Annotated in this window: 45 protein-coding genes and 1 pseudogene (2 of these 46 cut by a window edge); 21 read left to right on the top strand and 25 right to left on the bottom strand. The window is 69.3% G+C overall.

What is annotated here, in order from left to right; all coding sequences use genetic code 11:
• The 3 genes from BLV94_RS19065 to BLV94_RS19055 all read left to right on the top strand — a co-directional run.
• Nucleotides 1–1,482, top strand: partial view of a penicillin-binding transpeptidase domain-containing protein gene (locus tag BLV94_RS19065; RefSeq protein ID WP_072947547.1) — the 3' portion only. 327 nt of this gene lie to the left of the window's left edge; 1,482 of the gene's 1,809 nt are visible here — the last part of the coding sequence; its start codon lies beyond the left edge, outside the window; the stop codon is at nucleotides 1,480–1,482.
• A 96-nt stretch (nucleotides 1,483–1,578) separates the two neighbouring features.
• Nucleotides 1,579–3,258 carry an NTF2-like N-terminal transpeptidase domain-containing protein gene (locus BLV94_RS19060; RefSeq protein ID WP_083395612.1) on the top strand — a complete coding sequence of 560 codons (1,680 nt, stop codon included), beginning with the start codon at nucleotides 1,579–1,581 and terminating at the stop codon, nucleotides 3,256–3,258.
• A 79-nt stretch (nucleotides 3,259–3,337) separates the two neighbouring features.
• Nucleotides 3,338–4,075: a sulfite exporter TauE/SafE family protein gene (locus BLV94_RS19055; protein ID WP_072947546.1), complete on the top strand. Its 738-nt coding sequence runs from the start codon at nucleotides 3,338–3,340 to the stop codon at nucleotides 4,073–4,075.
• A 24-nt stretch (nucleotides 4,076–4,099) separates the two neighbouring features.
• Here the strand turns inward: BLV94_RS19055 and BLV94_RS19050 are convergent, their stop codons facing one another.
• The 3 genes from BLV94_RS19050 to BLV94_RS19040 all read right to left on the bottom strand — a co-directional run bounded on the left by BLV94_RS19050 (nucleotide 4,100) and on the right by BLV94_RS19040 (nucleotide 6,682).
• Complete coding sequence (locus BLV94_RS19050) at nucleotides 4,100–5,572, bottom strand: peptide MFS transporter (RefSeq protein WP_072947545.1); 1,473 nt, start codon at nucleotides 5,570–5,572, stop codon at nucleotides 4,100–4,102.
• Between the two features lie 59 nt (nucleotides 5,573–5,631).
• Complete coding sequence (locus tag BLV94_RS19045; protein ID WP_072947544.1) at nucleotides 5,632–6,009, bottom strand: DUF3054 domain-containing protein; 378 nt, start codon at nucleotides 6,007–6,009, stop codon at nucleotides 5,632–5,634.
• Between the two features lie 94 nt (nucleotides 6,010–6,103).
• Nucleotides 6,104–6,682 carry a TetR/AcrR family transcriptional regulator gene (locus BLV94_RS19040; protein WP_072947543.1) on the bottom strand — a complete coding sequence of 193 codons (579 nt, stop codon included), beginning with the start codon at nucleotides 6,680–6,682 and terminating at the stop codon, nucleotides 6,104–6,106.
• Between the two features lie 87 nt (nucleotides 6,683–6,769).
• On the opposite strand from BLV94_RS19040, the gene BLV94_RS19035 reads away from it, so the two are divergent.
• Nucleotides 6,770–7,621, top strand: a complete 852-nt coding sequence (locus BLV94_RS19035) for an alpha/beta fold hydrolase (RefSeq protein WP_072947542.1) — start codon at nucleotides 6,770–6,772, stop codon at nucleotides 7,619–7,621.
• Nucleotides 7,622–7,642: 21 nt separating this feature from the next.
• Here BLV94_RS19035 and BLV94_RS19030 read toward each other — a convergent pair whose 3' ends face one another.
• A complete protein-coding gene (locus tag BLV94_RS19030; protein ID WP_072947541.1) occupies nucleotides 7,643–8,776 on the bottom strand; it encodes a lysylphosphatidylglycerol synthase transmembrane domain-containing protein in 1,134 nt (377 codons plus the stop codon).
• Between the two features lie 28 nt (nucleotides 8,777–8,804).
• A complete protein-coding gene (locus BLV94_RS19025; protein ID WP_072947540.1) occupies nucleotides 8,805–10,262 on the bottom strand; it encodes an adenylate/guanylate cyclase domain-containing protein in 1,458 nt (485 codons plus the stop codon).
• A 188-nt stretch (nucleotides 10,263–10,450) separates the two neighbouring features.
• On the opposite strand from BLV94_RS19025, the gene BLV94_RS19020 reads away from it, so the two are divergent.
• The 5 genes from BLV94_RS19020 to BLV94_RS19000 all read left to right on the top strand — a co-directional run bounded on the left by BLV94_RS19020 (nucleotide 10,451) and on the right by BLV94_RS19000 (nucleotide 16,198).
• Complete coding sequence (locus BLV94_RS19020; RefSeq protein WP_072947539.1) at nucleotides 10,451–11,680, top strand: AI-2E family transporter; 1,230 nt, start codon at nucleotides 10,451–10,453, stop codon at nucleotides 11,678–11,680.
• Nucleotides 11,664–12,866, top strand: a complete 1,203-nt coding sequence (gene macS, locus BLV94_RS19015; protein WP_072947538.1) for a MacS family sensor histidine kinase — start codon at nucleotides 11,664–11,666, stop codon at nucleotides 12,864–12,866. The genes BLV94_RS19020 and macS overlap by 17 nt, the downstream gene beginning before the upstream one ends.
• Nucleotides 12,859–13,527, top strand: a complete 669-nt coding sequence (locus BLV94_RS19010) for a response regulator (RefSeq protein WP_072947537.1) — start codon at nucleotides 12,859–12,861, stop codon at nucleotides 13,525–13,527. The genes macS and BLV94_RS19010 overlap by 8 nt, the downstream gene beginning before the upstream one ends.
• Nucleotides 13,528–13,588: 61 nt before the next feature.
• On the top strand, nucleotides 13,589–14,239 hold the full coding sequence (locus tag BLV94_RS19005) for a DUF1707 SHOCT-like domain-containing protein (RefSeq protein ID WP_072947536.1): 651 nt from the start codon (nucleotides 13,589–13,591) through the stop codon (nucleotides 14,237–14,239).
• A 66-nt stretch (nucleotides 14,240–14,305) separates the two neighbouring features.
• The gene (locus BLV94_RS19000; protein ID WP_072947535.1) at nucleotides 14,306–16,198 is read left to right on the top strand and encodes a DUF2339 domain-containing protein; all 1,893 of its coding nucleotides are present in this window, start codon (nucleotides 14,306–14,308) and stop codon (nucleotides 16,196–16,198) included.
• Here BLV94_RS19000 and BLV94_RS18995 read toward each other — a convergent pair.
• The 3 genes from BLV94_RS18995 to trmB are packed head-to-tail and all read right to left on the bottom strand — an operon-like array spanning nucleotide 16,173 to nucleotide 20,666.
• Complete coding sequence (locus BLV94_RS18995) at nucleotides 16,173–19,151, bottom strand: MMPL family transporter (RefSeq protein ID WP_072947534.1); 2,979 nt, start codon at nucleotides 19,149–19,151, stop codon at nucleotides 16,173–16,175. The two genes, BLV94_RS19000 and BLV94_RS18995, sit on opposite strands and share 26 nt — an antisense overlap.
• A gap of 10 nt (nucleotides 19,152–19,161) precedes the next feature.
• On the bottom strand, nucleotides 19,162–19,893 hold the full coding sequence (locus tag BLV94_RS18990; protein WP_072947533.1) for an NYN domain-containing protein: 732 nt from the start codon (nucleotides 19,891–19,893) through the stop codon (nucleotides 19,162–19,164).
• Nucleotides 19,890–20,666 (bottom strand): tRNA (guanosine(46)-N7)-methyltransferase TrmB, encoded by a 777-nt coding sequence (trmB, locus tag BLV94_RS18985; RefSeq protein ID WP_174705561.1) that lies wholly within the window; start codon nucleotides 20,664–20,666, stop codon nucleotides 19,890–19,892. The genes BLV94_RS18990 and trmB overlap by 4 nt, the downstream gene beginning before the upstream one ends.
• A 122-nt stretch (nucleotides 20,667–20,788) precedes the next feature.
• Between trmB and BLV94_RS18980 the strand changes: the two genes are divergently transcribed.
• The 5 genes from BLV94_RS18980 (at nucleotide 20,789) to BLV94_RS18960 (ending at nucleotide 26,283) form a co-directional block, all read left to right on the top strand.
• The gene (locus BLV94_RS18980; RefSeq protein ID WP_072947531.1) at nucleotides 20,789–21,664 is read left to right on the top strand and encodes a hypothetical protein; all 876 of its coding nucleotides are present in this window, start codon (nucleotides 20,789–20,791) and stop codon (nucleotides 21,662–21,664) included.
• Complete coding sequence (locus tag BLV94_RS18975; protein ID WP_072947530.1) at nucleotides 21,661–23,109, top strand: GTPase Era family protein; 1,449 nt, start codon at nucleotides 21,661–21,663, stop codon at nucleotides 23,107–23,109. The genes BLV94_RS18980 and BLV94_RS18975 overlap by 4 nt, the downstream gene beginning before the upstream one ends.
• Before the next feature lie 105 nt (nucleotides 23,110–23,214).
• The gene (locus BLV94_RS18970) at nucleotides 23,215–23,526 is read left to right on the top strand and encodes a DUF6802 family protein (RefSeq protein ID WP_072947529.1); all 312 of its coding nucleotides are present in this window, start codon (nucleotides 23,215–23,217) and stop codon (nucleotides 23,524–23,526) included.
• A gap of 274 nt (nucleotides 23,527–23,800) precedes the next feature.
• The gene (locus BLV94_RS18965; protein WP_072947528.1) at nucleotides 23,801–25,630 is read left to right on the top strand and encodes a phosphoenolpyruvate carboxykinase (GTP); all 1,830 of its coding nucleotides are present in this window, start codon (nucleotides 23,801–23,803) and stop codon (nucleotides 25,628–25,630) included.
• Between the two features lie 152 nt (nucleotides 25,631–25,782).
• On the top strand, nucleotides 25,783–26,283 hold the full coding sequence (locus BLV94_RS18960; RefSeq protein WP_244163633.1) for a hypothetical protein: 501 nt from the start codon (nucleotides 25,783–25,785) through the stop codon (nucleotides 26,281–26,283).
• Between the two features lie 68 nt (nucleotides 26,284–26,351).
• On the opposite strand, the gene BLV94_RS18955 is transcribed toward BLV94_RS18960, so the two are convergent.
• The 5 genes from BLV94_RS18955 to BLV94_RS18935 all read right to left on the bottom strand — a co-directional run bounded on the left by BLV94_RS18955 (nucleotide 26,352) and on the right by BLV94_RS18935 (nucleotide 31,866).
• The gene (locus BLV94_RS18955) at nucleotides 26,352–27,800 is read right to left on the bottom strand and encodes an aldehyde dehydrogenase (protein WP_072947526.1); all 1,449 of its coding nucleotides are present in this window, start codon (nucleotides 27,798–27,800) and stop codon (nucleotides 26,352–26,354) included.
• Nucleotides 27,801–27,828: 28 nt separating this feature from the next.
• Nucleotides 27,829–28,974, bottom strand: a complete 1,146-nt coding sequence (locus tag BLV94_RS18950; protein WP_072947525.1) for an Rv3169 family protein — start codon at nucleotides 28,972–28,974, stop codon at nucleotides 27,829–27,831.
• Nucleotides 28,971–30,140, bottom strand: a complete 1,170-nt coding sequence (locus BLV94_RS18945; RefSeq protein ID WP_072947524.1) for a phosphotransferase family protein — start codon at nucleotides 30,138–30,140, stop codon at nucleotides 28,971–28,973. The genes BLV94_RS18950 and BLV94_RS18945 overlap by 4 nt, the downstream gene beginning before the upstream one ends.
• An 80-nt stretch (nucleotides 30,141–30,220) precedes the next feature.
• Nucleotides 30,221–31,108, bottom strand: coding sequence for an ROK family protein (locus BLV94_RS18940; protein ID WP_072947523.1), 888 nt, complete (start codon nucleotides 31,106–31,108; stop codon nucleotides 30,221–30,223).
• A gap of 2 nt (nucleotides 31,109–31,110) precedes the next feature.
• Nucleotides 31,111–31,866: a class I SAM-dependent methyltransferase gene (locus tag BLV94_RS18935; RefSeq protein ID WP_072947522.1), complete on the bottom strand. Its 756-nt coding sequence runs from the start codon at nucleotides 31,864–31,866 to the stop codon at nucleotides 31,111–31,113.
• Between the two features lie 174 nt (nucleotides 31,867–32,040).
• Here BLV94_RS18935 and BLV94_RS18930 point away from each other — a divergent pair, with 174 nt between their 5' ends.
• Nucleotides 32,041–33,261 carry a glycosyltransferase family 4 protein gene (locus BLV94_RS18930; protein ID WP_072947551.1) on the top strand — a complete coding sequence of 407 codons (1,221 nt, stop codon included), beginning with the start codon at nucleotides 32,041–32,043 and terminating at the stop codon, nucleotides 33,259–33,261.
• Here BLV94_RS18930 and BLV94_RS18925 read toward each other — a convergent pair.
• The gene (locus BLV94_RS18925) at nucleotides 33,202–34,923 is read right to left on the bottom strand and encodes an MmpA family trehalose lipid delivery protein (RefSeq protein WP_072947521.1); all 1,722 of its coding nucleotides are present in this window, start codon (nucleotides 34,921–34,923) and stop codon (nucleotides 33,202–33,204) included. The genes BLV94_RS18930 and BLV94_RS18925 overlap by 60 nt on opposite strands.
• A 62-nt stretch (nucleotides 34,924–34,985) precedes the next feature.
• Between BLV94_RS18925 and BLV94_RS18920 the strand changes: the two genes are divergently transcribed.
• Nucleotides 34,986–36,182 (top strand): polysaccharide biosynthesis protein, encoded by a 1,197-nt coding sequence (locus BLV94_RS18920; RefSeq protein ID WP_072947520.1) that lies wholly within the window; start codon nucleotides 34,986–34,988, stop codon nucleotides 36,180–36,182.
• A 116-nt stretch (nucleotides 36,183–36,298) separates the two neighbouring features.
• Here BLV94_RS18920 and pgfA read toward each other — a convergent pair whose 3' ends face one another.
• Entirely contained in the window at nucleotides 36,299–37,453 is a 1,155-nt protein-coding gene (gene pgfA / locus BLV94_RS18915; RefSeq protein WP_072947519.1) for a cell envelope lipid trafficking protein PgfA, read from the bottom strand.
• A 220-nt stretch (nucleotides 37,454–37,673) separates the two neighbouring features.
• Between pgfA and BLV94_RS18910 the strand changes: the two are divergent.
• Nucleotides 37,674–38,729: pseudogene (locus BLV94_RS18910) on the top strand (acyltransferase family protein); the annotation flags it as partial.
• 23 nt (nucleotides 38,730–38,752) lie between these two features.
• Here the strand turns inward: BLV94_RS18910 and BLV94_RS51820 are convergent.
• From BLV94_RS51820 to BLV94_RS18890, 4 genes are all read right to left on the bottom strand, one after another.
• On the bottom strand, nucleotides 38,753–43,057 hold the full coding sequence (locus BLV94_RS51820; RefSeq protein WP_074933769.1) for an alpha-(1->3)-arabinofuranosyltransferase: 4,305 nt from the start codon (nucleotides 43,055–43,057) through the stop codon (nucleotides 38,753–38,755).
• A 46-nt stretch (nucleotides 43,058–43,103) separates the two neighbouring features.
• Nucleotides 43,104–43,277, bottom strand: a complete 174-nt coding sequence (locus tag BLV94_RS18900; protein ID WP_072947516.1) for a DUF2613 domain-containing protein — start codon at nucleotides 43,275–43,277, stop codon at nucleotides 43,104–43,106.
• A gap of 127 nt (nucleotides 43,278–43,404) precedes the next feature.
• Complete coding sequence (locus BLV94_RS18895; RefSeq protein WP_072947515.1) at nucleotides 43,405–44,496, bottom strand: isochorismate synthase; 1,092 nt, start codon at nucleotides 44,494–44,496, stop codon at nucleotides 43,405–43,407.
• A 30-nt stretch (nucleotides 44,497–44,526) separates the two neighbouring features.
• Entirely contained in the window at nucleotides 44,527–44,994 is a 468-nt protein-coding gene (locus tag BLV94_RS18890) for a universal stress protein (RefSeq protein ID WP_072947517.1), read from the bottom strand.
• A gap of 118 nt (nucleotides 44,995–45,112) precedes the next feature.
• Here BLV94_RS18890 and BLV94_RS18885 point away from each other — a divergent pair, with 118 nt between their 5' ends.
• Together BLV94_RS18885 and BLV94_RS18880 are read left to right on the top strand one after the other, a co-directional pair.
• The gene (locus tag BLV94_RS18885; protein WP_072947514.1) at nucleotides 45,113–46,288 is read left to right on the top strand and encodes a glycoside hydrolase family 3 N-terminal domain-containing protein; all 1,176 of its coding nucleotides are present in this window, start codon (nucleotides 45,113–45,115) and stop codon (nucleotides 46,286–46,288) included.
• A 103-nt stretch (nucleotides 46,289–46,391) separates the two neighbouring features.
• Nucleotides 46,392–46,991, top strand: a complete 600-nt coding sequence (locus BLV94_RS18880; RefSeq protein ID WP_072947513.1) for a TetR/AcrR family transcriptional regulator — start codon at nucleotides 46,392–46,394, stop codon at nucleotides 46,989–46,991.
• A 48-nt stretch (nucleotides 46,992–47,039) separates the two neighbouring features.
• Here the strand turns inward: BLV94_RS18880 and BLV94_RS18875 are convergent, their stop codons facing one another.
• Together BLV94_RS18875 and BLV94_RS18870 are read right to left on the bottom strand one after the other, a co-directional pair.
• Entirely contained in the window at nucleotides 47,040–47,903 is an 864-nt protein-coding gene (locus tag BLV94_RS18875; protein WP_072947512.1) for a MaoC/PaaZ C-terminal domain-containing protein, read from the bottom strand.
• Nucleotides 47,903–49,249: a 3-oxoacyl-ACP reductase gene (locus BLV94_RS18870; protein ID WP_072947511.1), complete on the bottom strand. Its 1,347-nt coding sequence runs from the start codon at nucleotides 49,247–49,249 to the stop codon at nucleotides 47,903–47,905. The genes BLV94_RS18875 and BLV94_RS18870 overlap by 1 nt, the downstream gene beginning before the upstream one ends.
• Before the next feature lie 130 nt (nucleotides 49,250–49,379).
• Here BLV94_RS18870 and BLV94_RS18865 point away from each other — a divergent pair, with 130 nt between their 5' ends.
• Entirely contained in the window at nucleotides 49,380–50,714 is a 1,335-nt protein-coding gene (locus tag BLV94_RS18865) for an acetyl-CoA C-acetyltransferase (RefSeq protein WP_072947510.1), read from the top strand.
• A 330-nt stretch (nucleotides 50,715–51,044) separates the two neighbouring features.
• Nucleotides 51,045–53,339, top strand: coding sequence for a VanW family protein (locus tag BLV94_RS18860; RefSeq protein WP_074933766.1), 2,295 nt, complete (start codon nucleotides 51,045–51,047; stop codon nucleotides 53,337–53,339).
• 72 nt (nucleotides 53,340–53,411) lie between these two features.
• Here BLV94_RS18860 and BLV94_RS18855 read toward each other — a convergent pair whose 3' ends face one another.
• The 4 genes from BLV94_RS18855 to BLV94_RS18840 form a co-directional block, all read right to left on the bottom strand.
• A complete protein-coding gene (locus BLV94_RS18855) occupies nucleotides 53,412–54,269 on the bottom strand; it encodes a hypothetical protein (RefSeq protein WP_072947508.1) in 858 nt (285 codons plus the stop codon).
• 161 nt (nucleotides 54,270–54,430) lie between these two features.
• Nucleotides 54,431–56,266, bottom strand: coding sequence for an acyl-CoA dehydrogenase (locus tag BLV94_RS18850; RefSeq protein ID WP_072947507.1), 1,836 nt, complete (start codon nucleotides 56,264–56,266; stop codon nucleotides 54,431–54,433).
• A gap of 82 nt (nucleotides 56,267–56,348) precedes the next feature.
• On the bottom strand, nucleotides 56,349–56,972 hold the full coding sequence (locus BLV94_RS18845) for a class I SAM-dependent methyltransferase (protein WP_072947506.1): 624 nt from the start codon (nucleotides 56,970–56,972) through the stop codon (nucleotides 56,349–56,351).
• Nucleotides 56,973–56,993: 21 nt separating this feature from the next.
• Nucleotides 56,994–57,671 carry the 3' portion of a DUF4185 domain-containing protein gene (locus BLV94_RS18840; protein ID WP_072947505.1) on the bottom strand. The gene runs 438 nt beyond the window's last position, so 678 of the gene's 1,116 nt are visible here — the last part of the coding sequence; its start codon lies beyond the right edge, outside the window; its stop codon occupies nucleotides 56,994–56,996.

Raw genomic sequence — 57,671 nt, 5'->3', positions numbered from 1 at the left:
GACGTGTCCTGGCCGTTCGCCCCGGGGCAGGAATGGAAGTACAGCACCACCGGCAACGCCACCAAGGAAGGCGACGACTGGAAGATCGTCTGGGACCCGGCCGTGCTCGCACCCGGACTCACCGACGACACCACCGTCCGGTACACCACCACGACGGGAACACCGCCGAAGGTCCTCGCCGCGGATGGCGCGCCGATCCTCGAGCAACAGGTCGTCACGCTGGTCAACCTCGACCAGGGCGCCGACACGGTGGCGGTTGCGTCGTTGCTGTCGCCCATCGCACCGACCATCACCGCGGCCACGCTCCAGCAGGATCTGGCAGGCGCCCAGGGCAAGCCGGTCACGGCCATCTCGCTGCGGGCCGAGGACCTGGCGCCGATCGAACCGCAATTGCGGCAACTCGCCGGAGTCACGCTCGCCCCGCAGACCAGGTTGCTCAGCACGGACAAGGCGCTGGCCTCGCCCACCCTGGCCGGGCTCGGCGACCTGTGGCAGCAGGGGCAGGACGCGTCCGCGGGCTGGGCAGTGCAACTGGTCGGTCAGGACGGTTCGGCGAAGACCGTCGCCGGCGAGCAGGGCCCCGACGCCCCCGACATCGCGACGACCCTCGACCTCCCGATGCAGATGGCCGCCGAGCGGGCGCTCGCCGACGTGCCGCAGCAGGCCGCGATCGTCGCCCTGCGACCCTCCACGGGTGAGGTGCTCGCGGTCGCGCAGAACGCCCCCGCCGACGCGCTCGGCCCGATCGCGCTCACCGGCCTCTACCCGCCGGGATCGACGTTCAAGACGGTGACGACGTCCGCCGCGCTGCAGGCCGGTGCCGCCACCCCGGACACCGTCCTGCCCTGCCCCGGCACCGAGAACATCGAGGGCAGGCAGATCCCCAACGACGACGAATTCGACCTCGGCGCGGTCCCGTTGCACACCGCGTTCGCCCGGTCCTGCAACACCACCATGGGACGGCTGGCGGTCGGGTTGCCGCCCGACGCCCTGCAGAAGGCTGCGCTGCAGTTCGGGCTCGGCGTCGACTACGTCACGCCCGGACTGACCACCGTCACCGGCAACGTGCCGATCGCCGACAGTCCCGCCGCCCGGGTCGAGTCCGCGATCGGACAGGGGCAGGTCACTGCGTCGCCGTTCGGCATGGCTATGGTGGCCGCATCGATCGCGGACGGTTCCACGCCGGCGCCGATGATCGTGCGGGGACAACCCGGGACCGCCGACACGACGGCGCCCGCCGTGCCCGCGAACGTCACCGCCGACCTCCGGACGATGATGCGCGAAACTGTGACGGGAGGTACCGCTACTGCGCTGCAGGACATTCCGGGGCTGCTCGGAAAAACTGGCACGGCCGAGTCCGGAAGTGGTCCCGCTCACGGCTGGTTCGTCGGAATCAAGGACGACCTAGCATTTGCCGTCTTTATTGCAACAGGTGACAGTTCGGCCCCTGCTGTGCAGGCTGCGGGGCGTTTTCTTCGATAAACCCGTTCACGCGTTGCTGTTCGGGGATAAGTTGTGGCTCAACCGTAACTCCTTCGTAGGCAAATGGTGCTTGTTACGCATGTGACTGAAAGCAAGATGGTGGACATGGGGAATGGACGATCGCTTGGCCGCCGCAACAGATACGTGATCGCCCTGACGTCGGCTGTCGTTCTGGCGGTAATTCTGGCGTCGTGCGTGCTGTCGAAAGAGGAGGCGACCGCGCAGTCGGTCGTCGACGACTTCGTCAACGCACTGAACGAGGGCGATGCCGCTGCCGCTGCAGCGCAGACCTCCTATCCCAACGCCGCGGAGACGGCGATTCAGCAGATGTTCGACGGCCTCCATCCCGAGGACGCCAAGTTCGACGTGACCCAGTTCATGGATCTCGGCTCGGATTCCGGCTTCTTCACCGTCGGTGCCGCTTGGCATTTCGGTGAAGGCAAGGATTGGAGCTACCAGGTTCAGGGTGGCGTGCGGAACCTGTCCGTCGGCTGGCGCATCTCCTGGGATCCGTCGATCCTCGCGCCCGACATGGGCAACGGGCGCGTCGTCCGCTACGACCGGACGGACGCCGCACCGCCGCGCGTCTTCGACGCCGTCGGCGGGCTGCTCATGAACGAGCAGACCATCAACTCGGTCACCCTCGATCCCGCGACGATGCCCGATCCCGTCGCGACCACCCGGCGTCTGGCGGAGGTCCTCGAGCCGGTGGCTCCCCTCGTGACGGCCGACTCGATGATGGCGGAGATGGCCGAGAAGCCCGGCCAGCAGGTCACCGCCGTGCTGTTGCGCGACCAGGACTGGCAATTCCTCGAGGAGGACCTCGCGATCCCCGGCGTCGTCACCATCAAGACGCCGAAGCTCATCACGTCGGATCGGCGCATCACGACACCGTTGCTGGATCCGCTGCGCAAGGTGTGGCAGGCCAACCGGGACGCGACGGCCGGCTGGGCCGTCCACCTCGTCGACCCCGACGGCACGCTCATTCCGCAGGCCGGTTTCCAGGGCCCGCCCGGGCCGGACATCGTCGCGACGGTGGACTCCCACCTGCAACTGGCAGCAGAGGAAGCCGTGGTCAGCGTCGGAACCCCCGCGGCGATCGTCGCGATCCAGCCGTCCTCCGGCGCCGTGCTCGCCGCCGCGCAGAACAACCAGGCGATGGAGCAGGGGCCGATCGCGTTCCAGGGTCTCTACCCCGCCGGATCGAACCTCGATCTCGTGAAGAGGGCCGCTGGACTGCAGAAGGGCGTCGACCCGTCCTCGCTGTCGATCGAGGACATCGAGAAGGCGGGCAATCAGCTCGGGCTCGGCATGAACTACAACATCCCGGGCCTCGACCATCAGACCGCCGTCTTCACCGCCGACCAGTCGGGCATGAACCAGGTGATGAACCGCAAGGACAGCGACCTGCCCGCCGTCACGCCGTTCGGGATGGCCATGCTGGCCGCGTCGATCGCACGGGGCAGCGCGCCGGCGCCGATGATCGTCCAGGGACAGCCGGGCACCACCGACGTGGCCGCTCAGCCGCTTCCGGCGAACATCAACGACCAGTTGCGGGGCATGATGCGCGACAACGTGGTGCGGGGCGGTGCGTCGTACCTCAACGGCTACCCGGACCTCATGGGCATGAATGGTGCGAGCGGCGACGACCGCTGGTTCTACGGCTCACGCGGCGACCTGGCCTTCGCGGTCTTCGTCGCCGACGCCGACGGTGGCGACCGCGCGGTGAAGATGACCGACATGCTCTTCCGTGAAATGGCGAAGCCGGCGAACTGACAACGACGGGGACCGTCCGCGCTGAGGGGCGGACCGTCCGCGCTGAGGGAGTAAGTGAGCAAGGGTAAGTTTCTACCTTGTGTCCCTGCTTGATATCGGTCTTCTCGTCGTAGCGGGGTTCTTCGCGGGACTGGTCGGGTTCGTGACCGGCCTGGCGTCCATCGTGTCGTATCCCGCACTCCTCGCCGTCGGTCTGCCGCCCGTGACCGCCAACGTCACCAACACGGTCGCGATGGTGGCGGTCGGCGTCGGCGCGCTGTCCAACTCCACGCGGGAGGTCGCCGACACCGGTCCCAAGCTGTGGCGGTGGGCGCTGTACTCGGCGGCGGGCGGCCTGGTCGGCGCGGGAATCCTGCTGTTGGCGCCCGCGGGGTCGTTCGAGGCGATCGTCCCGTTCATGGTCGCGTTCGCCGCGCTGGCACTGCTGCTGCAACCCCGGCTGCGGGCGCTGGCCGGCGGGCGGGACATGCCCCGCACCTATTCGGTGTCGCTGTTCGTCGTCGCCATCTACGGCGGGTACTTCGGTGCGGGTGCCGGTGTCATCTTCCTGGCGATCGCCCTGATCCTCACCTCGGAGAAGATCTGGCGCGCGACCATTCTGAAGAGCTTTCTCCTCGGCGTCGCGAACCTCGTCGCCGCGATCGGGTTCGCGGCCTTCGGCCCCGTCCACTGGGGCGCCGCCGCCGCGATGGCGATCGGCGCCCTGGCCGGTGGATGGTGCGGCCCACCCGTGGTCAGGCGGATACCGCCGTCCGTCCTCCGCGTCGTCATCGCGATGGCGGGATTCGGTTTGGCCGTGTGGTTGTGGGTGCGCTGAGACCGTTTCTCAGCGCAGCGGGTGTTAGTGCACGCCCTTCATCAGACGCTTGATCCACGGTGCCCCGATAGCGAGGAGCACACCCACGGCGATCGAGCCGAGCCCGACCGCGGTGAAGTACGGGACCTCGTTGTTCTCGTCGTAGTACTTGGCCAGCGTGCCCGCCATCGCGGTGCCCAGGGCGACGGACAGGAAGAACAAGGCCACCATCTGGGTGTGGAATGCCTCGGGCGCCAGCTTGGTCGACAGCGACAGTCCCACCGGCGACAGCAGCAGTTCCGCGAACGTGAACAGCAGGAGGATGCCGGCCAGACCCAGCAGCGGTGCGCTGTTGGCGCCGCCACCCGACATCGGGATGAACGCCAGGAACGCGAGACCCATGATGATCGTGCCTGCCGCGAACTTGATCGGCGACGACGGCTGACGGGGGCCGAGTTTCGTCCACGCGGCAGCGAAGACACCCGCGAAGATGATGATGAAGACCGGGTTGATGGACTGCACCCACGACGGCGGGAAGTCCCAGCCGAACAGGTTGCGGTCGAGTCGTTTGTCGGAGTAGACCGCAACCGTGGTGAACTGCTGCTGGAACAGCGACCAGAACACCGCGCTGGCGATGAACATCGGGATGAACGCGTAGACGCGGCTGCGCTCGACGGCCGTGATGCGGCGACTCGACAACATGATCGCGAAGTAGCCGATCGCCGCAACGATGGTGAGGCCGACCACGATGTCCGACATGTTGGCCGCGGTGATCACCCCGGTCAGGGACAGGGCCGCAATCACCACGATCGCGGCGGCGCCGATCGCGATCCACTTGGGCCGCTGGGCGCGGGGAAGGGGATTGGGCGGTTCCGCCCCGATGCCCCGGAGGCGCTTGCGGCCGAGTGTGTACTGGATCAATCCGAGCGCCATACCGATCGCGGCGAGCGCGAAGCCGGCATGGAAGCCGATGGCGTCCTGGGCCCAGCCCGTCAGCAGTGGGCCGACGAGCGCGCCGATGTTGATGCCCATGTAGAAGATGGAGAATCCGGCGTCGCGGCGCTCGTCGTGCTCGTCGTACAGATCGCCGACCAGGGAGGTGGCGTTGGCCTTGAGCCCACCGCTGCCGAACGCGACACAGACCAGACCGATGCCCACACCCCACAGGCCGGGGAACACCGCCAGGGCGATGTGGCCGAGCATGACGAGGATGGCGCTGTAGAACAGGGTTCGCTCGGAGCCGAGGAGCCGGTCCGCGATCCACGCGCCGAGAATGGTCGACAGATACACCGTGCCGCCGTAGGCGCCGACGATGCTGGTCGCGGACGATTCGGCGATTCCGAGGCCACCTTCGGAGGCCGAATAGTAGAGGTAATAGATCAGGATGCCCTGCATCCCGTAGAAGGAGAATCGCTCCCACATCTCGACGCCGAACAGGTTCGCGAGGGCGAACGGCTGGCCGAAGAAACCGCGGTCGGACCGCCGCTCGTCCCGGGCCGGATCGATGGTGTCACTCATGGGAAAACTGTCTCACCTCGAGCGGAAGTTCGTGTGCCGTCGGGGCGGATTCGCCGGTATCAGGTGGTGGCGCGGGCCTTCGTCACGATCTTCGCGACTGCGCGCCAGCCGAGGAGGAACACAGCGAGAACCGTGCCCGCCACGATGATGAAACTGAACGCCGTTCCCTGGCCGCTCACCACGCGTAACAGCATGCCCACCACGAGCGTCGACAGCCACACCACGATGCCCGTCGGGACGATGAGGAACGCGTCGAACTTGTCGCGGTAGAGCGCGACGGTCGCGAGCCAGCCGACCGCCAGACCGGACAGGAACGGCCAGGCCGTGGTCGCCAGGCCCGTCAGGGCATTGGCTTCGTCGTGACTGCGGCGGCCGATGGCGCAGAACACGATGACGAGGACGACGTCCAGGGCGAGCGCGGGGAGGTACTTCTTCACACGGCCAGCCTAGAGGTGGTGTCGACGCGGCGTTCCGCCCGATCGGTTCAGCGACCCGGCCCGTGAGTGGCAAAGCGTGTCCGGGGACGCTTTCTCACTCACGTGGGGGGAGGCAGGCGCGCGCGGCGGCGAGCACGGTGGCCCCGGCCGCGTCGAGCGGCTCGGTGCTGCGGAGCGCCCGGGCGAGCACGAACGCGCCCTCCAGGCTGGTGACGAACCCCAGGATCAGGCGCCTCGCATCGGCCTCGCCGAACCCGCGGGCCCGCAGCAGCGCGCTGCCGGAGTCGATCCAGCTCGTGAACACGTCCGCCGTAGCGACGCGGAGCACCTCGTTGGTGCTCGCGACCTCGAGTGCGACCGTGGCGATGGGGCAGGCGTCCGCGTAATCGGTGGCCACCAGGGTGTCGCCCGCCAGCCGGAACCCGACCTCGATCCCCTCGAGGATGTCGGGATGCGCGTCGAGGACGGAGAACACCAGCCGCGCGTACTCCTCGCCCGACGTGCGGATGACCTCCTCGCCGAGCTGCTGCTTTCCGCCCGGGAAGAAGTGGTAGATCGACCCGAACGGGGCGCGGGCCTCCGTCGCGACCTGCTTGAGTCCGGTCCCGGTGTAGCCGTTGCGGCGGAAGAGGTCGCTGCTGGTGCCGAGGATCCGGGCCTTGGTGTCGTTCACTTTTTCTGCCTCCGACCGTTGCGCTCAGTGCGCACCCCATCGTAACCTGGTTCTCAGTAGAACGATCTATCAAATGGAGTGAGCGCCATGAAGCAGATCGAACTCTCCGCAGGCACCGTCGAGTACGACGACACCGGAGGAGACGGCCCCGTCCTCGTGTTCGTCTCCGGCCTGACGATCGACGGCACCGTGTGGCGGCACGTGGTCGAGCGACTCGTCCCGGACTTCCGCTGCATTCTCCCCACCCTCCCGCTCGGCGCGCACCGCATCCCGATGCGGGCCGACGCCGACCTCTCGTTGCGCGGTCTCGGACTGCTCATCGGCGAGTTCCTCGAGAAACTCGACCTGACGGACGTCACGCTCGTGCAGAACGACTGGGGCGGCGCGCAGGTGCTGATCGCGCTCGGCGACACCAGTCGCGTCGGGGCCCTCGTCCTCACGCCGTGCGAGGCGTTCGACAACTACCCACCGGGAATTCCCGGTCGCGCGATCGGTCTCGCGGTGGCAGTCCCCGGTGGCCTCGCCCTGACCATGCAGGCGCTGCGATTCCGGGCGATGCGCCGGGCTCCCGCGGCGTGGGGATGGATGAGCAAGCGTCCGGTGCCGAAACCGGTGATGGACGGCTGGTTCCGCCCCGCGACCACCGATCGCCGGGTACGCCGGGACCTGCGCAAGTACACGACGTCGCTGCCGCCCAAGTCGACGCTGCGCGAATGGGCGGAGGCGAACCGGCGCTTCGACCGGCCGGTCCTCGTGCTGTGGGCGGTCGAGGACAAGGTGATGCCCCGCGACCACGGTCGGCGACTGGCCGAGCTGTACCCGCACGCCCGACTGCGGGAGGTCGAGGACAGCTACACGTTGATGCCCGAGGACCGCCCGGACGTGGTGGCGGAGGCGATCCGGGCCTTTGCGGCTTCGCCACCCGTGAGTACTTCTTAACCGCCGGACGTTAACAAGTACTCACGGCTGGGAGTCGGGCTCGGACTCCGTGGAGTGCTGCGTCCGGTTGGTGGTCGGGGTCGACTGCTCCCGGCGTTCGAATTCGAGGTCCATCTCCAGGTCCTCGTGCTGGTTGTGCCGGAACAGGATGAGGAACACCACCCAGCCGACCAGTGCGACGAGGATGTAGCTCACGACGCGGTAGACGAACACGGCCGCGAGGGCCTGCGACGCGGTGGCCCCCGCCGCGGTCAGTGTGGCGATCAGTGTGCCGTCGACGAACCCCAGCCCGCCCGGCGCGAGGGGGATGCTGCCCACGGCCTTGGCCGCGGCGAACGCGATCAGCAGACCCGCGAACGACGGTTCCGCGCCCACCGCCCAGCACGCGAAACCGAGGCACGCGACGTCGGCGAGCCGGTGCACCGCCGACCACCCGAACGTGATGATCGAATCCTTGCGCCTCAGCTCGACCGAATCGAGCTGGCTCAGGATCTCCCGCCACCGCTCGGCGCCGGCTTCGGGGGGATTCTTGCGGAACTTGTTGTACCGGGCGAGCACCCACAGCCCGATCGACTCGATGGAGTCGGGGTTACGTGAGATGTATCGCAGTGCGTAGAACAAGCCGAACGCGGCCACCAGCGACAGCACCAGAGTGACCGGACTCACCTTGGTGCCCACCGCGAATGCGCCCGCGGCGCCGAGAAGCGCGAGGCTGCCCGCGGCGATCACGCCGGAGATCGCCAGCTGCCAGGACGCCACGATGGGGGTGGCACCCCACTTGCGGGTCTGCTTGTAGGTGAAGGCGGTGGAGAACACCTGACCGGCCGGCAGGCTCACGGCCATTGCGGTGCTCGCGTAGATCACGGACACCGACTTCAGCTGGCTGACGACGACTCCGCCCGCCTGCAGCAGCCGCTGCTGGACTGCTCCGTACCCGCTCAGGGACACAGCCTGGGCTGCGATGCACGCCGCGACCCACCCCCAGTGAATCTCGGTGAGCGCTTTCCACGAGTCGCTGAGTGTGGGCCACAGATAGATTCCCTCGACGGTCAGCAGGGCCAGGAGGCCGGCGCCGAGTAGCCATTTGATCCACCAGTATCGGCTTCGCTGCCGAGGAGGCTCGGCAGTGGGCGGGTCGGATCGAGGCTGTGCCACCTGGCCAGCGTAACCAACGGGTAGCGGATTACTCCGGATAGTCCTCCGGCCAAGCCAGATGGGTGTTGCGGCGACGGCCCCGCAGCTGGACCTGTTCGCCGAGTTCCCAGTGCGCCTGTTCGTCGTCGTCCGCGAAATACAGGGCACTCGTCGACGCGAGCACGCGGCTGGGGTGCAGCTTGGCGAGTTCGGTGAGCCGCGACGCCTCGTTGACGGGGTCTCCGATCACCGTGTATTCGAAGCGTTCGGCGGCGCCGATGTTGCCGGCGACGGCGAGGCCCGCGGAGACGCCGATGCCGACGTCGAGGCCGGTGATCTCGTTCAACGCGAACCGCAGCTCCCGGGCCGCGGCCAGCGCCGCCGTCGGTGCGTCGGGGCGGTCGAGTGGGGCGCCGAAGATCGCGAGCGCCGCGTCACCCATGAACTTGTTGACGAAGCCGTGGTGCCGGTCGATCACATCGACGACGACGCGGAAGAACTCGTTGAGCAGGTTCACGACCTCGCCGGGGGGACGCTCCGCGGCGGCGCCGGTGGACCCGACCATGTCGACGAACAGCACTGCGACGAACCTCGTCTCGCCGCCGAGTTCGGTGCCGAACTGCAGTGCCCGCCGTGCCACGTCTTCACCGACGTGCTGGCCGAACAGTTCACGCAGCAGCCGCCGCTCGTCCGACTCGCGCATCATGCGGTTGAACCCGACCTGCAGTCGCCCGACCTCGCTGCCGTCGAACACTTCGACCCGGACGTCGGTGGCGCCGCGCTGGACGCGTTCGATGGCCCGTCGCAGCTGCTTGATCGGGTCGGAGATCTGGCTGGCCGTCAGCATCGACAGCGCGAACGCCTGCGCGATCGCGATGATCGACAGCAGCATGATCGCCCACGCGAGCGCGTCGGGGGAGAACACGAGGTCGGTGGTTATCTGCGTCACGCACAGCAGGATGATGCCGATGACGGGCATCAGCGTTCCGAGGCCCCACGTCATCGCCATCCGGGTGCCGACGCCGGGGGCCATGGTCCGGTCGAACTCGCCCTCGCTGAGCGCGCGGGCGGCCACCGGTCGCAGGATGCGTTCGCCGAGCATGTACGTGAAGCCGAACGTGGTGGTCGCGGCCATGCAGACGGTGACGATCACCGCGACCGCCAGTTCCGGCATCTCGGTGATGGTGAGCAGCACGAAGATGATGCCGCCGAGGATCCACAACACCAGGTGCACGATCGCCTGCCGCAGCGGCGCGTGCAGCGCCGACATCTGCTCGCTGCGCGTCGGCGGACCGCCCCGCAACTGCCAGCGGACGACCGACCGCAGCATCATCGCGGCGGCCGTGAGACTCACCACGGCGGCGAACGCGAGATAGCCGCCGAAGATCGCGACGTTGCGCACCCGGTCGGCCATGATGGCTGCCGATTCGGGGATCGGCACCCCGTACCGCACGAAGGCGAACACGAGGATGGCGCCGATGAAATTGGCGAGGAGCATCGAAATCATATAGAGCGGCCATCTGCTGCGGACCGTCGCCGCGATCGCTCTATAGGATTTCCGCACGCCGTTCAATTTAGCGGGGGGTGTACCGGGTGGCGTAGGACACGTCCCCTAAACGGCGCATATGCGTGCCCTGCGCACGTGTTTCCCGCGCGAAGCACCCGGCGCCGCCCGAACCTCGATACGCTCCGCAGGTGAACGCGAACGAGCAACGCTCGGACACTGCCGCGGTAACACAGGGCGGGGGTCACCCCTCGGCGTCGGTGCACCCGGTGGTGCGGGTGGCGGCCGAGTGGACATGGCGGCTACTGGTCATCTTCGCCGGCCTGCTGACCCTCGGATACATCGTGACCAGGCTCGACACCGTCCTGATCCCGGTGGGTCTGGCGCTCCTGGCGTCGGCGCTGCTGGTGCCCCTCGTCGACTGGCTGCAGGGCAAGGGGGTGCCGCGGTCGGCCGCCGTCCTCGTCGTCCTCATCGGTTCGATCGGCATCGTCGCCGGGATCATGACGTTCGTCGTCGAGCAGTTCATCGAAGGTCTCCCCGGCCTCACCGAACAATTCGAGGCGAGCATCACACAGATCCAGGGGTGGCTCACGGACGGCCCGTTCCACTTCAGCGAGGATCAGATCCGGCAGGCCGGCGATTCGGTGGTCAAGTCGATCCAGGAGAACCGGCAACAGCTGACGAGTGGCGCACTGACGACTGCCACGGTCGTCGGCGAGATCTTCACCGGCGCCCTGCTGACGCTGTTCACCCTCATCTTCTTCCTCTACGGCGGCTCCCAGATCTGGGAGTTCGTCACCCGCCTCGTCCCGTCCGCGTCCCGGCGGCGGGTCCGGCTGGCGGGGAGCGAGGGGTTCGGCTCGCTGATCGGGTACGTCCGGGCCACCGTGGCGGTGGCGGCCGCGGACGCCATCGGGATCGGGGCGGGACTCGCGATCCTGGGGGTTCCGCTCGCCCTGCCGCTGGCGTCGCTCGTGTTCATCGGCGCGTTCATCCCGATCGTCGGTGCGTTCCTCACCGGGTTCCTCGCGGTGCTCGTGGCCCTGGTCACCAAAGGATTCCTCACCGCGCTGATCGTGCTCGGCATCATCATCGGGGTGATGCAACTCGAGGCCCACGTGCTGCAACCGCTGCTGCTCGGCCGCGCGGTCCGGTTGCATCCGCTCGCGGTGGTGCTGGCCATCACCACCGGCATCGTCCTCGCCGGGATCGTCGGCGGTCTGCTGGCGGTGCCGATCGTCGCGCTGCTGAACACGGCGGTGCGGTCACTGCTGTCGGCGGATCCCGAAGCCACCTACGACGCACTCGAGGTCGACGACCCGTCGGTCCCGCTCTATCCGGCCGAGGCCGACACACCGCCTCACCACGACGACCCGCACTTGGAGAACCCGGCGCAGACCCATGACCGACGAGAGTGAACACCGCACCCGCCTGCACTACCGGCCGAGGGCCGCGACCGAACTCGACACCCAGCCGGATGCCCCGCTGTGGCGTGCAGCGCAGGCGTTCCGGCTCGTCACGCTGGTGTACGCGATCAGCTACCAGATCGTGTCGGTGCAGTACTACACGCATCAGCGGCTGAGCTGGTTCTTCGTCGCCCTGATGGCGGTGTGGTCGGGACTGTCGGCGGTCCTGCTGTCCCACGGGAAGGTTCCGCGCTACCAGGTCGTGATCGCCGACCAGGTGATCGCCATCGCGCTGATGGCGTCGACGCGCCTCGTCTCCGATCACGATTGGTACAGCCACCATCAGACGCTGCCGACGACGCTGTGGGTCACCAACGCGGTGATCTCCGCCGCCGTCTTCGGCGGGCCGTGGCTCGGCATGGCGTCCGGGGTGCTCATGGCGGCCGTGAGCGCGGTGGTGCGCGATCAGGTCAACCTCGACCTGTGGAAGGACGCGACGGCACCAGTCCTGGTGTCGGTGGGGTTGGCGCTCGGGCTCGCCACCACCACCGCGAGGCGCGCGCAGGCCCAGCTGGAGCAGGCGGTGCGGTTGGCCGCCGCCACCGAGGAACGGGAACGACTCGCCCGCGAGGTGCATGACGGCGTCCTGCAGGTGCTCGCGCTCGTCCGTCGCAGGGGCAACGAGATCGGCGGGCCCGCAGCCGAACTCGCGGAGCTCGCCGGCGAGCAGGAGGTGGCGCTGCGCATGCTGATCTCCGAGCAGGGCGCGGGTGTCGCGTCGGATCTGGGTGGGAGCGCGATCGACGTGCGACTGCTGCTGGGCACGCGGGCGAGCACCACGGTGTCCGTGTCGACTCCGGCGGATCCGGTGACGATCGAGCGCGGACGGGCGACCGAACTCGTCGCGATCGTCGACACGGCACTGTCCAACGTCACGTTGCACGCGGGGTCCGGCGCCAGGGCATACGTCTTGCTGGAGGATCTGGGCGCCGAGGTGATCGTCAGCGTCCGCGACGACGGCAGCGGCATCGCCCCGGGACGGCTGGCCGAAGCGGAGGCCGAGGGTCGCATGGGAGTATCGAAATCCATTCTGGGCCGCGTCGGTGCGCTCGGCGGCACCGCCGCACTCGACACCGAACCCGGCCAGGGCACCGAATGGGAGATCCGCGTGCCGAAGGGAGACGAAACGCATGAGTGACACGGAGACCGGCGAACAGATCACCGTGATGGTCGTCGACGACCACCCGATGTGGCGGGACGCCGTGGCCCGCGACCTCGACGGCGCCGGGTTCACCGTGGTCGCCACGGCGGACGGCGTCGCGGCCGCGGGACGCCGGGCGGCGGCGACCCGTCCCGCTGTCGTCCTCATGGACATGCAACTGCCGGACGGCAACGGCGCCGCGGCCACCGCCGCCGTCCTGGACGTGTCGCCGGACAGCCGGGTGCTGGTGCTGTCCGCCTCGTCGGAGCGTGACGACGTCCTCGACGCCGTCAAGGCAGGCGCGTCCGGGTACCTCGTGAAGAGCGCGTCCGTGAAGGAACTGCTGGACGCGGTGCGGGCCACCGCGGCCGGGCAGGCGGTGTTCACGCCGGGGCTCGCGGGACTCGTGCTGGGGGAGTACCGCCGAATGTCGAGTGCGCCCGCCGACGAGCAGGGCCCCGCGGTCCCCAAACTGACGGAGCGGGAGACCGAGGTGCTGCGGTTCGTCGCGAAAGGGCTCAGCGCCAAGCAGATCGCGAACAAGCTGTCGCTGAGTCACCGCACCGTGGAGAACCACGTCCAGGCCACGCTACGCAAGCTGCAGTTGGCCAACCGCGTCGAGCTGACCAGGTACGCCATCGAGCAGGGCCTCGAGTAGCCGTGAGTACTTGTTAACGTCCGGCGGTTAACAAATACTCACGGGCGCTAGCCTGGTCGGTATGGAGGCACGGGACCTACGCGTATCGGATGCGGAACGGGAACACGTCGGCGAACTGCTGCAGCGGGCGGTGGGCCAGGGGATGCTCTCGCTCGGGGAGTTCACCGAACGGATGGACACGGCACTCGCCGCGAAGACGCGCGCGGAGCTGAACGTCGTCCTGGTGGATCTGCCGGGAATCCAGTTGATCTCCGAGTTCACGCCGCCGCCGTACCCCGACCAGCCGTACGTGTCCCGCCCGGCGCCGCCGGTTCCGCCGACCGTGCACCGGTCACCTCCACCGCCCCCGGGCGACGTCGTCCGCGGCCGGATGTCGTCGGTCAGCCGCACCGGCTCGTGGAACGTTCCCCCCGCCCTCGAGGTGAACACCCGGCTGTCGACGGTGACGCTCGACTTCACGCGGGCCGTCATGGCCACGCAGGTGGTGCACGTGACGATCGACGACTACGCGAGCACGATCTCGCTGGTCGTGCCGGAAGAGGCGACGGTCGACCTCAACGGCGTCGAAACGGTCGGTGGTTCCGCGACCAACAGGGTGCGGACCGGCCCTCCCATCGGCCCGCTGCACCTCGTCGTCCGGGGCAAGGTCAGGTTCGGGAACGTGACCGCCAAACACCCTTTCGGTACGTCGATCCGCCGCATGTTCGGGTAGCTCGACGCAGGTCTCTCGAGTAGGCCTACTCATGTGTGGGCGCCGTCGCCGCAGGACGATTGATCCATGTCCACACCTGGTATTCCTTCGGTCGACCCCCGGCTCGTCGCGCAGCTGTCCGGCGACTTCTCGGCGCTCGGTCAGCAGATGCGTCACGTGGGTGAGAACCTCGCCGTCCTGCAGGCGCAACTCGCGAGCGTCCCGCGGCCCCAGCCCCAGCCCCAGCCCCAGCCCGTGCCGCAGCCCCAGCCGGTGCCGCAGCCGATGTACCGGCCACCGGTGCCGCAGACTGCCCCGGCACCTCCGCCGCCCGCACCGGCCGCCCCGTACCGGCCCGCACCACCACCCGCGCCGCGGCCCCGGGTGGTTCGCGAACCCTGGTGGCAGCGCGACGGGATGATCAGCCGCGTCCTCGCCGTCGCGGGTGTCGCCGTCACCCTGATCGGTGTGGTGATGCTGCTCGTGCTGGCGGCGCAGGCCGGGTTCTTCGGCCCGGAACTGCGGGTGGTGGCGGGCGGGCTGTTCTCGGTCGGTCTCGTCGTCGCCGGTGCCCGCGTCTTCGGACGTCCCGGCGGCCGGGTCGGCGGGATCGCGCTCGCGGCAACGGGTATCGCCGGCGCCTACCTGGACGTCGTGGCCGTGGCGGTCGTCTATCACTGGCTGCTGCCGGTGCTCGCGATGGTCGTGGCGCTCGGGATCGCGGGAGCCGGTGTCGCACTGGCGGTCAGGTGGGATTCGCAACCCCTCGCCCTGCTCGTGGTGACCGGTGCCGCCGTGCTCGCGCCCGTGCTCACCGACGGCATCACGCTCACCCTGATCGGGTTCCTGTTCGTGATCCAGGTCGCGAGCTTCCCGGCGCAACTCGGTCGCGACTGGCTGTACCTGGCGATCGCGAGGACGTGCCCGGTGGTGATCGCACTGGTGATCGCGATCGCGAATACCGGACTCTACGACCGGCCGGAACGGTTCTGGCTGCTGGCCTCCGCCGCACTGGTTGCCCTCGTCGGGCTCGTGTCGTCGATCATCCTGCTGCGCAGCAACTCTCGCGACATCACCGCGACCGCGATGATCGTCACGACGGCCGTCCCGACGCTGGTGATCGGTCACCTCTTCGACCGGCTCGGGTCCACGCTGATCGCGCTGGCACTGGCCGCCGCGATGTTCGCCGCGTTCGCCGTGGCCCGGTCGTTGCCGAACCATGCCCGGATCGCGCTCGCCGGCGTGGGTACCCTCGCGCTGCTCGAAGCCTGCCTTCTCGGGTCGAGCGAAGACCTCGCACCGCTCGTGCTGCTCGGGGTGGCGGCACTGTTCCTCACCGTGGGCGGGCAGGCGGAGTCACGGATCGCATACGCCGTCGGTGCCGTCTTCACCGTCGTGGGCGGGCTTGCCTTCGCGATCGCCGCGCCGCCGTTCGTCCTCGTCGACGAGTACCGCGCGCTCGACGCGCTCGGGGTGACCACGGTGCTGTCGTCGCTGGTGCTCGCGGGAACGGTCTTCCTGTTCGTCTGGTACGCGCACACACTGAAGCTGCTGAGCACCGCCGACGCCCAGCCGTGGTGGGTGCTCGCCGGCCTGGTGATCCTGTACGCCGTCACCACCGCGACGGTGTCCGCGGGGACGGCGCTCACCGGGACGTCCGCAGGCTTCATCGCCGGACACTGCGCCGCGACCATCGCGTGGATGGCGGCGGCGACGGCCGCCCTGGTGTTCGGACTGGCCCGCCGCGACTACGCCCACACCGCGCTCGGCGTCGGACTGGGGCTGACCGCCGCGGCGCTGGCCAAACTGTTCCTGTTCGACCTGGCCACCCTCGACGGGCTGTTCCGCGTCCTCGCGTTCCTGGTGGTGGGCCTGCTGCTGCTCCTCGCCGGCACCCGCTACGCGCGTGAATTCGCGGAGCGGGAGGCCGGGCGGGGAACGCCGAACGGCTCCGTCAGCGCCGGTTCTGCCGAGCGATGAGTTCGCTGACGCTGACGGCGTTGCCGTCGTCCGCGCGGTGCCTGCCGCTCGAGGCGTCGTCCGGATCGACGGGCGGCTCCTCGGCGCGGCGGCGCGAACCGTTGGCCGGGGCACCGTTGGCCGGGCTCCCGTTGGCAGGCGCGCCGTTGGTGCGCCTGCCGCCGTTCACCGGTTCCGCAGGCTCGGCGGCGCGACGCCGGGACGGGATCGGCGGCACCGGGCGGGCAGGAGACGACTGGGGGGTCTCCTGCTCGTACGGTGCCGGCACCGAGCGCGGCGACCGCGTGGGCAGTGACGGCGACGCCGCGCTCGGTCGCGGTTCGGCAGGCGAGGAGATCGGCCGCGGTTCGGCGGCCGACGTCGACCGGAGGTCGGCGAGCCAGCTCTCGATGGGACGCGACTCGGTGGCCGGACCCGGGGCGGGGGCCGCCGCCGGGCGGGGCCGGGGAGCGGGACGCGACTGCGGTGCGGGGCGCGGCGCCGGCGCGGGACGGGACTGCGTGGGGGCCGGACGCGGCGCAGCAGGCTGCGGCAGCGCGGTGGTCTGCGGTTCCGCGGGCGGCTCCTCGATCTCCACCGGCGGCCGGGCCGGTCGGCCGGTCGCCGACCGCCGGGCCTCGTCCTGTGCCTTGCGCGCCTTCGCGTCGTCCTCGGACATCTTTGCGGCCAGCGCCCGCGCGGTCACCAGCGGGATCGGCTCGGTGAGCGGTTCCGGTTTCCGGGGTGCGGGCGGCGCCGCGAGCTTGCGCTGCGGCGGGACGGCACCGATCGGGGTGAGCTCCGGGACGTCGGTGGGCATCAGCTCGTTGTCGAGGATGGGCTCACCGAGGCCTGTCTTCTCCTGGATCCGCTTCATCCACGCCGGCGCCCACCAGCAGTCGTCGCCGAGCAGCTTCATCGTGGCGGGGACGAGGAACATGCGGATGAGGGTCGCGTCGATGATGAGCGCGGCGATCATGCCGTAGGAGATGTATTTCATCATCACGAGTTCGGAGAACCCGAACGCGCCGGTGACGACGATGAGGATGAGCGCGGCCGCCGTGATGATGCGGCCCGTGTGCGCGGTGCCGATGCGGATCGACTCCGTCGTACTGGCCCCCTGCGCCCGCGCCTCCACCATGCGGGAGAGCAGGAACACCTCGTAGTCGGTGGACAGGCCGTAGACGATCGCGATGATCAGCACCAGCACCGGCGACATGATCGGTCCGGGGGTGAAGTTCAGCCACTCCGAACCGTGACCGTCGATGAAGATCCACGTCAGGATGCCCAGCGTGGACCCGAGGCCCAGCGCGCTCATCAACGCCGCCTTGATCGGCAGCACCAGCGAGCCGAACGTCAGGAACATCAGCAACGTCGTCAGGAAGAGGACGGAGATCACCATCGTGGGCAGGTGGTCGAGCAGCGCGGAGATACTGTCCTGTTCGATCGCCGGGGTGCCGCCCACCAGCACTTGCACGCCGTCCGGACTGTCCATGGCACGCAGATAGTCGATGGTCGGCTTGGACTCGTTGCGGTCGACGAGTCCCGCCTTGAGGACAACCACTCCGTCCTTGGCCGCGCCCTCCGGGGTGAACCGCTCGATCAGGCCCGGCGCGCCACTGGCTTCCTTGATGATCTGGCCGAGCGCCTTGTTGTCGGCGTCGGACACCACGAGCTTGACCGGTTCGGTGCGCAGGTTCGGGAAGATCTCGTCGAACTGTTCCTGCGCGGCGCGGGTCGTGCTGTCCGGGGGCAGGTAGGTCTCGTTGATGCCACCGAACTTGATGCCCGTCAGCGGCACGATCAGCAGGAGCAGGCCGACGACGATCGGAATGGTGACCTTGAGCGGGTTGCGCATCACCCAGCGGGTGAGCCGGCCCCAGATGCTCGCCTCGATCTCTTCGGTGTTCTTGGTCTGACGGAAACGGTCGAGGCTGAGGGCGTCGACGCGCTTGCCGAGGATGCCGAGGATCGCGGGCAGGATCGTGATCGACGTCAGGGCGGCGAGGCCGACGGTCGCGATGGCGCCGTAGGCGACGGATTTCAGGAAGCCCTGCGGGAACAGCAGCAGACCGCCGAGGCTGGCGACGATCATCGTCGCCGAGAAGACCACCGTGCGGCCCGAGGTCATCACCGTTCTGCGGACGGCGGCGCGGGTGTCGTACCCCTCCGCCATCTCTTCTCGGAACCGGCTGACGATGAACAACCCGTAGTCGATGGCCAGGCCCAGCCCCACGAGGGAGACCACGGGCGCGACGAACGAGTTGACCTCGGTGAAGTTGGTGATCAGACGGACGATGCCGTTGGCGCCGACCACGGTCAGGCCACCGATGATCAGCGGCAGCGCCGCCGCGATGACACCACCGAACACGAAGAACAGCAGCACACCCACGGCCGGGATCGCGAGCAGCTCCATCCGCCGGATGTCCGTGGCCATCGTGTCGTTGAGCGCACCCGACACGGGCTGGAGACCGGCGAGTTGCACGTCGACGCCGTCGATGTAGAACTCGTCCTTGACGTCGCGGAAATTGGCCGTGACCTCGGTGTCGTTGTCGCCGACGATCGCGACGCTCTCGATCGCGTGCTGCTTGTCGGCGTCCGCGGCGGACGCCAGCTGCGGTGCGGTGCCGACCTTGAAATAGCCGCCGTTGATCTTGAGGATCTTGTCCGGGTGTTCCGCGGCCAGACGCTCGAGGTTCGCGACGACCTTCGCCTGGAACTCGGGGTCCTCGATCGTCTTGCCCTCGGGCGCCGTATAGAGCGCGACGACGTCACTGTTGGTGTCGCGGCCGAAGGTGCCGTCAGCCAGCTTGGCCGCGGCGACCGACTCCGAGCCCGGATCGTCCCAGCCGCTCTGGCTGAGATGCTTCTCGAGGCCCAGGCCGTACGCGGCCGAACCGAGCAACAAGGCAACCATGATGCCGATGACGGTGAATCGGGCCCGGTAGACGACGCTTCCCCAGCTCGCGAACACAGATCAACTCCTACTCGGCAGCACTCTTCCGCCCGACGAGCAGGGCGGAAAGCGGTCGGAACGGCTGCAACCAGGCACCCTCGTCGGGCAGTGTGTCGAGGCTGACCCGAGGCAGTGGCTCCCGGAACACGCCGGGGATGTCCTCGAGATCGACGAAGTCCAGAAGGTCGGACGCGACCGCCCAGCTGGCGTGCTCGCGGAACCCGAGTATCTGGACCGGAATGCCGGTCGCGGCGATGTCCTCCAACGGTTCGCGAAATGCTTGACCGTCGGCGGAGGCGACCATGACACCGGCCAGCCCCTCGCCGTGACGAAGCGCGATGTGGTCCAGCATGTCGGAGTCGACGTCGCTGTCCTCATCGATCTTCGGCTTGGCGAACACCGCGAATCCCACATTACGCAAGGCTTCGACCCACGGTCTCACGACATCGGCGCTGCCAGCCGCGATGTTGGTGAAGACCGTTGCCTCGGGTTCGAGTGTGTCGGTGCCGGACGCGGACAGTTCCGCGGTCCGGGAGAGCAACCAGCGGCCGAGTGCGTCGAATCGTGGCCGGTAGGCGGCCGTGGGCCTGCCGCCGAGGATGGCGCCGAGACCCATGTCGAGGTTGGGTGCGTCCCAGACGAGAAGGACCCGCTTCTGGTGGCGCCCGTCACGTGCACCCACCGCGGGAGATCCTGACGACACTGCGGTGCCTGCCGGGGCGGTGCCGGCTGTGTCGGTGTACTGCTCGCTGACGCTCATGACCTGATCTTCCCCCAAATCAACTCGGTGATCGCACTGCCGACCTGGTGGGCCTTGTCTTCGAACTTCGTCACCGGACGCTCGTGCGTCATGGGTGATTCCCAGTCGAGGGAGGTCAGGAGGGGTTCCGCGTTGCCTGCCTCGGCGATGGCCTCGGCGTACTCGGCGTGATCTGTTGCGACATGCAACACACCGCCGGCTTTCAACCTGCTCGCGATCAGGGCGAAAGTGGGAGCCTGCAGCAGGCGCCGCTTGTGATGGCGGGCCTTCGGCCACGGATCCGGGAAGAAGACACGGACTCCGGTGAGCGATTCCGGTTCGATCATGTTCTCCAGGACATCCATGGCGTCGCCGCGCAGGACCCGGATGTTCGGGATCTCGTCCCGTTCGATCTGTTGAATCAACTGTGCGAGCCCGGGCCGGTAGACCTCGACGGCCACGAGGTTCACGTGCGGTTCGGCCTTCGCCATCGCCGCGGTGGCGGTACCCGTGCCCGAGCCGATCTCGAGGATCAGGGGCGCGTCCCTGCCGAACCACGACGGCGCGTCCAGGCGATTGTCCGAGACGTCGGCGCCGATCACGGGCCACTGCCGGTCCCACGACTCCTGCTGGGCGGCGGTCAGGGCGCCCCTGCGCGAGCGGAAACTTGTCACCCTCGGGTGGAGACGGGACCCCTTCGAGTCCTTCGTCTGCCCCTCCTCGGGGACGGCGGGTGCATCCTGATCAGCGTGGTTCACCGGACCATTGTCACGCATGAGGGGCGTTTCTGGCATACGGGTCTGAAGTTCACCTTGAGACTTTTTCGGTAATCCGGTGCCCAGCCTGCACGGTTGCCCACGCCGATTCGGGGCGAGTCTGACAGAATCGGCGCGGGACGAAGGGGGGTGACTGCGTCATGGGCACTGCAGATGCCGGGGGCGGAATACTGACGGATCTCGCCGCAGAAGTAGCGGCACTGGACGAGGCCGGCGGCGACCGGGTGCGCGCCGCCGTCGCGGCGTTTCGGGCGCCTGTCCGGGTTCAGACCGCCGGTCGGGCGGGTGTGGGCAGGTCGACCGTGGCCGCCGCGCTGACCGCTGGTGGCATCGACGGCGCGGTCGTGGAGGAATCGGACGCCGTCGACGTGCCGGGCGCTCCCGACCCGGTGCTGGACGGCGACGTCGTGGTCTACGTCCTCGTCGAAGCGGTGCGCGACGCCGACCGGGACGCCGTGCGGAACCTGGACCCGGCGCAGGCCCTGTTCGTCCTCAACAAGGCGGACACGGTGGGCGCGTCGCGAGTGCCCGCCGACGCCTGGGCGACGGCGACCGCGCGGGTTGCCGAATGCTCGGACGAGGGCGGCCTCCCGGCTCTGCCGTTGATCGGCACGCTCGCGACCGCGGGGACGTCCTCGGAGTCCGGGATCGGTGCGGTGTCGGCCGCGGTCGCCGACCGGGTCGCACGAGTCCGGGCGCACCGCGGTGAGATCCTGCTGAACACGCTGCGGTCGCAGGCCGCGCGCAGCCTCGCGTCCCGCGACGTGCTGGAGCGGTACCTCGCCGGCGACCACGCGGTTGCTCTCGGCGCCGCCGCGGCCCGGCTCCACCTCGCCGACTGCATCGCGGACGAGCCGGAACCGCCGCGCACCGCCGCGGACGCCGGCCGGTGCGCGGACTGGTGGCGGGCGCAACTCGCCCGCCAGCCGACGGCCCGCAGGCGCCGGGCGGTCGTCGACATCCGGCGCCACTACGTTCGCGTCGGACGGCAGCTGAGCGGCAGCCCCGGAACGTGACGACACCGCAGTTGTCCGATCTGCCCGCCGAGACCGTCGACGTGGTGGCGCGATGGAACCCGGACGCCGTCGCCCGGCTGAAGTCCGGGGGACCCGCGCAGCGAGGTGTCCTCGTGGCGGGGCCGCGGCGCGCAGGCAAGACCACTCTCGTGCGCCGGCTCCGCGCGCTCGACGCGCCCGCGCTCGCATTCGTGGAGGATCCGCTCGACGCCGGGGTGGTTCTGATGGTGCTCGACGCGTCGGCACCACTCGGACGGGAAGAGCTGTCCGTTCTCGACGTCGTCGCGCGACCGGCGTGCCCCGTGGTCTTCGCGCTCACCAAGACCGATCTCCACCGGGACTGGGCGGGCGTGCGCGAACGCAACCGGACCCTGCTCGCCCGGCACGCGGCGCGTTTCGCCGACGCGGAGATCCACCCGGTCGCGGCCGGCGGATCCGGGGTGGAGGCGGTGCTCGCGGCACTCCAGAGGGCCGCCCGGGACGAGGCCCGCGACTCGCGCCCCGCCGCCGAGGCCGTGCTCGAGCAGACCCGGCGGATGATCGCGGCCACCGCCCGGTCCGTGCGGGAGACCGAGCCCGGCGCGGAACTGCGCGCCGAGCGGGTTCGCGCGCTGACGCTGCGCGACGGCGGACGCACGGAACGGGTCGCCCAGCTCCGCGGTCAAGTCCAGCTCGCGAAGGTCGAGTTGCTGCACGAGGTGGCATCCCAGGTCCGCGCGGCCGGAACGTCGGCGCGTTCCGAGATCGACCGCGCAGGCCGCGGGACCCTTGCGGACTATCCCGGCCGGCTGGCCGAGATCGTGCGAGAGAGAAGCGGTGCGGTCGACACCGCGGTGACCGGGCGCCTCGACGACCTGCGGTCGCGTGTCGGCGTCGCCGTCTCCGATCCCGAGGCCGCCGCTCCGCTGGCGGAACCGGTGGTGCCGGAAGGGCCCGAACCGCGGCACCGCGGACTGGAAGACCGGATGACGATCCTGATCGGTGCGTCCGCCGGGCTCGGTCTGGGCAGGCTGGTGGTCTCGCCGCTGTCGATGGTGCCCGCCCTCGACATCGCGACCATCCCGCTCACCCTCGCGCTGGGCGCGGTCGCGGCGTGGTGGCTGACGCGGTCGCGCGCGCACGTCGCCGAGCGTGCCCACGTGCGGCAGTGGGCGACCGAGGCGCTGGTGCACGTGCGGTCGCAGTGGGAGCAGTTCGTCCTCGCCCGGTTGCTGGCGGCGGAGACCCGGGTGAGTGAGGCGGTCATCGCCGAGAGCAGGGTCGCCGCCCGGGAGGTGGACGAGCGGGTCGCCCGGATCGACGGTGAACTCCGCCGACTGGCCGCGCGACGCAGCGGGCAGTTGTCGTCGTGCGAACGCGACCTCGCGGCGGTCGACCGGGGACTGCAGGAGGTCCGCAGGCCGGCCGGGGAACCGAATCGGCGCGGCGAACGTCTGAATACATAGGTGCCCGACCGATGTTCGCCCGTTTTTATGTGGGATCGTGTTGAATTATCTTGATATGTCTTGTTTTGGGCGGGAAACCGGTCCGAAATACGAAGGGAGACCGCGGTGGCGACGACTGAGAGTTTTCTGGTCCCGGACGTGCCGGACCTCGATCCGAACACGTTCGGCCACGATTCCGGGCCGGTCGCGCTCACCGATCCCACCCACGACATCGACGGCGACGGCGTCCTCGACACACAGACCTTCGACGCGGGCGATGTCGTCGTCATCGCCTCCGACCTCGACTCGGACGGCGACGCAGACCATCTGACGTTGATCCACGAGGACGGCGACTACGCGTCGTGGCAGTTTCACCGCGACGGCGACGGCGTCGTGCACTGGGAGCAGACCGATGGTGGGACTCTCGGTATCGGCTGACCATCCCCGAAATCCGCACTCCAGACGCGGGAAAGGCTCCTGACAGGGCTACTGAATCGTTTCTGTGACCATTCCAACCGCACCCGATTCCCCGAGACGGGACTCGCGGCGTTAACCTCTAGGGATAGGACACCCGGCGCCCGCGTCTTCCATGTGGCATGGACGGCCTGGCTGGACCCCGCCGAGAGGGGAAATCGGACCGTCTGGCACACGCTGCGAGGCTCTCTCAGCGGACGGCAGATGGTCCGGTTCCGGCTCACCCCAGGAGAGTTTGATGACCTCAGCGACCATTCCCGGTCTGAACGGAACTGACGGCACGCCCCCCACGGAGCACAGTGAGCTGCTCGCCTGGGTTCGAGAGGTTGCCGAACTCACTCAGCCCGACCGCGTCGTCTTCGCCGACGGCTCGGACGCAGAATGGGATCGACTGACCGAGCAGCTCGTCGCGGCCGGCACGTTCACGCGACTCAACGACGAGAAGAAGCCGAATTCGTTCGTCGGCAACTCGGACCCGTCGGACGTCGCACGCGTCGAGTCCCGCACCTACATCTGCTCGCGGGAGGAGATCGACGCCGGGCCCACCAACAACTGGATGGACCCGACGGAGATGCGGTCGCTCATGACCGACCTCTACCGCGGCAGCATGCGCGGACGCACCATGTACGTGGTGCCGTTCTGCATGGGTCCGCTCGGGGCTGACGACCCGAAGCTGGGTGTCGAGATCACCGACTCCGAGTACGTCGTCGTCTCCATGCGCATCATGACGCGCATGGGCACGGCCGCGATGGAGAAGCTGGGCAAGGACAAGCCGTTCGTGAAGGCGCTGCACTCGGTCGGCGCACCTCTCGCCGAGGGTCAGGCCGACGTCCCGTGGCCGTGCAACGACACCAAGTACATCACCCACTTCCCCGAGGACCGCGAGATCTGGAGCTACGGTTCCGGCTACGGCGGAAACGCTCTGCTCGGCAAGAAGTGCTACTCGCTGCGCATCGCGTCGGCGATGGCCCACGACGAGGGCTGGCTGGCCGAGCACATGCTGATCCTCAAGCTGATCTCCCCGGAGGACAAGCCGTACTACATCGCGGCCGCGTTCCCGAGCGCCTGCGGTAAGACCAACCTCGCGATGATCCAGCCCACCATCCCCGGATGGCGCGCCGAGACCCTCGGTGACGACATCGCGTGGATGCGCTTCGGTGAGGACGGCCGCCTGTACGCCGTCAACCCGGAGTATGGGTTCTTCGGCGTCGCGCCGGGCACCAACTACGGGTCGAACCCGAACGCGATGAAGACGCTCGAGGCCGGCAACTCGCTGTACACGAACGTCGCGCAGACCGACGACGGCGACGTCTGGTGGGAGGGCCTCGAGGGAGACCCGCAGCACCTCGTCGACTGGAAGGGCAACGAGTGGACGCCCGAGTCGGACGAGAAGGCCGCGCACCCGAACTCGCGTTACTGCACCCCGATGTCGCAGTGCCCGATCCTCGCCCCCGAGTGGGACGACCCGCAGGGTGTGCCGATCTCCGCGATCCTGTTCGGTGGACGCCGTAAGACCACGGTTCCGCTGGTCAGCGAGTCCTTCGACTGGCAGCACGGCACGTTCCTCGGTGCGACGCTGTCGTCCGAGCAGACCGCTGCCGCCGAGGGCGCCGTGGGCACCGTCCGCCGCGACCCGATGGCCATGATCCCGTTCATCGGCTACAACGCCGGCGACTACCTGAACCACTGGATCAACCTCGGCAAGCACGCGGATTCCGAGAAGCTGCCGAAGATCTTCTACGTCAACTGGTTCCGTCGCGGCGAAGACGGCCGCTTCCTGTGGCCCGGTTTCGGCGAGAACTCCCGCGTGCTGAAGTGGATCGTCGACCGCATCGAGCACAAGGCCGGCGCCGAGTCCACCCCGATCGGATTCGTTCCGACCGCAGCCGATCTGGAGCTCGGCGGCCTGGACGTCAACGGCAACGACGTCGACGAGGCGCTCAAGGTCGACGTCGACGAGTGGAAGCAGGAGCTGCCGCTCATCGAGGAATGGTTCGAGTTCCTCGGCGAGAAGGTGCCCTCCGGCATCCGTGACGAGTTCGAGGCCCTGAAGCAGCGCCTGGGCTAGTCCCTCCCCGGTGACCGAATGTCACAGTGGTTCAGTTCGCCTGAACCGCTGTGACATTCGTCGTTTCGGGGGAGGTCTCTGTAGTAAACGCATACCATTCGGTTTGTAAAAGCCTCGATTCTCGAAGCTCGCACGCGACGAAAGGATTGCAGATGCAGACAGGGACCAGCAGGGGCATGAAACGACTCGCCGGAGGGGCCGCACTCGCTGCCGCAGCCGCCGCCACCGTAGCCATGACCATGCCGGCGACCGCTTCCGCAGCGACGGAAGTGCAGCCTCCCACCGTGGTGACCGCGGTCGACGGAAGCACCCTCGACATCACCGTCACCAACCCCAACGTCCTGAATCTGCTGGACGCCCAGTCGTGCGGCGCCGTGGCATTCGACGCCACCAAGCTGCCCGCGGTACTCGCGGACCCGACCGTCGTTCTCGAACCGGGATTCGTCGCGTGGGCCACCAACCCGATCGAACGCGTTCTCGCGAACGCCACGGGCGACGCGGTCAAGACGTTCACCACTCCGGAACTTCCGGACGGCGCCTACGCGGTCCTCGGCGAATGCCTGTCGCTGACCACCGTCGCCAATCCCCAGACCACGATGCCGCAGATCGTCCTCGTCGGCGGCCCGCTCGGTGGGGTCCAGTTCGGCAGCTAGGCGCTTCGCGCCCGTGAGTGGTTGAGGAGTCTCTGGACTCGTCAACCACTCACGGGCGGCGGAGCCGCCTACCCCGTGTAGCCGGGCGGCATGAGGACGGACTTGGTCTCGCAGAACGCCTCGAGCCCTTCCGGTCCGTTCTCGCGGCCGATGCCGGAGGCCTTGTAGCCGCCGAACGGTGATCCCGGATCGAATGCGTACCAGTTGATGGCGTACGTGCCGGTGCGGATCTGCTTCGCGACGGCGAGTCCGTGGTCGATGTCGGTGGTGTACACCGAGCCGGCGAGTCCGTAGTCGGAGTCGTTGGCGATCTTGATCGCCTCGTCCTCGGAGTCGTAGGGGATCACGGAGAGGACGGGCCCGAAGATTTCCTCGCGGGCGATCGTCATCGAGTTGTCGACGTCCGCGAAGATGGTCGGCTCCACGTACCAGCCCTTGTCGAGGCCCTCCGGGCGGCCGCCGCCGAGCACCACGCGGGCACCCTGTTCCTTGCCCTTGGCGATGTACCCCTCGACGCGGTCGCGCTGCTTCTCGGAGATCAGCGGCCCGAGTTGCGCGGCCGGGTCGGACGGATCGCCGACGGCCATGAATCCGGCACCCGCGACGAGGGCGTCCAGCACTTCGTCGTAGCGGGACCGCGGGGCGAGGATCCGGGTCTGCGCGACGCACGCCTGCCCGGTGTTCATCAGCCCGGACATCACCAGCATCGGCATCGTGGACGCGAGGTCGGCGTCCTCGAGGATGATGGCCGCCGACTTGCCGCCCAGTTCGAGGGAGCAGCGCTTGAGGTTCTGCGCGGCGATGGCCCCGATCTTGCGGCCGACGGGACTGCTGCCGGTGAACGTGATCTTGTCGATGCCGGGATGCGAGACCAGGTATTCACCGGTCTCGGCGCCGCCGGGCAGAACGGAGATGACGCCCTCGGGGACCCCGGCCTCGGCGAAGATCTCGGCGAGAACGTGTGTGGAGAGCGGGGATTCGGGTGCCGGCTTCAGCAGCACGGTGCAGCCGGCGAGCAGCGCCGGGGACAGTTTGTTGACGGCCAGGAACAGCGGGACGTTCCAGGCGAGGACCGCGGCCACCACACCGACCGGCTCCCGCAGCACCTTCGTCTGGCCGAACACGCCGGTGCGGGTCTGCTCCCACTCGAATTCGTTCGCGAGACCGGCGTAGAAGTTCAGCGTCGCGAGCGACGGCGTCTGCTGCATCATCCCGACCATCGCGGGCGGCTGACCCATCTCCGACGAGATCAGCGCGTTGAGGGTCTCGCCGCGCTCCTCGATGAGCTTCGCCGCCTTCGCGAGGATCTCTCCGCGCTCCGCGGGAGTGGTCTGCGGCCACGGACCTTCGTCGAACGCCCGCCTGGCGACGGCGACGGCGTCGTCGATGTCGGCAGGCGACGCGACGGGACAGCTGCCGACGCGTTCCTCGGTGGCCGGGGAGAACACTTCGAGCACCTGGTCGGTGGCCGGGGCCACCCACTTGCCGCCGATGTAGAGCTTGTCGTAGTCGGTCATGAGTCCATTCCTCGTGTCGTTCCCCCGGTCAGGAGGCGGTGTCGGTGAAACTGTCGAATCCGTATCGTGCGTGTGGCCCGATCGCCGCGACCTCGAACAGCCCGGTCCCGACGACGGTCTCGCCGCCGTCCTCGAGCCGGAATCGGGTGAGATTGTCGACGGGGCAGAACATCCGGAGTCCCGGCTCGATCTCGGACGCCCGTTTGCGCAGCCCCTGCACCACGAGTTCGCCCTGCCACATGCCGTGACGCCAGTCGGCCTCGAGTCCGTACCCGGTGCCGATGCCGATGTAGTTGGGAACCAGCAGTTCGCAGGTGACGGTGACGACCTCGCCGGTCGGCCGGTGGAAACTCAGCGACGCCGACGTGACGTCGCGCGTCCCGGGCTCGAATTTCAGCTCGTGTTCGGGTCGGCCCAGCCATTCGGGTTCGCGGTCGGCGTCCGGCCAGATGCGGACGGCCTCCTCGACGATGCGCCTGCCGAGTTCGTCCTCCTGCAGGACGACGGAGACGGCGTAGTCCTCGAACTGCATCACCGAGTAGATCCAGAAGAAGTTCTGGATCCCGTCGACCGCCCGCCGTCCGGGCGGCTCGGACTCGCCGACGGGACGCACTCCCCACGACCGGTCGCGGTTGCCGCGCCAGGTGTCGGGGGTGACGGGGCGGCTCTGCCCGTCGATCGTGAGTTCGCCTGCCCAGGTACCGGTCTGGACGAAGCGGCTCGTGTTGAACGTGACCCGCTCGAGTTGCCTGCGGAAGTGGCGGGGCTCGAGCGTCGCGGGGATCGCGCCGTCGAAGGTGAGGTCGAAGGAGAGGTCGTAGTCGCCCGGTGCGAGCACCACGCGCAGGCGCTGCAGCCCCTCGAGGACCTCGACGCGGAACGGTCCGACGGTGCTCTCGGAGCGGTCGTGGCCCAGCGCCGCAGACCCGCGGACGACGATGTGGTCGTCGCCGCGGCGGAGCACCGCGAACGCGTCCGTGACCGCGAGGTTGGGGTACTGGCCGAGACCGATGATGAGGAACAGGTCGGACTCGGCCGAGGGATAGCAGTTGAAGTAGTAGCGGTCGTAGAAGTTGCGGTCGGACGTCGCGACCCGCCGGATGGGTTCGGCCACCTGATGGATGGGGTAGTCGTCCATCGGGGACAGCGGGTTTCCGGCGTAGTCGGCGGTCATCGGATCTTCTCCCAGTACGTGCCGTCGAGCATCGCCTCGAGCGAGGCGCGGTGCATGATCATGTCGTCCGGATCCTCGGGGGCGACGGCCTGACCGAAATGGATGGCGCGCTCCTGAATTCGCAGCATGATCGTGGCCTGCCGCAGGGCCGCGTAGGCGGTGTAGTACTCGAGATCGCGGGGCGCGTGGCCCGTCAGTTCCTCGTACAGGGCGGCGAGGTCGTCGAGGCGCAGGAAGCCGGGCATCCCGTCGAGTCCGGCGGCCGCGGCGATGTCCTCGAAGAACCGGTGCAGGTACGTCATCCAGCCCAGGTCGAGTTCGCGGGGCCCGAGCGTGGCCATCTCCCAGTCGAGTACGGCCACCGGCCGGAAGTCCTCGAACATCATGTTGCCGATGCGGGCGTCACCCCAGCAGAAGACGGCGGGGGAGGAGTCGTCCGGGAGGTTCTCCTCCATCCACGCGAAGCCGCGTTCGATGAGCGGGGACCGGGGGCCGGACCGGGTCGTCCATTCGTAGTAGTCACGTTGCTGCCGGATGTGCGCGGCGAGCGCCTCGGAGACGGTGGGGCCGGCGCCGGGCAGCCGCAGGAACGCGAACCGCTCCCACGGCCGGTCGATGTCGTGCAGTTGCGCAAGCACATTCACGGCACTGTGCTGCAGCAGTGCACGCTGCTCCTCGGTCGCCTCCGTCACCCACGACCCGAAGTTGTAGGGCATCACGTCCGGCGGAACCTGCCCGGAGACGCGGGCCATGACGAAGAACGGGGCGCCCAGCGGCCCGGGATCGGGCTCGGACCAGTAGACGACCGGGACCGGGACGGCGGAGTGTTCCCGGACCTGCGTCATCGCCTGGAACTGTCCGTCGAGGTCGTAGTCGGGGAAGACGGGCATCGTCGTGTCGGCGGGCGCGACGCGTGCGACCAGCGGGTGCACCTCGCCCGACCAGGTGGCGTCGAACAGGATGGTCTCGCTCGACATGCCGTTGGCGTCGGGGAGATGGACGTGGGTGACCTCGGGTGCGGCGTCGGAGGGCAATTGCGCGGCGAGCCAGCGTTGGAGCGCCTCCCGCAGCACCTCCGGATCGCGACGGGAATCACTGGGCCTGGCAACTTCGGACTGGTGATCGGAGTCGTCGGCAGATCGGGTTGCGCTCGTGCTCACGGTCACCTCCTCTCCTGAACGTGGTGTGACCCTGAACACTAGAACACGTTACAGAATTTCGGAACAGGTGAGGAGATTCCGCTGTGTCAGCCCTCGCCGGCGGCCAGGACTGCCGCCCCGACGAGCGTGCCCGAGGCGCCGAGTTCCGCGGGCACCACGCGCAGATCGGCGACGAAGGACAATCGGGCGTGACGGGCCGCGGCCCGGCGCATCGGGTCCCACAACGGCGGCCCTGCCTGCGCGAATCCGCCGCCGATCACCGCGAGATCGACGTCGAGCAGAGCCGCGGCCGACGCGATCGCCTGCCCCAGTGCGGTCCCCGCGCGGTCGAGGGCGGCCACCGCGACCTCGTCACCGTCCGCGGCGGCCCGCGCCAATTCGACGCCCGTCGTTCCGCGCCATCCGCGGGAGCGGGCCCAGCGCACGGACGACGGTCCGCTGGCGACCGTCTCCAGGCACCCGACCCCGCCGCACGTGCACGGGTCGGTCCCGCCGGGAACCACCATGTGGCCGATGTGTCCCGCGTTGCCGGTCCGGCCGGTGGCGATGCGACCGCCGAGGATCACCCCGCCGCCGATGCCGGTGGACACGACGAGGCTCAGCAGGTCGGGGGCGCCGCGACCGGCGCCGTGGTGATGCTCGCCGAGTGCGGCCGCGGCGCCGTCCATGGCCAGTCGCGCAGGGACGCCGGGGAAGAGGTCCTGCACGGCGCCGACCAGGCCGAATCCGCCCGCCCACTCCTCGATGTTGATGGGCGACACGGTGCCGGCGACTGTGTCGACCGGTCCGGCGCAGGCGATGCCGACCGACGTGATCTTCGCGCTTCCCGCGACCTCGCGCAGCAGGGCGGCGCACGCGGCCGCGACTCCGGCCGCCGGCGTGGGAGTGGTCACAGGGTGCGGCACCGCGCCGTCCGCGCCGACGATCCCGGCGGCGATCTTGGTGCCACCGATGTCGAGTGCCAGCGCGACCACGGTCAGCGCTTCCGCATCACGAGAACGAGATTGCTCACCAGGAACTCCCGCAGTCCGGGGACGCGCACCATCCACCACGCCCAGCGCGGGTGATAGCGGGGGAAGGCGGCCAGCAACTCCGCGTCCGGGGTGCACCGGGCCCACCGAAGCCCGTCGGCCGCACCCACTTTGAACAGCGACACACCGTAGCGGTTCTTGGGTTCCCGGCCGTTCCTGCGCAGGTAACGCCGGGCGGCGTACTCGCCGCCCAATGCATGCCACGGTCCGGTCTCGTGACCGCCGAACGGGCCCCACCACAACGTGTACGACAGCACCATCAGGCCGCCGGGTTTCGTCACGCGGATCATCTCCTCCGCCATTGCCCACGGTTCGCTGACGTGCTCGGCGACGTTGGACGAGAAGCAGATGTCCACCGACGACGTCCGGAACGGCAGTGCCAGCCCCGACCCACGGACGGCGCCGCCCACCGCGAGCCCCGCGGCGTGCATCTCGGACGGATCCGGTTCCACGGGAACGTACCGAGCGCCGGCCTGCTGGAACACGTCCGCGAAGTAGCCGGGGCCGCCGCCGACGTCGAGGACCGTCGTGCCGGTGAGATCCGCGTCGGTCAGACCGCCCCACAGGTCGCCGATCAGTTCGACGGAGTCGCGGGCGAGGGCGCCGTAGAACAGGTCGGGCGCGGTCTGTTCGTGCCGGAAGTCGCTGAGCAGGCCGAACGACCTCTTCAGGGTTGCCCGTCGACCGAATCGCCGGGTCACGGGAGGCGTCGTCACGAGACTGAACCTTAGCGAGTGGAGCCGCCGGGACGGCAATCCGTTCGCGGTGGCTGCAACATCGGGTGGAATACGACCGATAGGGTGTTCGGGGACTACAGCGGCGAACGTCCCGCCCCGAGACCACGAGTACCGCACCGACCACAGGAGTATATGAACGTGCGAGAGGTTCTGCTGCTCTGCTGGCGCGACACCGGTCACCCGCAGGGTGGCGGCAGTGAGCGGTACCTCGAGGAGGTCGGCGCCCAGCTCGCGGCGCGGGGAATCAAGGTCACCCTCCGTACCGCCGGTTACCGCGGCGCCGCCAAGAAGGAGACCGTCGACGGCATCGAGATCAGCCGGGCAGGCGGACGGTACAGCGTCTACCCCCGCGCCCTCGCCGCGATCGCCGCCGGCCGGCTCGGGTTCGGGCCGCTCCGCGGCATCCGGCCCGACGCCGTCATCGACACCCAGAACGGCATCCCGTTCTTCTCCCGCGTCGTCGCAGGCGCACCGGTCACGCTGCTCGTCCATCACTGCCACCGCGAGCAGTGGCCGGTGGCGGGCCGGTTGATGGGCAGGATCGGCTGGTGGGTGGAATCCCGGCTGTCGCCGCGCACCCACCGGGACGACCAGTACCTCACCGTGTCGCTGCCGTCCGCCGACGAACTCGTCGAACTGGGAGTGGAGCGCGAGCGGATCGCGGTGGTGCGCAACGGCGCCGACGACATCCCCCTCGGCGTGGACATCGGCGGCGCCGACACGAGGACCGCGCACCCCAGCGTGTGCGTGCTGTCACGGCTCGTGCCGCACAAACAGATCGAGGACGCCCTCGAGGCCGTCGCCGCCCTGCGCCCCACGATCGCCGACGTGCACCTCGACGTCATCGGTGGCGGCTGGTGGGAGCAGAACCTCCGCGACCGCGCGCACGAGCTGGGCATCGGCGACGCCGTCACGTTCCACGGGCACGTCGACGAGACCCGCAAACACCAGTTGCTGTCGCAGTCCTGGGTGCACGTGATGCCGTCCCGCAAGGAGGGTTGGGGTCTCGCCGTCATCGAGGCAGCGCAGCACGGCGTCCCGACCGTCGGCTACCGCAGCTCCAAGGGCCTCACGGATTCGGTCGTCGACGGCGTGACCGGCGTTCTGGTCGGCAAGGCGGAGGCGGCGACGGCCGACGTCGCCGACCTGACCGCGGCGGTCAAGACGCTCCTGCTCGAGCCCGAGACCCGCACGGTGCTCGGTGAGAAGGCACGCGTCCGGGCGGGTGAATTCTCCTGGAAGCACACCGGGAACGGCGTCCACGAGGTGCTGGCCGGCACGGCCGCGGGCCTGCGCACGTCAGGGCTGGTGTCGCCGGCGCTGGCGCGTCCGGGCCTCGAGCACGCCCGCGCCGAGTAGACCACCGGCCAACAGCATCGCCCACAGCACGTGGGCCGCGATCACGGTCGCGCGCGCCCGTCGGGTCGCCTCGTACGGCGCGACGTCGCCGTCGACGCGGTACAGCTCCAGATGCTCGTCCGAGAACTGTCGCTCCAGCCCGGACAGGGTGGTCGCGGATTCGCCGCGCGGTCCGGGCGTGTCGCGCTCGACCAGAACCCATCGGACGCCCAGCGACGCGAGATCGGCGGCGGAACCGCCGGTGAGCAGCACCCGTTCGACCTGCTGCGCCCGGGACCCCTCGCCCCCGACGCTGCCGCCGGCCACCACCAGCTCGCCGGTCTGCAGGACGTCCTCCGGCAGCATTCTCGGGGCGGGGTCCAGGACGGGAGCGGAACTGCTGTAGGGGAACTTGCGGAACATGCCGGTGGGCAGGACGGCGACGTCCCCGCTGGTCGGGTCGTCGTCCAGTTCGGCGGCCAGCTGCCGCCACGACGGCGGATAGTGGACCGGGCGCAGGGAGCCCCCGACGCCCCACGCGAGGTCGGGGAGGGCGAGCAGCACGATCAGGACGGCCGAGACTGACCAGGTGACCGGGCGCCGCAGCACGGCGGCCGCGGCGGCGAGCGCATACAGCGGGGCCGCAAGCGCCACCCACTTCTGCGCGTCCCGGAGCAACCCCGCGCCGGGGACGTGCTGCACCGACCAGCGGCCGGCGTCGAGACCCCACGCCGTCGCGCCGAGCGTCGGCAGCAGCACCGCGAGCAGTGCGAGCACGGTCAGCGCGGCCACTGCGGGATGCCGTCGACGCCGCCACAGCGCAGGGAGACCACACAGCACGACACCGAGCAGCAGGACCGTTCCGACCAGGGCGAACAGGGTGGTCCGGGTCTGCGGGACGGCGGTCTCGTTCCAGACGCCGCCGAGCCCGGCGAGACTGCCGGGCGTCGCCAGACCCGGTTCGGCGCGGGCCGCGAACGCCGCGACCCCGGCGGGATCGGAACCGTCCCCGCCGCCGCCGGACAGAGCCGTGGCCACCAGCCACGGCGCGCTCGCGGCGAAGAACAGGCCCAGCGCACCTGTCAGACGGAGCCCTCGGGCGGAGCGTCCACCCGGGCAGGCGAGGACGGCCAGCGCCGTCACCGCCGCGAGCAACACCCCGGTCGGTGTCAGACCGGCCGCGGCGAGGCAGACCGCGAGGGCGAACCACCCCTGCCGCCGACCGCGCCGGATAGCGACGGCCGCGCACACCGTCCACGGCAGCGCTGCATACCCCGTCAGCAGACTCCAGTGACCCTGCAGCAGTCGCTCGGCGACGTACGGGTTCCACACCGTCACCGTCGCGGCCACGAGTTGCGGCCCGAGCCCGGCGGTCGGCAGGACTGTCCGGACCATGCGGGCCGCGCCCCAGCCCGCCGCCCACAGGGCGAGCAGCAGGATCGCCTTCACCACCAGTCCGCCGTTGACGAACGCACTCAGCGCGGCCAGGAGGGCGTCCTGCGGGACCGCCCGCGCGGCGGCATCGGTGAGACCGAGCGCCGAGTCCGTGCGATACGACCGGGGAGTGCTCACCGCGTCACGCAGCAGCAGATAGCCGGGACCGAGCAGCGGACCGAGGATCAGTAGCGCCAGGACGAGGCTGTAGACCGCCGCCACGAACGGTGCTCGGCGCCGGACGGTCATGGGCCGTCACGATACGTGGTGCATCGACCCGGCCCGCACGGCACGTAGTGCATCATGGGCGAATGCCACGCCAGACCCTCACCAGCTCGGCGGTCGCCGGGGTGACGATGGTGACGGCCGGCTCGATGACCGCGAATATCGCGTCCTACCTGCTTGCCTGGGCGGCGAGCGCCTGGCTCGGCCCGGCGGGTTACGGGGAGTTCGCGAGTCTGCTCGCCGCCCAACTCGTCCTCGCCGTCCCCGCGCTCGCACTGCAGACCGTCGTCGCCCGCGAGGCGGTCCGGGGCAAGGGTGCACACGCGCTCCGGCTGCTGGGGTACCGCTGTGCGCTGATCGTCGCGGTCGCGGCGACGCTGCTCACGCCCCTCGTGTCGTTCGCCCTCGACACCGGGATGCTCGCCACGTTCTCGGCGCTCGTCACAGCGCCCGTCCTCGTCCTGCTCGCCACCGAACAGGGACTGCTGCAGGGTTCGGCGCGGTTCGGCCCGCTCAGCGTCGTCCTCGCCGGAGCCGGAATCGCAAAGGTCGTTCCCGCGGTCGTGGTGCTCGCCGTCGGCGCCGGGCCGGGACTCGCCCTCGCCGCCAGCGCGGTCGGCACCGGCCTGGTGGCCCTGTGCGCCCGACTGTTCGCAGACTCCGGGATCACCGGGGAATCGAGCACCCGGATCGGCGTCGCGGCCGTGCTGAAGGCGTCGCAGGTGCAGTTGGCGCTGATCGCGCTGTCGTCGATGGACCTCGTGATCGCCCGCATCGTGCTCAGCAACGACGACGCAGGCCTGTACGCGCTGGGTGCCGTCGCCACCAAGGCCGCGTTCTGGCTGCCGCAGGCCGTCGGGGTGGTGCTGTACCCGCGGATGGCGAATCCCGCGCACTCCGCGCAAGCGATCCGCTCGGCGCTCGCCGTCCTCGTCGGACTGGGCGCAGTGCTCGTCGCGGGTGTCGCGGTGGCCGCCCCCCTCGTCCCGCTCCTCGTCGGGGACGCGTACCGCCCTGTGCAGTCGCTGCTGTGGCTGTTCGCGCTCCACGGCGCCTGCCTGGCCGTCCTGCAGGGCGCCCTGCTGTCCGCCATCGCGGGGGAGCGGACGTACCTCGCCGTCATCGCCTGGATCGGCCTCGCCGTCGAGATGACCGCCATGCTGACCCTCGCGTCCACGATCGGGCAGTTCATCGCCGTCGCCGTGACGGTCGCGTCGAGCACCGCCCTGGTCGCGAGTCTCTTCGCCGTGCGCAGCGCGCGACGTGACGCACCCGCGATCTGACATCGGCCCGGTTCGACAGGCCCCCCGACACGACAGCCCTGACACGACGAAGGGGACCTCGGTGAAAAACCGAGGTCCCCTTCGCACCGGACTACGTGGCGTCCGGTTGTCGCGCTCTACCGCTCGTCGTATCGGCGCGGATCTGCGACGGGAATCTCCTCCGTCTTGTCCGTGGTCCAGTCGTGCTGCTCCGTGGGAGCCTCCGACTTGCCCAGGTCGACGTGGCGTCCACCACCGCTCTGCGGGACGTCACCACCGTCGGCCGGTGCGGGCTGCTTGCCCTTGCCGCCGCGCAGCGCCAGGAACAGTCCTGCGATCAGGGCGATGAGACCGAGGATGCCGGCGATGATCGGCACGGTGCGACCGAACGTGCTGAGCTTGTCCATGCCGTCCTTGGCCTGCTGGACCTGGTACTCGATGGTCTGCTCGTTGAACGGCAGTTCCACCTTCAGGACGTCGATCTCCGGCTTGTCCTTGTTGCGGGCGTAGTACTGGTGCAGCTGCTCCTGGCCCTTGACGACGACACCGGTCTCGGGCTCGACCCACACGTCACGCACGTTGGTGTACCAGCGGGTCATCGTGACGGGGAGGGTGCCGCCGGGGACGCCCCACGTCTCGGCGGGCAGTGTCAGCTTGTTGGTGGGCGAGTTGACGACCTTGGACAGGTCGACCGGCGCGATCGTCTGGCTGTAGTGGTACACCTTCAGACCGTTGATCTCCGTCTCCTCGACGAAGTCGATGTCCTGGGTGGCGCGCGCGTTCAGATCGAAGTAGGGGTAGCTCTTCTTCTCCGAGTCGAACGGGAACTTGTACTGCAGTCCGTCGCGCGGAACTTCCTCGGCAGGCTGGTTGGGCTGCGTCTGGATGGTGCCCACCGGGTCGTTGGTCGGCATCGAGGTCTTGCGGTCGACGGTGTTGCGGTCGACGATCGCGGACAGCAGTCCGGTGTCGCCCTGCTTGTCGGTGCGCCGGAGTGTCTGCCCCGCCTGGAGAGTGACGACGTCCGCGTTCGCCGGGTCCTCGGTGGTGACGTAACGCTGTGACACCAGTGGAACGTTCGTGTTGACTTCGGTCTTGCCTGCGAGAAGAGCCTGCGAGTTGAGCACGCTGCCGGAACCTTCGGCGATCGTGGTCACTTCGAGGTCCAAGGGCGTCTTCGCCAATTTGCCCACCGTGTAGGTGGGAATGAGAATGGCGACGGCCAAGAGGAAGGCACCGAGGCCCACCAGAATGCAAGCAAGTATCCGGCTCGGCCCTGAGCGCTCCGCCATGCTTTCTCTCCTAACCCAATTCTGTCGATTGAGATTCCCCCACCGGCAGCACGGCTGCACGGATCGCATGGAGCCCACATCGACACCACGTGAGGCAAAACACTAACAGTCTCGAATGCGCATTTGCCCCATCGGATAGTAAACGCACCGGCCGTTCCGCAGCGAAGTGACCGGGACGGAGTTTTCCGTCACAGGGCCCGGACCAGGCACACTGTTGGTGATGAGCACCCCGGCCACGATCTCGCCCGCGCCCGCGGCGACCGCTACTCCGCGCAGTTTCATTCCCGCACTGGAGGGGATGCGCGGTCTCGCGGCGCTGGGGGTGCTCGTGACGCACGTCGCTTTCCAGACGGGCGCGACGCACGTGCCGGTCCTCGGCCGCATCTGGGGACGATTCGATCTGGCGGTGGCGGTCTTCTTCGCGCTGTCGGGATTCCTGCTGTGGCGCAGCCATGCCGGGGCTGCGCGGGGGATGGGTTCCGCCCCCGGCGTCGTCCGGTACTGGATTTCGCGGGCGACGCGCATCCTGCCCGCGTACTGGGTCGCCGTGGCCGTGGTGTTGACGTTCCTGCCCACCGCCAACGCGAGTTACCGCACGTGGTGGGCGAATCTCGGTCTCGTGCAAGTGTTCGTGCCACTCACTCTCACCGACGGTCTGACCCAGATGTGGAGTCTGTCGGTGGAGGTGGCCTTCTATCTGGTGCTTCCGCTGCTGGCCCTCGCACTGGTCCGGCTACGGGGTCCGGCTGCGCGGCTGCGTGTTCCGGCGATCCTCGCGTTGATCGCGGTGAGCCTGACGTGGGCATTCGTACCGGTCTCGACGCCGGGCGGCATCCACCACGACAACTGGCTGCCCGGATACCTGCCCTGGTTCGGAGCTGGGATGTTGCTGGCCGAACTGGCGGTGAGCCCACCCGGGCGGATGCACCGCTGGGCGCATCACCGCGTCCGGATGTTCCTCGTCGCCGCAGTGGCATTCGCGCTCACGGCGACCGACCTCGCCGGGCCGGAGGGGCTGGTGCGTCCCGAACCCTGGCAGTACGCCGTCAAGATGGCGCTCGGCGCCGTCATCAGTTTCGCGTTGATGGCACCGCTGGTGCTGTCCGACAGGTCCACCCACCGTTACCTCGCGAGCCCGCTCGCTCTCGCGGTGGGCCGCTGGTCGTACGGCATCTTCATCTGGCACCTCGCGGTGCTGTCCATCGTCTTCCCGGTGTTCGGGCTCGTCCCGTTCTCCGGCCACTTCGTCTACATCCTGTTCCTGACGACGGTGCTGAGTGTCGCGGTCGCGTCGGCGAGTTACGCGTTGGTGGAGGAACCGGCGCGCCGCGCCGTCAAACGCTGGGAGGCGCGCGCGAGCAACGCCGAACGTCCGAGCGGCAGCACGGCCAGTCCGGTCGCGACGAGCGCGAGCAGCAGCGGGAACTGAACGAGGAACGAGTGCCCGACGTATCCGCCGGGCGCACGCCACGGCCCGGTCGAGAGCATCGCCATGCCGAGCATCGTCGACGCTCCGGCGACCCCGACCAGCACGCGCGCGGTGGTGGCGGTTCCGCGCAGCCGGATCAAGACCACGGCCAGCAGCGTCGCCACGACCGTCGTCACCGCGCCGACGGGACCGCCGATCACGGTGGCGGCGGCGAGGATTCCCAGCCACCCGGCCGTTGCGCTACCCCAGGTCCGGGGTGCCGGGCCGGGTTCGCGCTCACGGGCGCGACGCGGCCACAGCGCGGCGGCGAGCAACGGGATCAGCAGCAGCAGGCCGCCGAAGATCCCCAGCCGATACCAGTGGTCGGTGGGGAAGTCGAGGGTCACCGTCCCCTCGGTTCCCGCGGGCAGGATCCATCCCTGCTGCCAGCCGTCGACGACGACCGGCGTCAGTTCGCCGCCGTCCGGGGCGGTGGCCACCCAGCCGACGTTGGTGCTCTCGGGGACGACGACGAGGCGCTCGGTGTCAGAGCGGGGCACCGTGAGTTCCCGGTGGTTCTCCGTCCACGCGATGGTCGACACCTGCTCGGCCGGAACGGCCTGTGCCTGCGGTCCGGCGTCGAGGCGCAGACTGTCGACGAAGAACGCCGACCCCGGGTCGACCGTCACGTCCTGTGATCCCGCCGCCAGCGGGACGGGGCCGGGACCGTCGCAGAGCGTCGCGGGAACCGGGTCGCCGGAGAGCAATTGCCCGGCGGTCGCGGTGACGCTCGTGCGCACCGGCTGCCCGCCGATCGACACGACCGGCCCCTCCTCGCAGGGCACCGTGACCGGGCGGTCGCCGGCGTCGTCGACCGGACCCGAGCCGGGCAGCAGGACGCCGTCCTCGCCCAGCACCCCGACCTCGGCGAGTCCGGCGGGCTGCAGCTGGGCGAACCCGAGAGCGTTCTGGTCGAGGGTGCTTTTCCAGGACACGAGGCTGAGCACGATCCGGTCGGTCACCCGGGGGTCGACCGTGACGGTCCCGTCGTCCTCGTTCACGTCGCGCACCTGCGGTCCGTTCCCGAGGTCGACGGCGACCCGGTCGGGGGCGGCGGGCAGGGCACCCAGGCTGGGCGTCAGCTGCAGGCCGGTGACGAGCGTGGGTTCGGGAAGATCGATCGTGAGGGTCGGTTTCGCGCCCTTGCCGCTGGTGGTGTCCTGTTTCGCCGACCAGCTGGTGCGTGGATCGTTGTCGGTGGCGGCGAACGCCGAGCCGCGAAGGTCGGTGATGTTGCTGGTTCCGTGGGCGGACGGCCGATCCCGTTGCGTGAGAACATCCTCCAGCGGTGCGCCCTGCCGGGCCCGCAGTGTGAGCTGCGGCGTCACCGCGGTCGGTTCGGGCACCGACAACGTTCGCTCGAACGCGCCGACCTCCTCGGGGGGCAGGACGAAGGCGTTGCTGCACCGCACCCGGTCCGGGGCCTCCGCGCACGCGTTGCGGCCGGGGAGCTCCTGGCTGAGGTCCCAACCCGACACGGACGCGCCCTCGGGGGTGGGAGGCAGCACCGTCCGGTACCGGATCGGCACGGTGACCGGGGCGTCACGCTGGGCGAAGTCCTCGACCGATACCTCGCTGATACCGAACTGCGTTCCCGGGGAACCGTTCTCGGTGCGGGTCGCGGTGATCCGCACCCACGGGGTGACACCACCGGGAACGGACACGGCGATCGGTTTGCCCGGGGCGTCCACCTTCACGGCCGTGCTGCCGTTGGGCGTCGACACCTCCATCCAGCGGACGGGCGCGCCGATCGCGGCCGGGCTCGTCGTGATGTGCAGCAGCGAACTGGTGAGCGGGGTGTCGAAGTCGATCTGGAGCCACTGACCCAGCGCCCGCTCGATGCCGTTGCTGAACCAGCCCGTCGCCGGGTCGCCGTCGACGGTTGCGGCGGCACTGCTGGCGGGCGAGGAGCCGCCGAGTTGGGTGGCGTCGGACGCCGCACTCGACACGCTCAGCGTCGCGCCCTCCCACTGGCCCTCGACCAGCGGGGTGTCCGCCACGGGGTAGTCGGGGACGTGATTGAACGTGCGGCGCGCATCGTCCGGGGTCCGCAGCGCCGAACTGTGATTGTCGACCTGGCCGTAGTCGGTTTCGCGGTCCCGGGGCGTGTCCGTGACCGTGACGTCGTCGACGGGCAGTCCGGCGCGCTTCGCGTCCGCGGCCAGCAGGACAGGTCCGGTTCCGGGCAGGGTGCCGTTCTCCCGCAGGCGCTGCAGCGATTCCGGACCGCCCTGCACGCGGGGGATGCCGTCGACGTTCGCCGTGTAGGGGCCGCTCATTGCGGGCGATCCGTCCGGTGTCGACACCTCGAAGATCTCGATGGCCGGATATCGCGGCCGCAGGTCGCTGTCGATGACGAGGCCCTCGACGTCGCCGGGGCCGATGTCCTCGCCGAACTCCGCGACCCGGGTGAATCCGGGAGATCCGGTGACGGCCTGGTGCGCGAGCAGTGGGCGCGTCGACCGCGACGTCTCCGGGTCGAGGTCGTTGCGGAGGACGAGGTAGTGGATGCCCTGGCCGAGCAGGGTCTGCGCCATGCCGTCCGAGGGCCGGCCGTCGGCGATCAACCGCTGGATCGAGTCCATCGCCCGGATGGTGCCGGGCGGGGTGAGCGGGACGGCGTCGCGGGACGCCCACGGCGTGGACGCCAGAGCCTGCATCGGCTCGTCGCGGGTGAGACCCCAGAGCTGGCTGCCGAACGGTGCGCCGGGCACCACGAGCGCGCGCTCCGCGTCCGAACCGTCGGGGCTGGTGCCCCCGGCGTTGTCCTCCAGCCACGACGCGGCCTGCTGCCAGTAGTCGGGGACGTCGGTGTACGTGCCCCGCGGTGCGAGCTTGCCCGTCCACGCCAGCGACGTCGCGAGGGTGAGGGCGACCAGCACCAGGCTGGTCACCGCGACCATCGGTTCACGCTCGGGATGCGCCACCGCGCTGCGCCACCGCGCGAACGGCACGGACCCGGGCAGCGGCACCTTCGCCAGGAGATGCGCCAGCCCGAGCACGAGCGGGAGCCGGACGAGCGGCTCGAGTTTGTGCACGTTCCGCAGGGGCGCCCCGGTGGAGTCGAGGAACAGTCGCACCTGCTCGGCGAACGGGGAACCCAGTTCGCCGATGTACCCGGCGGCGAGTCCGGCGACCCCGACGAACAGGATCAGGGTGAGACGACCGCGGGCCGGCATCGACCGCATGCACAGTCCCGCGAGACCGGCGGCGGCGATGAGCCCGGTCGCGGCGACCGCGGCGGGCTGGGTGACGAGGACCGCGCCTGCGATGCGTTCGGGGGAGACGAACGGTGTCCAGCTGTCGGTGCCGCGGAGGATTTCGGCGAGGGACGTCCACTGCGTCGTCACCCCGGACGATTCGATGTAGTCGAGGAACGGCGGGCTCACCTTGCCGAGCAGCAGCAGCGGCACGATCCACCACAGCGTGGCCAGCGCCAGGAACGGGAACCACCACGCGGTGAACGTCCACCACCGCCGGTTGGGGCGGTGGGAGATCCACCACAGGCCTGCGACGAGGCACGCGGCCACGGTCGCGACGGCGTTGACCGCACCCATCAGCGCGACGGCCAGCGCCGATTGGGCCGCCAGCCGTGCAGGTGAGCGCCAATGTGCGTCCCGGGACGCTTTGCCGCTCACGTGGGAGAGGGCGACGACGACGGGCAGAAGGACCCACGGCGCCAGCATCATCGGGAGGGTTTCCGACGAGATCGAACCCAGGGTGGTGAGGACGCGCGGGGAGAATGCGAACGCGATACCGGCGATGACGCGGGACGAGCGGCTACCGGCGCCGAGCGCCTCGGCGAGGCGGACGATGCCCCAGAATCCGGCGACGAGCAGCAGTGCCCACCACACCCGCTGGGTGATCCACGCCGGGACGCTCAGGACGTCGCCGAGCGCGAAGAACGCGCCGTGCGGGAAGAAGTATCCGTAGGCCTGGTTCTGCACCTGGCCCATGGGGGCCTGGCTGCTCCACTGATGGGACGCCCGTTCCAGGAATCCGATCGGATTCTGGGACAGGTCGTACTTGGTGTCGGCGGCGAGCCGGCCGGGGGTTTGGAGGAACGCGAGAAGGAACGCTACGACAGAGGCGCCGAACAGCCACCGCCGCGACAGAGGCTCCGCCGAGGGCGCCATGGCCGCCGACTCGGGGGAAGTGCGGGAAGTTGTCGAGCCGGCGCTCTCAGCGGCTGCCGTACTCAACCTGGTTCAGGAGTGAGGAATCCGCGTTGCCGCTCCGGTCGACCTCGGGACGCGTGTTGTCCTGTGCGGCTGCGGTGATGCCGAGCGTCGCCACGGTGCCGAGAGCGACACCGACCACGGCGCTGACCACACCGGGCACAAGGAACTTCCCCATCAGACATCTCCCACCGTCGTGCCATCGACGCACACGGCTACTCCCGCGTACGAATTGCTCGGGTCAAGGTATCACCCGAGGGCCGCCGAACTGCTGATTGGTGCTCGGGGACCGCCGTTTCCGCAGTTCACGGGCTCTGCTGCACACCCAGCGCCCGGAGCAGCGTGCGCAGTTTGGTGGTCGTCTCGTCGAGCTCGGACTCCGGGTCGGACTCGGCGACGATGCCCCCGCCCGCGGTCGCGAGGGCCTCGAGCCCGTCGGCGGCGATCTCGGCGCAGCGGATGGCCACCACCCAGTCGCCGTCACCGTCGCCGTCGCACCATCCGACGGCACCGCCGTAGAACCGCCGATCGTCCTCGACGTCCCGGATGGTCGCCAGAGCCGCGTCGGTGGGGGTGCCGCACACCGCGGGCGTCGGGTGCAGCAGCACCGCCAGGCTCAGGGCGCTCGTCGACTGCTCGCGCAGCACGCCCTCGATGGGAGTCGCGAGATGCCACACCTCGTGCGTGCTCGTCAGCACCGGGGAAGCCGGGACCGTCAACTCCGTGCAGAGCGGCGCCAGGACGTCCCTGATCCACGCCGTCACGAACGCGTGCTCGGCCAGGTTCTTCGTCGACTCCAGCAGGCCCCGGCCTTCTTTCTCGTCGGCCTCCGGATCGGCGCGCCGCGGGGCGGTTCCGGCGAGAGGGCGGCAGGTGACGCGTCGGCCGCGCCTGCTGAGCAGGACTTCGGGGCTGGCCCCGACGAGGCTGCGGCCGCGGAAGCCGTCGCCGGCCGCGGACAGGTCGACGGCGAACCCGTTGGCGGTCGGATTCTGGTGGATCATCCGTGCGGCCAACGATTCTGCGGAGATGGGGGCGTCCGCGCGGAGGGTGACGCTGCGCGCGGCCACCACCTTGCCGAGGGCACCCTCGCGCAGTCGCTCGACGAGGGACCGGACGCGGGCCACGTGCTCGGTCGGTTCGGGGACCTGCCGAACGACGCGGACGGAGGGGAGTGCGGCGACGGTGCCGGGCCGCCACGGGCCGTCCGTGAACTCCCACGATTCCGGGGCGGTCAGCGCGGCGGGACGTTCGGGATCGAACGGCAGCGCCCCGACGATCAGCCCGGTGTCACCGTTCGTGAGGGCGGACGCGGCAGCGGCCGCGGTGTCGTACCCGTGCCGCACCCCGGATGTGCGCAGCGTCCGTTCGGCGCGGGAGAGAAGGAAGCCGTCCATGGTGCACCCGACAGTAGTCGGGCGTCCGGACTACTTCCCGGGAGGCACGATCAGCACCGGGCGGTGACTGTGCCGCAACACGTGGTCGGCGACGCTGCTCTGCAGCAGCGACCGCAGACCGGTGGTGCCCCGGGTGCCGGTGACGATGATGTCGACCGCCAGTTCGTCCGACGTCTCGACGATCGCCGTCCAGATCGTGCTGGTGCACTCGATGCACCGACCCTCGGTGGTGAGCCCGGCCGCCTCGGCGAGCAGGATGCCCTCCTCGTTGGTGACCTTGGCGTCGGAGAACGCGACGTCCTCGGTCTCCTCGTCGGGCACCCACTCGGGTTGCATCACCCCGGACAGTCCCGACATGCGCGCGGCCTGACGGACCATCGGCTCCCACACCGTCACCAGCACAGCGCGATTGGAGGCGAGAAAGCGTCCGGCGCACTCCACGGCGCGCTTCGCGTTGTCGGATCCGTCGTAGGCGATCAACATCAAACCACCGGGCACCACGACCTCCTGAGTACGGGTTTCCTCTGTGTCCAGATTAGCAAGACGGGCGGCAGCGGTCGTCGATTCGGGGCCTGCTGCGGGAGCATCGGCGGTCAACTGGGCTACCGTCGAACCCATGCGGATCAAGTATGCCCTCGCGCTCGCAGCCTGTACCGGCCTCGTCGCCGGATGTTCGTCGGGTGGTGGCGAGACGGTCGCGGAGTCGTCCTCGGCGACGCCCTCCCCGTCTTCCGTCGAGCCCGCGTCGCACACCGGCACCGCCGCGCCCGCCGCAGCGCCGGTGTCGTGCGAGACGCAGTTCCTGCAGTCGTTGCCGTTGCGGCGCAAGCTCGCTCAGCTGCTGAACGTGGGTGTGACCGGCACCGCGGATGCCGCCCAGGTGGTCCGGAACGAGCAGGTCGGTGGCATCTTCATCGGAAGCTGGACCGACGAGACCATGCTCGCGAATCGCGAGGTTCCCCAGGTGGCCTCGGCGTCGTCGCTGCCGCTGATGGTGACGATCGACGAGGAGGGTGGGCGGGTGTCGCGCGTCGAGAACCTGCTCGGCGCCGATCCCTCCGCCCGGCAGACCGCGGCCACGATGACGGAGGAGCAGACGTATCAGATGGCGCTCGAGCGCGGGCGCGGACTGAAGGACCTCGGGGTCACCGTCAATTTCGCGCCCGACGTCGACGTCAGCAGCCAGCCCGACGACAGCGTCATCGGCGACCGCTCCTACTCCGACGATCCCGCCGTCGTCACCCGCTACGCCGACGCCTACGCGCGCGGCATGCGGGACGCGGGAATCCTTCCGGTGATCAAGCATTTCCCCGGTCACGGATCCGCGTCCGGCGACTCCCACACCGGGGCTGTCACCACCCCACCGCTCGAGCAGTTGCAGACCAAGGACCTCGTCCCGTTCCGGAATCTGGTCTCCACCGGGGTCGGCGTCATGCTCGGCCACCTCGAGGTGCCCGGCCTGACGGCGCCCGGAATCCCCGCCAGCATCAGCCCCGACGCCGTGGCGCTGCTGCGCGGCGGCACCGGCTACGGCGCGCCGCCGTTCACCGGCCCGATCTTCACCGACGACCTCAGCGGCATGCAGGCGATCACCGACCGCTACGACATCACCGAGGCCGTCGAGACGGCACTGGAGTCCGGTGTCGACGTCGCGCTGTGGCTCACCACCGACGACGTCCCGCGGGTCCTCGACCACCTCGAAGGCGTCGTGGCCTCGGGCAAGCTGCCGCAGCAGCGGGTCGACGAGGCGGTGCTGACGGTCGCGCGGGCGAAGGGCGCTCTGGCCTGCTAGTGCGTGGTGTGGGGACGGGGTGCTGGTATTCTTCTCGTCCGCCGGTCGAGCCCGGGTTCTTACCGTAGAGTAAGATAGCGGGTTCGACGATGATGGAGGACGAATGGCCGGCGGCACCAAGCGACTGCCGCGCGCAGTGCGCGAGCAGCAGATGCTCGACGCTGCCGTCGACGTCTTCTCCGACAGGGGTTTTCACGAGACGTCGATGGACGCGATCGCGGCCAGGGCGGAAATCTCGAAGCCGATGCTGTACCTCTACTACGGCTCCAAGGACGAACTGTTCGCGGCCTGCATCCAGCGGGAGGGGCTGCGCTTCGTCGAGGCGCTCGCACCGGCCGGCGATCCCGGGCTGAGCCCGCGTGAACAGCTGCGCCGCGCGCTCGAGGGGTTCCTCGGGTTCGTGGGCAAACATCGCAAGTCGTGGATGGTGCTGTACCGCCAGGCGATGGGGCAGCAGGCGTTCGTGGGGTCGGTGCAGTCGAGCCGCGACCGGCTGATCGAACTCACCGCACACCTGCTCGAGTCCAGCACGAAGGATCCGGAGCCGGGCCAGGATTTCGAACTGATCGCCATCGCCCTGGTCGGGGCCGGTGAGGCCGTGGCCGACCGGGTCGCCGGCGGCGAGATCGAGGTCGACGCCGCCGCCGACCTGCTGGAGTCCCTGGCGTGGCGCGGCCTCGCGGGCAAGAAGAAGCCGGAGTGAACGGGACGCTCGTTCGATCAGATCGAACGGGCGTCCCGTTCGTCCCCGTCAGCGCAGCGTCGCGGTGAGGTGCGGGTACCCCTTCTTCGGGTGTTTGATCGACAGATCCCAGCCGTCGGCGGTCCGATCGGCGTACACGTTCAGCGTGGACGGCAGCAGGATCGGCTTGCCGAAGCGCACGCTGTAGGTGACGGCGTCCGGGATCCGGCCCTCCACCGAACCCAGGACCGCGGCCGCACTCCACATGCCGTGCGCGATGGTCTTCGGGAACCCGAAAGCCTTGGCGCCCAACGTCGACACGTGAATCGGATTCCGGTCGCCGGACACCGCCGCGTACTTGCCGATCGTCTTCTGATCGACCCGCAGCGTCCGCAGCGGGCGCGGCGGCTCCTCCTCGGCCTTCGGCTCGGGGCCGGGCTGACCGGACAGCGACGTCTTCTGCTGACGCAGGAACGTCGACGTCTGCTTCCACACCAACTCGCGTCCGACCCTGATCTCGCTGATCACGTCGATGAGCAGCCCCTTGCGGTGCTCACGCAGATTCTCCGCGTGCACCGACACGTCGAGGGGTTCGACCACCGAGATCGGGCGGAACTGCTCGATGACGTTCTCCGCGTGCACGGAACCGAGAGCGGGGAAGGGGAAACCCTCGGACACCATCAGCTTCATCACCACCGGGAACACCAAGGTGAACGGGTATGTGAGCGGCAGGGTGTCGCCGAAGCGAAGCCCCGTCACTCGGTCGTACGCCGCCAGGTTGTCGGGATCCACGCGCACGCCGTTCAGGACGAGCGTCGTGTCCGGGGCGCTGTTCCCGCTCGCACCGATGACCGGCAGCGCGCTGCGCACGGCGCGGGTGTAGATGTCGAGCGTGCCCGGCTTCTCCGTGAGTTGCACGACCTTGCCCGACATCAGGCCCCCAGCAGGCTCTGGCCGCAGACGCGGACGATCTGCCCGGTGACGGCGTTCGACGCGGGGCTCGCGAAGTACGCGACGGTCTCGGCGACGTCGACGGTCTCGCCGCCCTGCAGCAGCGAACTCATGCGGCGTCCGGCCTCGCGCGTCGCGAAGGGGATCGCCGCCGTCATCGCGGTCTCGATGAAGCCGGGGGCGACGGCGTTGATGGTGATCTTCTTCTTCGCGAGCACCGGCGCGGACGCCTGCACGAGTCCGATGACACCGGCCTTGGAGGTGCCGTAGTTGGTCTGGCCCCGGTTGCCCGCGATGCCGGCGATGGAGGAGACGTCGATCACGCGGCCGCCTTCCTTCAGTGCACCCTTGGCGACGAGGACGTCGGTGATGCGCTGCGGCGCAAGGAGGTTCACGCCGATCACCATGTTCCAGCGGCCCTCGTCCATGTTGGCGAGCGTCTTGTCGCGGGTGATGCCGGCGTTGTGGACGATGATGTCTGCGCCGCCGTGCCGTTCGAGGACGAACTCGGCGAGCTTGTCGGCGGCGTCGTCCGCGGTCACGTCCAGGGCGAGGGAGGTGCCGCCGACCTTGTTGGCGGTCTCGGACAGCGCCTCACCGGCGGCCGGGATGTCTGCGCAGATGACGTGCGCGCCGTCGCGGGAGAGGGCCTCGGCGATGGTCGCGCCGATGCCGCGGGCCGCACCGGTGACGACGGCGACCTTCCCGTCGAGCGGCTTGTCCCAGTCGGCGGGTGCGACGGAATCCTCGGACCCGACGCGGATGACCTGGCCGCTGACGAACGCGGACTTGGCCGACAGCAGGAAGCGCAGCGTGGATTCGAGACCCGACAGTCCGGTGGCGGCATTCGGCGAGACGTAGACGAGCTGAGCGGTGGCGCCGCGCTTGACCTCCTTGCCGACGCTGCGGGTGAAGCCCTCGAGCGCACGCTGGGCGATGTGCTCGTCGACGTCGGACGCCTCCTCGGGGGTGGTTCCGATGACGACGACGCGCGCGGACGGTGCGAGGTTGCGGATGACCGGCTGGAAGAACTCGAACAGCTGCTCGAGCTCGGTGACCGAGCCGATGCCTGTGGCGTCGAACACCAGGGCGCCGTACCGGTCGTCGCCCGCGCCCGCGGCGGGGTAGTCGGACAGGAGTTCGCGCAGCGGCTCGACGAGGCGGCCCTTGCCGCCGATCAGGACCGGGCCGGCGAGCGCCGGCTCGCCGTGCTTGTATCGCCGCAGGTTCTCGGGCCGCGGCAGTCCCGCCTTCGCCGCGATGAACGCGCCGGGTGCGGATGAGAGGAACTGGGAATAGAGGTCGGGAGCTCCCTTGCTGGCTGCCACGGTCCTACCTTCTGTCGTCGTTCGGCGGTCAGTCACCGAGCACCGAGTGGAGTGCGGTGTCGACAAGTAACTTACTCCTGAGTAAGAATAGTAGCCAACAGGTAATCGCACCAGATCCTTGGAGACGTCAGTGACCAGCAAAGCTCGCACCAACTCGAACTCCGCTGCGGCCCCGAAGCCGGGCGGAAAGCAGCAGCGTCCCGTCGCGATCGTCGGCGGAAACCGCATCCCGTTCGCCCGCTCCGACCGAAAGTACGCGCAGGCGTCCAACCAGGACATGTTCACCGCCACCCTCGACGGACTGGTGAGCCGCTTCAACCTCCAGGGCGAGAAGCTGGGCCTCGTCGCGGGCGGCGCCGTCCTCAAGCACAGCCGCGACTTCAACCTGATGCGCGAATGCGTCCTCGGCAGCGCCCTCAGCCCCTACACCCCGGCCTTCGACCTGCAGCAGGCCTGCGGCACCGGACTGCAGTCGATCGTCGCGGTCGGTGACGCCATCGCGGCCGGCCGCATCGACGCCGGTGTCGGCGGCGGCGTCGACACCACGTCGGACGCCCCGATCGGCGTCAACGACGACCTCCGCGAGTTCCTGCTGTCCCTGAACCGCGCGAAGAGCACCGGCGACCGCATCAAACTCCTCGGGAACGTCCGCCCGTCCATGCTCGGCATCGAGATCCCCCGCAACGGCGAACCCCGCACCGGCCTGTCCATGGGCGAGCACGCCGCCATCACCGCCAAGGAGTTCGGTGTCCGCCGCGAGGACCAGGACGCACTGGCCGCCGCCAGCCACCAGAACATGGCCGCCGCCTACGACCGCGGATTCTTCGACGACCTGGTCACCCCGTTCCTGGGCCTCACCCGCGACGACAACCTGCGTCCCGATTCCAGCGCCGAGAAGCTCGCCAAGCTGAAGCCGGTCTTCGGGGTGAAGGCGGGCGACGCCACCATGACGGCGGGCAACTCCACCCCGCTCACCGACGGTGCGTCCGCGGTCCTGCTCTCCACGGACGAATGGGCCGCCGAGCGCAAGCTTCCGGTCCTCGCGCACCTCGTCGACTCCGAGACCGCGGCCGTCGACTACATCCACGGCAAGGACGGGCTCCTCATGGCGCCCACGTACGCCATCCCGCGCCTGCTGGCCCGCAACGGCCTCACCCTGCAGGACTTCGACTTCTACGAGATCCACGAGGCGTTCGCGTCCGTCGTGCTCGCGACGCTGCAGGCATTCGAATCCGACGAGTACTGCAAGGAACGCCTGGGGCTCGACGGCGCACTCGGCTCCATCGACCGCAGCAAGCTCAACGTCAACGGCTCGTCGCTGGCGGCGGGCCACCCGTTCGCCGCGACCGGCGGGCGCATCGTCGCCTCGCTCGCCAAGATGCTCGCGGAGAAGGGTTCGGGCCGCGGCCTGATCTCCATCTGCGCCGCCGGCGGCCAGGGTGTGACGGCAATCATAGAGGCGTGAACCGACTGGCCTTTCCGGTAGCTGGGAGACCGGAAAGGCCAGCGTGTGCGCGGTGCGAGCGGGGATCCGGCAACGAGGGGTGGCCGGATCCCCGAAAACTTTTCCGACAGGTGTAACGCTGGAGATTAGCTGGCGATATCCCTGTCAGCCCCGTGTTGCTGCCTGACCCCCGACCTGGCAGCAGCGCGGGGCTCTTGCATTTCCGGCGGCCGGTAGGCTGACGTGGGGGTCTCGACCGGGCCTCGCTCGGATCGGATCGCGCTTGAAATGCAACGAGCACCGACGGCAAGCTGAGGCCCGCACGAAGGACGACTCGGTGAGAGGGCCACGGTGAACCACGAAGACGGCGACAAGGGGAGCACTGCACCCGAACGGTCGACGCCGGACCCTTCCGCGACGCCCGACAGCGTCGAACCCGAGAACGCGGCCGACGAGCCTGCTTCGGAAGCGGACGAGGCCCCGACAACGCAGCCGAGTGCCGACGAGGCCCCGACAACGCAGCCGAGTGCCGACGAGGCCCCGACAACGCAGCCGAGTGCCGACGAGGCCCCGACAACGCAGCCGAGTGCCGACGAGGCCCCGACAACGCAGTTGGACCTCGGTGACCTGGGGGAACGTTCCGAGGAGCAGGCCCCGTTGTGGGTGGAGCCGCCGGCGAACGAGGACGTCACGCAGGTGATTCCCGCGATTCCGCCGGGTCCCGTTCCCGGTCCGACGCAGGCGTACACGACGACGGCAGCCGAGGACCCGACCGTGGTTGCTCCGGCCGCCGCGGCTCCGGTCCCGCCGCAGCCGGAACCGGAACCTTCCGCGCCTGCCGAGCCGTCCACGGAATCGACAACCCCTGCTCCCTGGGTGAAGATCGCAGCGGTCACCGGGGGTGTGATCGCCCTGATCGGCATCGCCTACGCCGCGGACCTCGCGGTGTCCTCGGGAAACGTGCCGCGCGGGGTGACCGTGGCGGGCGTCGACGTGGGTGGCTCGACCCGCGAGGAGGCGGAGGCCACGTTGCAGGCGCAGGTCGGCCCGCGCGTCGGTCAGCCGCTGACGGTGCAGGCCGGCGACGTGTCGACGGAACTCGTTCCGTCCGCCGCCGGGCTCGGGGTCGACTGGGAAGCCACCCTCGACCGGGCCCATTCGCAGCCGCTCAACCCGTTCACCAGGGTGGCGTCGTTCTTCACCACCGACGAGATCGGGGTGGTGTCGACTCGCGACGAGGCGGCGCTGGCGTCCGCCGTCGACGGCCTTCGCAGTGAGACCGACCGCGCGTCCCGCGAGGGGACCGTCGTGTTCGAGGGCGCGACCCCCGTGCCGGTGGATCCGTCGACCGGGCAGAACCTGAACGGTGAGGGTGCCGAGGCGGCGTTGATCGAGAAGTGGGCGTTCGGCCGGACGGTGGATCTGCCCGTCGACGTCGTGCCCGTGTCGGTGACGCAGGAGGGTGTCCAGCGGGCGCTCAACGATGTTGCGGTGCCGGCGGCGTCCGCCGATCTGGTGGTCACCGGTCGTGAGGGCAAGGTCGCGACCGCGCCGCGTCAGCAGATCGGCGCCATCGTCGGATTCGAACCGGACGGCAACGGCGGGTTGAAACCGACGTACAACGTCGAGGCCGCGACCGGCATCCTCGCCCCGCAGCTCGTGTCGACGGAGATCGTTCCGAAGGACGCGAAGATCACGCTCGACGGGGGATCGCCGACTGTCGTCCCCGCCGTTGTCGGCGATCTGGTGCAGTGGCCCAAGACGTTGGAGACACTGCCCGAGGTGTTGCGCGGCAACGGTTCTCACACCACCGCTGCGGTGTACGGACCGATTCCGCCCGCCCTCACGACGGAGGCCGCGCAGGCGCTGGGTGTGAAGGAAGTGGTCGGCGAGTTCACGACCGGCGGTTTCTCGGCGGCGTCCGGGACGAACATCCGGCTCGCTGCCAGCGAGATCAACGGGGCACTGATCAAGCCGGGCGACACGTTCTCGCTCAACGGGTACACGGGTCCGCGCGGTACCGCTCAGGGCTATGTGGAGTCGGGCATCATCAACAACGGCCGCCCGGACACCGCCGTCGGCGGCGGTGTGAGCCAGGTGGCGACGACGCTCTACAACGCCGCGTATTTCGCCGGCATGGAGGACGTCGCGCACACCGAGCACTCGTACTACATCTCGCGGTACCCCGAGGCGCGGGAGGCCACCGTCTTCGAGGGCGCCATCGACCTGCAGTTCCGGAACACCGGAAAGACGGGTGTGATGATCCAGGCCATCGGCGGCGCCTCGGATCTGACCATCCGGTTCTGGGGTACCAAGTCGGTCGACGTCGAGTCGATCACCGGCAACCGCACCAAGCCGACGCAGCCCGACACGGTCACCCTGCCCGCCGGTGACCACTGCATCGCCTCCAGCGGCGCACCGGGGTTCACCGCCAGCGACACCCGGGTGATCTCCGATCACGCCACCGGCCAGGAGATCTCCCGGGACACCAGGACCGTCCGCTACGACCCCGTCCCGATCGTGAAGTGCGAGGAACCCGGCGCTCCCAAGCCTGACGAGCGCACCCCCGCCGCGGCGCCGGCCCCGTCCGCTCCGGCGGAGAGCCCGACCGCCACCCCGAAGCCGAAGCCGAACGACGGCGAATAGACGCACCACTTCTCGGTTTGCACACACCCTTTCGAGGAAGAAGAGCTGCGCGCGAACCGAGAAAGGGTGCGGCTACAGCGACCGCACCGTGAGCGGCTGGGCGGACGGCAGCGGCGCCTGGACAACCCATCCTCGCGGCGATTCGGCCCGGGCGATCGCGCGGCGGACCCGGTCCACCGCCTGTGAAGGCGACTCCAGGTCGTCCCAGGTCCACCGCACCACCTGGTATCCGAGGTCGCGCAGTGCATCTTCGCGTTGTTTCTCGGCGAATACTGCGTCGCCGGGTGATTGCCCCGGTTTCAGCAGCCGTCCGTACTTGACGCGTCCGTCGAACTCCCCGAGCACGATGCCGTCGAAGTGGAAGTCGACGCGCCCGACACGGCGCCCGCCGGGGTCGAACACCTCACCCTGCTGGGAGGGAACGGCGAGCCCGGCCCGCGCCAACATCACCCGGCTCCGCGATTCCCCGACACTTTCGCTGTGCCCGCTCACGAAGTGGACGACCCTGCGCGCCGCGTCGATTCCGTGCCGCCGCGCGGCGAGGGCGAGTTCTGCGTCCACCACTGCCACCCGGTCTCCGATCGGGGCGCAGTGCACCGTGATCCGTCGCTTGACCCGGCCGCCTCCCCGCCGGTTTCTGGTGACGTGAACGCGGTCGAGGGCCGTTCGCCACAGCGGCAGTCCGTACACGACGGCCGCGGACTGGTGGCTGAGTACCGCGTCGTCCGAGAGGGCGTGAAGTGTCGAATCGATCAGGAAGCGATGACGTTCCTCGTCGCCGAGCGCCGAGCACACCGCCGCGGAGAGGTACGCGCCGCGGCCGATGCGTTGCCACTCACCGCGCGTGTAGAGGCGTCGGATCTCGTCGTCGCTGTAGCCGCGGCCCAACGCCTCCTGGCGTCGCAGCATCGCCCCCGGGTCGTGTTCCATGGGAACGATTCTCGCCGGGGCGACGCCGCGAATCCGGCCCGGCGGACCGGGCTGTGGATGAACCGAGGATTGTGGACAACTCCCGCACTCCTTCTCTGCCCGCGCACTGGCTGTGGGGGCCGAGAAGGAGTGCCGGAGTCCACAAAGCCCTGTGAAGCCGATCAGAACGCTGCTTCGTCGAGCTCCATGATGTCGTTGTCGAGGTTGGCGACGATGCCGCGGGTGGCGGTCAGCTCGGGCAGCACGTTCTTCGCGAAGAAGGACGCGATGGCGACCTTGCCCTCGTAGAACGCCTTGTCCTTGTCGGAGGCACCTTCGTCGAGGGCCTTGATCGCGATCTCGGACTGGCGCAGGAGCTGCCAGCCGATGAGGAGGTCGCCGACGGACATCAGGAACCGGACGGAGCCGAGACCGACCTTGTACAGCTCGGACGGCTGCTCCTGTGCGCCCATGAGGTACCCGGTGAGGGTGGCGGCCATGGTCTGGACGTCCTCGAGGGCGGTGGCGAGCAGGGCGCGCTCGGCCTTGAGGCGACCGTTGCCGGCCTCGGTGTCGATGAACTTCTTGACCTCGCCTGCGACGTGGGCGAGTGCCACGCCGCGGTCGCGGGCGATCTTGCGGAAGAAGAAGTCCTGCGCCTGGATGGCGGTGGTGCCCTCGTACAGCGAGTCGATCTTGGCGTCGCGGATGTACTGCTCGATCGGGTAGTCCTGCAGGAAGCCGGAACCGCCGAAGGTCTGCAGGCTGTCCGTCAGGTACTGGTAGGCCCGCTCGGAGCCGACACCCTTGACGATCGGGAGCAGCAGGTCGTTGACGCGGAACGCGAGGTCCTTGTCGGCGCCGGACACCAGCTTGGCGGTGGCCTCGTCCTGGTGCGCCGCGGTGTACAGGTACACGGCGCGCAGGCCTTCGGCGTACGCCTTCTGCATGGCGAGGGCGCGACGGACGTCGGGGTGGTGCGTGATGGTGACGCGCGGGGCGGCCTTGTCCGTCATCTGCGTGAGGTCGGCGCCCTGGACGCGTTCCTTCGCGTAGTCGAGGGCGTTGAGGTAGCCGGTGGAGAGGGTGGCGATAGCCTTGGTGCCGACCATCATCCGGGCGTGCTCGATGACGTCGAACATCTGCGCGATGCCGTTGTGGACCTCGCCGACGAGCCAGCCCTGGGCGGGAATGCCGTGGCCGCCGAAGGTCACCTCGCACGTCGCGGAGACCTTCAGGCCCATCTTGTGCTCGACGTTGGTGACGAAGGCGCCGTTACGCTCGCCCAATTCGTTGGTCTCGAAGTTGAAGTGCGTCTTCGGGACGAAGAACAGCGACAGTCCCTTGGTGCCGGGGCCTGCGCCCTCGGGGCGGGCCAGGACGAGGTGGAAGATGTTCTCGAACAGGTCGTCGGAGTCGGCGGACGTGATGAACCGCTTGACGCCCTCGATGTGCCAGGAGCCGTCGTCCTGCTTGATGGCCTTGGTGCGGCCTGCGCCGACGTCGGAACCGGCATCGGGTTCGGTGAGGACCATGGTGGCACCCCAGCCGCGCTCGACGCAGGTGGCGGCCCACTTCTTCTGCTCGTCGGTGCCGTTGTGGAACAGCACGTCCGCGAACGCGGGTCCGGCCTGGTACATGTGCGCGGCCGGCTGGGCGCCGAGGATCAGCTCACCGATGGCCCACACGACGGACCGGGGGACGGGGACGCCGCCGATCTCTTCGGAGAGTCCCATGCGGTACCACTCGGCGTCCCACAGTGCGCGGAACGACTTCTTGAAGGATTCCGGCAGGGTGACGGTGTGATTCTCGGGGTCGAAGACCGGAGGGTTGCGGTCGGCGTCGGCGAAGGACTCGCCCAGCGGTCCCTCGGCGAGGCGGGCAACTTCACTGAGCATGTTGCGGACGGTGTCGGCGTCGAGGTCGCCCCACACGCCGTCACTCAGCGGCTGCTCGAGACCGAGTACCTCGAAGAGGTTGAACTCCAGGTCGCGGACGTTGCTCTTGTAATGGCCCATGTCTTCTGTCTCTCCCAGTGAGATGGTGCGGTCTATCTGTTAGTACCGCCCAAGTTATTACTCGTCGGTAACATCAGCGATATTACGCGCCATTTACCGGACTGCCAAGACTCGGGCGGCGTGCGACGAGGAGTGCGTCGATCGCCGTTCCCGCGTCCGTCTCGCGGAATCGCCGTTCGGCGACGTCCACGTTCAGGCGACCGTCGAGCATGGTCACCAAATCGTCTGGTGTGTAGAGGATTTCGATGTCCTGTGGACCCCCGACTCCCTGCGACAAGTTAACGGCGTCATGCCCCAAAATCATGAGGATTCCGTCAGGTTTCAGCGCGGATATGGCGCGGTTCACAACCTCCAGACGCTCCTCGGGAGCGAGATGGAGGTAGATCATGAGCACCAGGTCGTACTCGCCGCCGAGGTCCGAACCGGTGACGTCGGCGACGCGGTACTCGAGCCGTTCCCGGACCGAGCGGGGCGCCTCGGCGGCCACCCGGCGGGCCTTGTCGAGGGCGACGGCCGAGTAGTCGAGCCCCGTCACCTCCCAGCCGCGGGTGGCGAGCCAGTGCGCGTTGCGGCCCTCCCCGCACGCGAGGTCGAGTGCGCGACCGCGGGGGAGCGCGGTGACCTGCTCGACCACGACGGCGTTGGGTGGCGCGCCCCACACCAGTTCGCTCTGTGAATACCGTTCGTCCCAGGCAGCTGCATCCATGCCCCGACGCTAGTACGACCGCTACGGAGTGAGCGTGGTGCGCATCAGGAGAACGTTGTAGTTGTTGTGCACCGTCGTGAGGAAGTAGAGGTCGCGTCCCGACGACCACGGGTGGATGTAGGCGCCGTACGCGGTGGGCAGTTCCCGGGTGTCGACGAGTACCTCGGGTGGGCCCCACGGTCCGGTCACCGACGGTGCGCGGCGCATGACCACCGAGTTGAACTGATCGGTGGTCAGCATGAGGTACTGCCCGAGGTATTCGTTGTACGCGACGGACAATTCGCCGACGCCGCCCGGCATGATCGGCTTGGCGACGTCGGGGTTGCCCTTGATCCACTTGGCGCCGTCGAAGTACTCGTACGCGCCGAGGTCCATGATCTGGGGTTCCGGGACGCGGGCGATGTGGACGAGTCCGCCGCGCCCGGCGGGTGTGCCGTACTGGTAGACGAAGCCGTCGGCCTTGACGAACGCGCTCATCTGGAAGTTGGCGTTGCCCCCGACGTTCGGGCGCTGCGTCTCGGGGGCGACGGTCCAGTTCTCGCCGTTGTCCTGCGAGTAGACGAGGCCGGAGTAGTTGGTGTCCCACGTGCCCGCCGGACCCCAGTTCTTCACCGACATCATGCTCAGCACCTGGGTGTTGCCGACGGCGACGCCCGCGGTGGGGATGCGGCTGATCTCGACGAACGGGATCTTCGGGCT

Source organism: Rhodococcus koreensis (assembly GCF_900105905.1).
GTDB lineage: Bacteria > Actinomycetota > Actinomycetes > Mycobacteriales > Mycobacteriaceae > Rhodococcus_F > Rhodococcus_F koreensis.
This window is presented reverse-complemented; position numbering and strand designations above follow the sequence as displayed.

Coding starts and splice junctions, on each gene's coding strand:
- BLV94_RS19000 (WP_072947535.1), top strand. CDS start 14,306: ATGTCCACACCTGGTATTCCTTCGGTCGACCCCCGGCTCGTCGCGCAG.
- BLV94_RS18955 (WP_072947526.1), bottom strand. CDS start 27,800: ATGACCGACTACGACAAGCTCTACATCGGCGGCAAGTGGGTGGCCCCG.
- BLV94_RS18895 (WP_072947515.1), bottom strand. CDS start 44,496: ATGGACGGCTTCCTTCTCTCCCGCGCCGAACGGACGCTGCGCACATCC.
- BLV94_RS18925 (WP_072947521.1), bottom strand. CDS start 34,923: ATGACCGTCCGGCGCCGAGCACCGTTCGTGGCGGCGGTCTACAGCCTC.
- trmB (WP_174705561.1), bottom strand. CDS start 20,666: ATGCCAGAAACGCCCCTCATGCGTGACAATGGTCCGGTGAACCACGCT.
- BLV94_RS19050 (WP_072947545.1), bottom strand. CDS start 5,572: ATGAGTGACACCATCGATCCGGCCCGGGACGAGCGGCGGTCCGACCGC.
- BLV94_RS18850 (WP_072947507.1), bottom strand. CDS start 56,266: ATGGGCCATTACAAGAGCAACGTCCGCGACCTGGAGTTCAACCTCTTC.
- BLV94_RS19005 (WP_072947536.1), top strand. CDS start 13,589: ATGGAGGCACGGGACCTACGCGTATCGGATGCGGAACGGGAACACGTC.
- BLV94_RS18960 (WP_244163633.1), top strand. CDS start 25,783: ATGCAGACAGGGACCAGCAGGGGCATGAAACGACTCGCCGGAGGGGCC.
- macS (WP_072947538.1), top strand. CDS start 11,664: ATGACCGACGAGAGTGAACACCGCACCCGCCTGCACTACCGGCCGAGG.
- pgfA (WP_072947519.1), bottom strand. CDS start 37,453: ATGGCGGAGCGCTCAGGGCCGAGCCGGATACTTGCTTGCATTCTGGTG.
- BLV94_RS18845 (WP_072947506.1), bottom strand. CDS start 56,972: ATGGATGCAGCTGCCTGGGACGAACGGTATTCACAGAGCGAACTGGTG.
- BLV94_RS18900 (WP_072947516.1), bottom strand. CDS start 43,277: ATGGGGAAGTTCCTTGTGCCCGGTGTGGTCAGCGCCGTGGTCGGTGTC.
- BLV94_RS18990 (WP_072947533.1), bottom strand. CDS start 19,893: ATGAGCGTCAGCGAGCAGTACACCGACACAGCCGGCACCGCCCCGGCA.
- BLV94_RS51820 (WP_074933769.1), bottom strand. CDS start 43,057: ATGGCGCCCTCGGCGGAGCCTCTGTCGCGGCGGTGGCTGTTCGGCGCC.
- BLV94_RS18880 (WP_072947513.1), top strand. CDS start 46,392: ATGGCCGGCGGCACCAAGCGACTGCCGCGCGCAGTGCGCGAGCAGCAG.
- BLV94_RS19035 (WP_072947542.1), top strand. CDS start 6,770: ATGAAGCAGATCGAACTCTCCGCAGGCACCGTCGAGTACGACGACACC.
- BLV94_RS18885 (WP_072947514.1), top strand. CDS start 45,113: ATGCGGATCAAGTATGCCCTCGCGCTCGCAGCCTGTACCGGCCTCGTC.
- BLV94_RS18965 (WP_072947528.1), top strand. CDS start 23,801: ATGACCTCAGCGACCATTCCCGGTCTGAACGGAACTGACGGCACGCCC.
- BLV94_RS19010 (WP_072947537.1), top strand. CDS start 12,859: ATGAGTGACACGGAGACCGGCGAACAGATCACCGTGATGGTCGTCGAC.
- BLV94_RS19025 (WP_072947540.1), bottom strand. CDS start 10,262: ATGATTTCGATGCTCCTCGCCAATTTCATCGGCGCCATCCTCGTGTTC.
- BLV94_RS19060 (WP_083395612.1), top strand. CDS start 1,579: ATGGTGGACATGGGGAATGGACGATCGCTTGGCCGCCGCAACAGATAC.
- BLV94_RS18980 (WP_072947531.1), top strand. CDS start 20,789: ATGGGCACTGCAGATGCCGGGGGCGGAATACTGACGGATCTCGCCGCA.
- BLV94_RS18855 (WP_072947508.1), bottom strand. CDS start 54,269: ATGGAACACGACCCGGGGGCGATGCTGCGACGCCAGGAGGCGTTGGGC.
- BLV94_RS18920 (WP_072947520.1), top strand. CDS start 34,986: ATGCCACGCCAGACCCTCACCAGCTCGGCGGTCGCCGGGGTGACGATG.
- BLV94_RS18875 (WP_072947512.1), bottom strand. CDS start 47,903: ATGTCGGGCAAGGTCGTGCAACTCACGGAGAAGCCGGGCACGCTCGAC.
- BLV94_RS18950 (WP_072947525.1), bottom strand. CDS start 28,974: ATGACCGCCGACTACGCCGGAAACCCGCTGTCCCCGATGGACGACTAC.